General features: G+C 69.8%; 57 protein-coding genes and 7 pseudogenes. 32 read left to right on the forward strand and 32 right to left on the reverse strand.

What is annotated here, in order from left to right:
• Positions 1-648 precede the first annotated feature (648 nt).
• The 5 genes from KSF81_RS26480 to KSF81_RS26500 form a co-directional block, all read right to left on the reverse strand.
• The gene (locus tag KSF81_RS26480) at positions 649-1,161 is read right to left on the reverse strand and encodes a DDE-type integrase/transposase/recombinase (RefSeq protein WP_217381889.1); all 513 of its coding nucleotides are present in this window, start codon (positions 1,159-1,161) and stop codon (positions 649-651) included.
• 1,330 nt (positions 1,162-2,491) lie between these two features.
• Positions 2,492-3,859: a DUF2382 domain-containing protein gene (locus tag KSF81_RS26485; protein ID WP_217381890.1), complete on the reverse strand. Its 1,368-nt coding sequence runs from the start codon at positions 3,857-3,859 to the stop codon at positions 2,492-2,494.
• 133 nt (positions 3,860-3,992) lie between these two features.
• Complete coding sequence (locus KSF81_RS26490; RefSeq protein ID WP_217381891.1) at positions 3,993-5,168, reverse strand: patatin-like phospholipase family protein; 1,176 nt, start codon at positions 5,166-5,168, stop codon at positions 3,993-3,995.
• A 698-nt stretch (positions 5,169-5,866) separates the two neighbouring features.
• Positions 5,867-6,649 (reverse strand): transposase, encoded by a 783-nt coding sequence (locus KSF81_RS26495; protein ID WP_309139762.1) that lies wholly within the window; start codon positions 6,647-6,649, stop codon positions 5,867-5,869.
• Positions 6,646-7,308 (reverse strand): cache domain-containing protein, encoded by a 663-nt coding sequence (locus KSF81_RS26500; RefSeq protein ID WP_217382135.1) that lies wholly within the window; start codon positions 7,306-7,308, stop codon positions 6,646-6,648. Before KSF81_RS26500 ends, KSF81_RS26495 begins: the two co-directional genes overlap by 4 nt.
• A gap of 58 nt (positions 7,309-7,366) precedes the next feature.
• Here KSF81_RS26500 and KSF81_RS26505 point away from each other — a divergent pair, with 58 nt between their 5' ends.
• On the forward strand, positions 7,367-7,747 hold the full coding sequence (locus KSF81_RS26505) for a hypothetical protein (protein ID WP_217381892.1): 381 nt from the start codon (positions 7,367-7,369) through the stop codon (positions 7,745-7,747).
• Between the two features lie 82 nt (positions 7,748-7,829).
• Here KSF81_RS26505 and KSF81_RS26510 read toward each other — a convergent pair whose 3' ends face one another.
• The 7 genes and pseudogenes from KSF81_RS26510 to KSF81_RS26540 form a co-directional block, all read right to left on the reverse strand.
• Entirely contained in the window at positions 7,830-8,228 is a 399-nt protein-coding gene (locus tag KSF81_RS26510) for a response regulator (RefSeq protein WP_309139777.1), read from the reverse strand.
• Positions 8,212-8,739: an ATPase domain-containing protein gene (locus KSF81_RS26515; protein WP_217381895.1), complete on the reverse strand. Its 528-nt coding sequence runs from the start codon at positions 8,737-8,739 to the stop codon at positions 8,212-8,214. The genes KSF81_RS26510 and KSF81_RS26515 overlap by 17 nt, the downstream gene beginning before the upstream one ends.
• Positions 8,740-8,776: 37 nt before the next feature.
• Positions 8,777-9,355, reverse strand: a pseudogene (locus KSF81_RS32550) (ATPase domain-containing protein); the annotation flags it as partial.
• On the reverse strand, positions 9,352-9,723 hold the full coding sequence (locus KSF81_RS26525; RefSeq protein ID WP_217381896.1) for an ATPase domain-containing protein: 372 nt from the start codon (positions 9,721-9,723) through the stop codon (positions 9,352-9,354). The pseudogene KSF81_RS32550 and the gene KSF81_RS26525, both read right to left, overlap by 4 nt.
• A gap of 23 nt (positions 9,724-9,746) precedes the next feature.
• Positions 9,747-10,574 carry a sensor histidine kinase KdpD gene (locus KSF81_RS26530; RefSeq protein WP_217381897.1) on the reverse strand — a complete coding sequence of 276 codons (828 nt, stop codon included), beginning with the start codon at positions 10,572-10,574 and terminating at the stop codon, positions 9,747-9,749.
• Between the two features lie 56 nt (positions 10,575-10,630).
• Positions 10,631-10,861 carry a type II toxin-antitoxin system ParD family antitoxin gene (locus tag KSF81_RS26535; RefSeq protein WP_217381898.1) on the reverse strand — a complete coding sequence of 77 codons (231 nt, stop codon included), beginning with the start codon at positions 10,859-10,861 and terminating at the stop codon, positions 10,631-10,633.
• Positions 10,862-11,469: 608 nt separating this feature from the next.
• On the reverse strand, positions 11,470-11,622 hold the full coding sequence (locus KSF81_RS26540; RefSeq protein WP_217381899.1) for a hypothetical protein: 153 nt from the start codon (positions 11,620-11,622) through the stop codon (positions 11,470-11,472).
• Positions 11,623-12,287: 665 nt separating this feature from the next.
• Between KSF81_RS26540 and KSF81_RS26545 the strand changes: the two genes are divergently transcribed.
• Positions 12,288-13,292 (forward strand): DUF4118 domain-containing protein, encoded by a 1,005-nt coding sequence (locus KSF81_RS26545; protein WP_217381900.1) that lies wholly within the window; start codon positions 12,288-12,290, stop codon positions 13,290-13,292.
• A gap of 8 nt (positions 13,293-13,300) precedes the next feature.
• On the opposite strand, the gene KSF81_RS31040 is transcribed toward KSF81_RS26545, so the two are convergent.
• Positions 13,301-13,423, reverse strand: coding sequence for a hypothetical protein (locus KSF81_RS31040; RefSeq protein ID WP_256444382.1), 123 nt, complete (start codon positions 13,421-13,423; stop codon positions 13,301-13,303).
• 100 nt (positions 13,424-13,523) lie between these two features.
• Here KSF81_RS31040 and KSF81_RS26550 point away from each other — a divergent pair, with 100 nt between their 5' ends.
• The 3 genes from KSF81_RS26550 (at position 13,524) to KSF81_RS26560 (ending at position 16,919) form a co-directional block, all read left to right on the forward strand.
• Positions 13,524-14,900, forward strand: a complete 1,377-nt coding sequence (locus KSF81_RS26550; RefSeq protein ID WP_217381901.1) for an IS1182 family transposase — start codon at positions 13,524-13,526, stop codon at positions 14,898-14,900.
• A gap of 249 nt (positions 14,901-15,149) precedes the next feature.
• Positions 15,150-16,139, forward strand: coding sequence for a tripartite tricarboxylate transporter substrate binding protein (locus KSF81_RS26555; RefSeq protein ID WP_217381903.1), 990 nt, complete (start codon positions 15,150-15,152; stop codon positions 16,137-16,139).
• A 282-nt stretch (positions 16,140-16,421) separates the two neighbouring features.
• A complete protein-coding gene (locus tag KSF81_RS26560; protein WP_309139763.1) occupies positions 16,422-16,919 on the forward strand; it encodes a DUF488 domain-containing protein in 498 nt (165 codons plus the stop codon).
• Positions 16,920-17,087: 168 nt separating this feature from the next.
• Here KSF81_RS26560 and KSF81_RS26565 read toward each other — a convergent pair.
• Together KSF81_RS26565 and KSF81_RS31045 are read right to left on the reverse strand one after the other, a co-directional pair.
• A pseudogene (locus tag KSF81_RS26565) lies at positions 17,088-17,383 on the reverse strand (ATP-binding domain-containing protein); the annotation flags it as partial.
• A gap of 7 nt (positions 17,384-17,390) precedes the next feature.
• On the reverse strand, positions 17,391-18,095 hold the full coding sequence (locus KSF81_RS31045; RefSeq protein ID WP_217381906.1) for a calcium-binding protein: 705 nt from the start codon (positions 18,093-18,095) through the stop codon (positions 17,391-17,393).
• Between the two features lie 179 nt (positions 18,096-18,274).
• Here KSF81_RS31045 and KSF81_RS26575 point away from each other — a divergent pair, with 179 nt between their 5' ends.
• Entirely contained in the window at positions 18,275-19,102 is an 828-nt protein-coding gene (locus KSF81_RS26575) for an alpha/beta fold hydrolase (RefSeq protein ID WP_217381907.1), read from the forward strand.
• Between the two features lie 106 nt (positions 19,103-19,208).
• On the forward strand, positions 19,209-19,907 hold the full coding sequence (locus KSF81_RS26580; RefSeq protein WP_217381909.1) for a hypothetical protein: 699 nt from the start codon (positions 19,209-19,211) through the stop codon (positions 19,905-19,907).
• Between the two features lie 147 nt (positions 19,908-20,054).
• Here KSF81_RS26580 and KSF81_RS26585 read toward each other — a convergent pair whose 3' ends face one another.
• The 7 genes from KSF81_RS26585 to KSF81_RS26615 all read right to left on the reverse strand — a co-directional run bounded on the left by KSF81_RS26585 (position 20,055) and on the right by KSF81_RS26615 (position 25,762).
• Positions 20,055-20,894 (reverse strand): ScpA family protein, encoded by an 840-nt coding sequence (locus KSF81_RS26585; protein WP_254454298.1) that lies wholly within the window; start codon positions 20,892-20,894, stop codon positions 20,055-20,057.
• A complete protein-coding gene (locus KSF81_RS26590) occupies positions 20,884-21,522 on the reverse strand; it encodes a hypothetical protein (protein WP_217381910.1) in 639 nt (212 codons plus the stop codon). Before KSF81_RS26590 ends, KSF81_RS26585 begins: the two co-directional genes overlap by 11 nt.
• Before the next feature lie 5 nt (positions 21,523-21,527).
• The gene (locus KSF81_RS26595) at positions 21,528-22,511 is read right to left on the reverse strand and encodes a site-specific integrase (RefSeq protein ID WP_217381911.1); all 984 of its coding nucleotides are present in this window, start codon (positions 22,509-22,511) and stop codon (positions 21,528-21,530) included.
• Between the two features lie 59 nt (positions 22,512-22,570).
• A complete protein-coding gene (locus KSF81_RS26600) occupies positions 22,571-22,963 on the reverse strand; it encodes a type II toxin-antitoxin system VapC family toxin (protein WP_217381912.1) in 393 nt (130 codons plus the stop codon).
• Positions 22,960-23,202 (reverse strand): type II toxin-antitoxin system Phd/YefM family antitoxin, encoded by a 243-nt coding sequence (locus tag KSF81_RS26605; protein WP_217381913.1) that lies wholly within the window; start codon positions 23,200-23,202, stop codon positions 22,960-22,962. Before KSF81_RS26605 ends, KSF81_RS26600 begins: the two co-directional genes overlap by 4 nt.
• 1,013 nt (positions 23,203-24,215) lie before the next feature.
• Positions 24,216-24,749, reverse strand: a complete 534-nt coding sequence (locus KSF81_RS26610) for a TniQ family protein (protein WP_309139778.1) — start codon at positions 24,747-24,749, stop codon at positions 24,216-24,218.
• Between the two features lie 23 nt (positions 24,750-24,772).
• The gene (locus tag KSF81_RS26615; RefSeq protein ID WP_309139764.1) at positions 24,773-25,762 is read right to left on the reverse strand and encodes a TniB family NTP-binding protein; all 990 of its coding nucleotides are present in this window, start codon (positions 25,760-25,762) and stop codon (positions 24,773-24,775) included.
• On the opposite strand from KSF81_RS26615, the gene istA reads away from it, so the two are divergent.
• Together istA and istB are read left to right on the forward strand one after the other, a co-directional pair.
• The gene (istA, locus tag KSF81_RS26620) at positions 25,740-27,281 is read left to right on the forward strand and encodes an IS21 family transposase (protein WP_375293381.1); all 1,542 of its coding nucleotides are present in this window, start codon (positions 25,740-25,742) and stop codon (positions 27,279-27,281) included. The two genes, KSF81_RS26615 and istA, sit on opposite strands and share 23 nt — an antisense overlap.
• 9 nt (positions 27,282-27,290) lie before the next feature.
• Positions 27,291-28,056 (forward strand): annotated as a pseudogene (gene istB, locus KSF81_RS26625) (IS21-like element helper ATPase IstB).
• 69 nt (positions 28,057-28,125) lie between these two features.
• On the opposite strand, the gene KSF81_RS26630 reads toward istB, so the two are convergent.
• Together KSF81_RS26630 and KSF81_RS26635 are read right to left on the reverse strand one after the other, a co-directional pair.
• The gene (locus KSF81_RS26630; RefSeq protein ID WP_217381917.1) at positions 28,126-28,347 is read right to left on the reverse strand and encodes a TniB family NTP-binding protein; all 222 of its coding nucleotides are present in this window, start codon (positions 28,345-28,347) and stop codon (positions 28,126-28,128) included.
• A 163-nt stretch (positions 28,348-28,510) separates the two neighbouring features.
• Positions 28,511-30,022 carry a Mu transposase C-terminal domain-containing protein gene (locus tag KSF81_RS26635; protein WP_217381918.1) on the reverse strand — a complete coding sequence of 504 codons (1,512 nt, stop codon included), beginning with the start codon at positions 30,020-30,022 and terminating at the stop codon, positions 28,511-28,513.
• A 581-nt stretch (positions 30,023-30,603) separates the two neighbouring features.
• Between KSF81_RS26635 and KSF81_RS26640 the strand changes: the two genes are divergently transcribed.
• The 6 genes from KSF81_RS26640 (at position 30,604) to KSF81_RS26665 (ending at position 33,953) form a co-directional block, all read left to right on the forward strand.
• The gene (locus tag KSF81_RS26640; RefSeq protein ID WP_309139765.1) at positions 30,604-30,936 is read left to right on the forward strand and encodes an MbcA/ParS/Xre antitoxin family protein; all 333 of its coding nucleotides are present in this window, start codon (positions 30,604-30,606) and stop codon (positions 30,934-30,936) included.
• Positions 30,908-31,657 (forward strand): RES family NAD+ phosphorylase, encoded by a 750-nt coding sequence (locus tag KSF81_RS26645; RefSeq protein WP_217381920.1) that lies wholly within the window; start codon positions 30,908-30,910, stop codon positions 31,655-31,657. The genes KSF81_RS26640 and KSF81_RS26645 overlap by 29 nt, the downstream gene beginning before the upstream one ends.
• 64 nt (positions 31,658-31,721) lie before the next feature.
• Positions 31,722-32,024, forward strand: a complete 303-nt coding sequence (locus tag KSF81_RS26650) for a hypothetical protein (protein WP_217381921.1) — start codon at positions 31,722-31,724, stop codon at positions 32,022-32,024.
• Positions 32,024-32,608: an ATP-binding protein gene (locus KSF81_RS26655; protein WP_217381922.1), complete on the forward strand. Its 585-nt coding sequence runs from the start codon at positions 32,024-32,026 to the stop codon at positions 32,606-32,608. Before KSF81_RS26650 ends, KSF81_RS26655 begins: the two co-directional genes overlap by 1 nt.
• The gene (locus KSF81_RS26660) at positions 32,587-33,318 is read left to right on the forward strand and encodes a ParA family protein (protein ID WP_217381923.1); all 732 of its coding nucleotides are present in this window, start codon (positions 32,587-32,589) and stop codon (positions 33,316-33,318) included. The genes KSF81_RS26655 and KSF81_RS26660 overlap by 22 nt, the downstream gene beginning before the upstream one ends.
• The gene (locus KSF81_RS26665) at positions 33,315-33,953 is read left to right on the forward strand and encodes a DUF3102 domain-containing protein (protein WP_217381924.1); all 639 of its coding nucleotides are present in this window, start codon (positions 33,315-33,317) and stop codon (positions 33,951-33,953) included. Before KSF81_RS26660 ends, KSF81_RS26665 begins: the two co-directional genes overlap by 4 nt.
• A gap of 271 nt (positions 33,954-34,224) precedes the next feature.
• On the opposite strand, the gene KSF81_RS26670 is transcribed toward KSF81_RS26665, so the two are convergent.
• Positions 34,225-34,542, reverse strand: coding sequence for a hypothetical protein (locus KSF81_RS26670; RefSeq protein WP_217382136.1), 318 nt, complete (start codon positions 34,540-34,542; stop codon positions 34,225-34,227).
• A 168-nt stretch (positions 34,543-34,710) separates the two neighbouring features.
• Here KSF81_RS26670 and KSF81_RS31055 point away from each other — a divergent pair, with 168 nt between their 5' ends.
• Positions 34,711-34,839, forward strand: coding sequence for a hypothetical protein (locus KSF81_RS31055; protein WP_256444384.1), 129 nt, complete (start codon positions 34,711-34,713; stop codon positions 34,837-34,839).
• Positions 34,840-34,983: 144 nt separating this feature from the next.
• On the opposite strand, the gene KSF81_RS26675 is transcribed toward KSF81_RS31055, so the two are convergent.
• Positions 34,984-35,922 carry a replication protein RepA gene (locus tag KSF81_RS26675; protein ID WP_217381925.1) on the reverse strand — a complete coding sequence of 313 codons (939 nt, stop codon included), beginning with the start codon at positions 35,920-35,922 and terminating at the stop codon, positions 34,984-34,986.
• A 329-nt stretch (positions 35,923-36,251) separates the two neighbouring features.
• On the opposite strand from KSF81_RS26675, the gene KSF81_RS26680 reads away from it, so the two are divergent.
• Together KSF81_RS26680 and KSF81_RS26685 are read left to right on the forward strand one after the other, a co-directional pair.
• Complete coding sequence (locus KSF81_RS26680; protein WP_217381926.1) at positions 36,252-36,590, forward strand: helix-turn-helix domain-containing protein; 339 nt, start codon at positions 36,252-36,254, stop codon at positions 36,588-36,590.
• 759 nt (positions 36,591-37,349) lie between these two features.
• Entirely contained in the window at positions 37,350-38,189 is an 840-nt protein-coding gene (locus KSF81_RS26685) for an IS6 family transposase (protein ID WP_217381927.1), read from the forward strand.
• Positions 38,190-38,212: 23 nt separating this feature from the next.
• Here KSF81_RS26685 and KSF81_RS26690 read toward each other — a convergent pair.
• Positions 38,213-39,165 (reverse strand): annotated as a pseudogene (locus tag KSF81_RS26690) (IS110 family transposase); the annotation flags it as partial.
• A gap of 40 nt (positions 39,166-39,205) precedes the next feature.
• Here KSF81_RS26690 and KSF81_RS26695 point away from each other — a divergent pair.
• Together KSF81_RS26695 and KSF81_RS30675 are read left to right on the forward strand one after the other, a co-directional pair.
• Positions 39,206-39,379: a hypothetical protein gene (locus KSF81_RS26695; RefSeq protein WP_217381928.1), complete on the forward strand. Its 174-nt coding sequence runs from the start codon at positions 39,206-39,208 to the stop codon at positions 39,377-39,379.
• A 93-nt stretch (positions 39,380-39,472) separates the two neighbouring features.
• Positions 39,473-39,623, forward strand: a pseudogene (locus tag KSF81_RS30675) (IS256 family transposase); the annotation flags it as partial.
• Between the two features lie 61 nt (positions 39,624-39,684).
• Here KSF81_RS30675 and KSF81_RS26700 read toward each other — a convergent pair.
• Complete coding sequence (locus KSF81_RS26700) at positions 39,685-40,236, reverse strand: transposase (RefSeq protein WP_217377317.1); 552 nt, start codon at positions 40,234-40,236, stop codon at positions 39,685-39,687.
• Positions 40,237-40,271: 35 nt separating this feature from the next.
• Positions 40,272-40,781 carry a helix-turn-helix domain-containing protein gene (locus tag KSF81_RS26705; protein ID WP_217377316.1) on the reverse strand — a complete coding sequence of 170 codons (510 nt, stop codon included), beginning with the start codon at positions 40,779-40,781 and terminating at the stop codon, positions 40,272-40,274.
• A gap of 514 nt (positions 40,782-41,295) precedes the next feature.
• Here KSF81_RS26705 and KSF81_RS32630 point away from each other — a divergent pair.
• From KSF81_RS32630 to KSF81_RS26760, 12 genes and pseudogenes are all read left to right on the forward strand, one after another.
• A pseudogene (locus KSF81_RS32630) lies at positions 41,296-41,778 on the forward strand (methyl-accepting chemotaxis protein); the annotation flags it as partial.
• Between the two features lie 90 nt (positions 41,779-41,868).
• Positions 41,869-42,858 carry a methyl-accepting chemotaxis protein gene (locus tag KSF81_RS32635; RefSeq protein WP_408906676.1) on the forward strand — a complete coding sequence of 330 codons (990 nt, stop codon included), beginning with the start codon at positions 41,869-41,871 and terminating at the stop codon, positions 42,856-42,858.
• 13 nt (positions 42,859-42,871) lie between these two features.
• Positions 42,872-44,308 carry a chemotaxis protein CheW gene (locus KSF81_RS26715; RefSeq protein WP_217381930.1) on the forward strand — a complete coding sequence of 479 codons (1,437 nt, stop codon included), beginning with the start codon at positions 42,872-42,874 and terminating at the stop codon, positions 44,306-44,308.
• Positions 44,305-45,392: pseudogene (gene cheB, locus KSF81_RS31225) on the forward strand (chemotaxis-specific protein-glutamate methyltransferase CheB). The gene KSF81_RS26715 and the pseudogene cheB overlap by 4 nt, the downstream one beginning before the upstream one ends.
• Positions 45,389-46,243, forward strand: a complete 855-nt coding sequence (locus tag KSF81_RS26725) for a protein-glutamate O-methyltransferase CheR (protein WP_217381931.1) — start codon at positions 45,389-45,391, stop codon at positions 46,241-46,243. The pseudogene cheB and the gene KSF81_RS26725 overlap by 4 nt, the downstream one beginning before the upstream one ends.
• Positions 46,240-46,695: an Hpt domain-containing protein gene (locus KSF81_RS26730; protein ID WP_217381932.1), complete on the forward strand. Its 456-nt coding sequence runs from the start codon at positions 46,240-46,242 to the stop codon at positions 46,693-46,695. The genes KSF81_RS26725 and KSF81_RS26730 overlap by 4 nt, the downstream gene beginning before the upstream one ends.
• Positions 46,695-47,369 (forward strand): hypothetical protein, encoded by a 675-nt coding sequence (locus KSF81_RS26735; protein ID WP_217381933.1) that lies wholly within the window; start codon positions 46,695-46,697, stop codon positions 47,367-47,369. Before KSF81_RS26730 ends, KSF81_RS26735 begins: the two co-directional genes overlap by 1 nt.
• 10 nt (positions 47,370-47,379) lie before the next feature.
• Entirely contained in the window at positions 47,380-48,213 is an 834-nt protein-coding gene (locus tag KSF81_RS26740) for a chemotaxis protein CheA (RefSeq protein WP_217381934.1), read from the forward strand.
• On the forward strand, positions 48,210-48,458 hold the full coding sequence (locus KSF81_RS26745) for a hypothetical protein (protein WP_217381935.1): 249 nt from the start codon (positions 48,210-48,212) through the stop codon (positions 48,456-48,458). Before KSF81_RS26740 ends, KSF81_RS26745 begins: the two co-directional genes overlap by 4 nt.
• A 75-nt stretch (positions 48,459-48,533) precedes the next feature.
• Positions 48,534-48,917, forward strand: a complete 384-nt coding sequence (locus KSF81_RS26750; protein WP_217381936.1) for a response regulator — start codon at positions 48,534-48,536, stop codon at positions 48,915-48,917.
• Positions 48,914-49,555: a chemotaxis protein CheX gene (locus KSF81_RS26755; protein WP_309139766.1), complete on the forward strand. Its 642-nt coding sequence runs from the start codon at positions 48,914-48,916 to the stop codon at positions 49,553-49,555. The genes KSF81_RS26750 and KSF81_RS26755 overlap by 4 nt, the downstream gene beginning before the upstream one ends.
• A 9-nt stretch (positions 49,556-49,564) precedes the next feature.
• Complete coding sequence (locus tag KSF81_RS26760; protein ID WP_217381937.1) at positions 49,565-52,315, forward strand: PAS domain S-box protein; 2,751 nt, start codon at positions 49,565-49,567, stop codon at positions 52,313-52,315.
• Between the two features lie 316 nt (positions 52,316-52,631).
• On the opposite strand, the gene KSF81_RS26765 is transcribed toward KSF81_RS26760, so the two are convergent.
• Genes KSF81_RS26765 through KSF81_RS26775 form a run of 3 tightly spaced genes read right to left on the reverse strand, consistent with a single transcriptional unit; the run spans position 52,632 to position 54,782 of the window.
• Positions 52,632-53,255 (reverse strand): ATP-binding protein, encoded by a 624-nt coding sequence (locus KSF81_RS26765; protein ID WP_217381938.1) that lies wholly within the window; start codon positions 53,253-53,255, stop codon positions 52,632-52,634.
• Positions 53,255-54,250, reverse strand: coding sequence for a Mu transposase domain-containing protein (locus KSF81_RS26770; protein ID WP_217381939.1), 996 nt, complete (start codon positions 54,248-54,250; stop codon positions 53,255-53,257). Before KSF81_RS26770 ends, KSF81_RS26765 begins: the two co-directional genes overlap by 1 nt.
• Complete coding sequence (locus tag KSF81_RS26775; RefSeq protein WP_217381940.1) at positions 54,174-54,782, reverse strand: hypothetical protein; 609 nt, start codon at positions 54,780-54,782, stop codon at positions 54,174-54,176. The genes KSF81_RS26770 and KSF81_RS26775 overlap by 77 nt, the downstream gene beginning before the upstream one ends.
• Positions 54,783-54,798 lie beyond the last annotated feature (16 nt).

The following is a 54,798-nucleotide window of genomic DNA, read 5'->3' on the forward strand; positions in this document are numbered from 1 at the left end:
TGATCCTTCCCGAGCCAGCCAACCCGCGTGATAGAATCGCCGGATGAGCAGCCGATGGGGACCATCCTCCCTCCCCTTCACCGCGCCGGAGCGCACCCGATCCGGGCGGATGGGCATGCATTTCGGCCAGTACCCCAGCCTGGCCGAGGGTCTTGTTCCTGCGCACCCGGCGCGGCGGACCGCAGAAGGGCGAACCGGAAGGTGCCGCCGGCCGTGCAGAGCACGCTCGAGCGGGGCCTGGCCGAGCCCCGCCGGGGCGAATGGGACCCCGGGCCATGTTCACGGAAGCAGGGCTGGCGGCGCTGCGGCAGTTGGCGCTGGACTGCCAAGCGCCGGGGACCCGGTCCGCTTCTGCCCACCTGCGCCGGGAACTTGGCCTGGATGCTCCGGAGGAAGCGACCGGCAGGTGACGGGGTTGGACGGCCGATTGGACCGGTTTCCGATCACCGCAATGCAGCGACCACCATCACGGCTTGGCCGACCTCTTCGCTTGCATCGCCTGCCTCCGGTTGGCCGCATTGGCAGCATTCCGGTGCCTCCTTGACCTGGTCTCGGCCCAAAGGGCTGCCAGGGCTCAACTGGACGACCTCGCCTTGGCGGGCGCCGTCTCAGCGCGCCGGTTCATCCGAAAGTGCAGGACCGGTTTTGTCAGCACTGGCGCCAAACCTGCCGGCGTGAGCTGGCGGGCGAGTTCAGCCTACGGGCTCTCGAGGATGGCGAGCGCGATGGCGGCGCGCCGGAGGTGGAGCCGGCGACGGCGGCTTGCTGGGACATGCTGATTGTGGCGGGTGCGGGGGCGGAGGAGGTTGCGGAGCTCGTCGTGGCTTCGACAGAACCGGCCCGCCGAAGCGAGGCTTCTTGAACCCCCGCATACATCGTATGCGGCCTTTGGACACCGCGTGGTCCCTGCTCCAGTCGATTGTTTTTGTAGGCACCGGTACGGTGCAGAACCCGCCGGCCGAGCGTCGAGCGGATTGCCCGCGGGTAGGAGCCGTGCCCCTCGGTGGTGATCCAGTCGGGCGTGACGCCCGTGGCGGCCTTGGCCGAGCGGAAGAAGGCCTGGGCCGCCGCCATGTCGCGGTGCTCGCTCAGCATGGTGTCCACGAGATGGCCGTCATAGTCGATCGCATGGGATAGAGGTAACACCAGCGGCTCCAGCACCTTCGGGAATACGTCTCGTCCACCGGCCAGCGGCGGCGGCCCGCGCCGCCCTTGGCGTGCCGTCGGCGGCGGAGCTCGTGGGCCAACTCCGGTGCGAGCCTCGCCTCCCATGCACGGACGGCCTCGTGGCTGAAGACGATGCCGCGCTGGGAGGAACATCTCGGCCAGGTCGCGCAGGGCCAGGCGGTAGCGCAGACGCCAGAGCACCACGAGCGCGATGACGGGGCCGGACAAGTACTGGGCGTGGTTGAGCAGGGTGCCGGAGCGCCTGCTGTACCGCTTGCCGCAGTCTCGGCAGCGGAGCCGGCGATAGCCCCGGGCGGTGCGGTCCGGCCAAGCTCCGCCACCGCGGCCGAGCCGCAGAAGCCGCCACAGTCCATACCTGAGTCCCGTCCTGCTGCTCCCGAGCCTACCGGCGCCGCCCTGACCAGCCAAACGGGTCGCTCTTGGCGCGAGTTCTGACAGGAACTCATCCGCGATGGGCAATCTCAATCACGGCGCTTTCCGGGGTGATCACCGGGGGGCTGCCCGGGCGCAGCGACGCAACCGCCCAACCTCCCCCGGACGCAGAAAAGACGAGGGCACAGCCCCCTCACGCAACAGCACCGCCGCTGCCAGGCGCCGCCTTCCACCTCCTCACCCGTCAAAGCGCGTCGGCCGCCAAGCACCATTACCCCCGGGCACCTCCTCGCGGAGGGGCTGACCCGCAGAGGCTTACTCTTTCTTTGGGCTGGTCACTAAGCGCCGGTCAATGGTCTTTCTGAGTCCCTTTGGCTATCAAGCCTGGCCTTCAAAAATGAGGCCGGGATGCGGGCACACAGTCCACCAACACCGACGCTAACCGTGCGTGCGGCTCGCCCACCCTAAACTACCCTCAACCCAAAGGTGTAGTCGGCCTTCACAGGATCTGGCTCTCCCGGCACCACACGCTCGTGGCCGTCGCTGATGTTCCTCACCCGGTACTCGCGGTCACTCGAGTCGTTGGGGGAGCTGGCGAACGACCGTGTAGGTTCCACGCTGGGCGGTACCGTCGAACCTGGCGGGCACGAACTCGATGCTTTGCCCGACTGTGAAGCTCGCAGGCGGCATGGCCGTTTCCTCGCGGGGCGGGTTCGGCGATGGCGCCAATGCAGGGCGATCGGGCGGCCTGCGCGCCGTATCGCTCAGGATCCCACGGCGGCAGCGTCGATCTAGTCGTTGCCGTTTGGGATTTCCACTACGCTATCGATGCCGGGTGCGCTCCGGGGCTGGACGCGCATGGCGCAGGAGCCAGGCGAGGCGGGCCTCTGCTCGACCGCAGGTGCCCGCCTTGCCCTGACTGCGTTTGGTCCTAACCTTCGGCGGCGACTGAGCGAAGCTGCTGCCCGCCCCGCTTCCGGCCGGGCTGCTGGATCTCCACCTCATCGCGGCGAACCGTCGCCTGCACCGTCTCGACCTGCTGGGTGCGCTCGGTCCGGACGACGATCTCCTCCCGCAGCCGCAGGCGCTTCTCGACGACCGGGACCTCGGCCGTCTCGATCACCTCCACCGTCATCTCGGTCAGGATCTCGCCCGTCACCTTGTCGCTCACCGGCCGGCGGCGCTCTACCACCACCTTCTCGCTCTGCAAGGTGACCTGCTCCTCGGCCTGGGTCTCGACGGCGAAGCGGCGGATCCTTGCCGTGCCGCGGTTCTCCGTGCGCTTGCTGACCTCAAGCACCTCCTCGCCGAGCGGGATCACCTCCTCCATGCCGGAGGGACCCCTGGCGGCGACAGCACTGCCGGCCTGTTGCATGCTCTGCAGCGCGCCCATCCAGGGCCACAGGAACATGTCCGTCAGTGCCGATGCCGAGGCTGAAGCCCGTGCCGGAGCACGCCGGGCGATATTGTTGGTCGCTTCGGCAGCCCCTGCCGCCAGGCGAGTGGCCTGCCGCGCCGTCTCGGTGGCGGCCTGCACCGGCGCCAGCGCCGCGCCGGCAACCTGTCGGGCTGCCTCACGGGTGCGGCGTTCAGCGGCCTGGCTCTGCTCGACCCGCAGCTCGGCCTGACGGGCCAGGAACTCGGCCTCTTCACGCTCCTGCCGGGCTTTGGCCCGCCGCTCCTCCGCCTCGTCCTGCTTGGCCTGCTCGGCCTCGGCGAGGCCGGCTTCCATCTTCTCGGCGACGTTCTGGACCTGCTCCTCGCTCAACGCCCGCTGCACCGCCGGCAGAAGCTCGCGCTTGTCGTCGCGCGCATGCTGCCGGAAGGTCTTCTGCAGATCCTTCAGCCGCTCGGGGAAGCTCTCGTCGTTCTTCGGCAGGGCCTCGAGCTCGGCGAGCTTGGCCCGCAGCTCCTTGTTGTCGCGGATCGCGTCGGCGACGAGCTCCTTGGTCTCGGCATTCCGCCGGAGCACCGGGAAGAGGTGCTGCTCCTCAAGGCTGGCGTGGAGCTCGAGCTCGGCCTTCAACTCGGTAAACAGCTTCTCCCGGGTCTTCACCGCACCGTCCGAGGTCTCGGACAGCTTGGCGAACAGCTCAATGGCTTTGGCCGGACCGGTCTGCATCAGGGTTCGAAGGTTCATCGTAAATCCTTGGTTTGCCGCGGAGCCGGCTCCGCGGCCATATCGACATGAAATGGGGAGCTGGCGCCCGCACCCGGCACTCACCCGGCAGCTCACGTGGAGCTTGAGAGTTCCGGTTCTGGAAAAGGCGTTTTGCCGTGCTGCAACATGCAGACGCATGGGCGAGCGCGAAGTTGCACTGCAGCAAACGGAACGACCATGCCGCTGAACTGCGGAGATTCCAACGACCGCGCCACAAGAGGCTTATGACCGCAGCCGCCTTGCTGCTCCGGGAGTCCCTGACACGTCCCCATTACGCCCGCGCTATAGGCATGGGCGCCTTTCGTGTGGTGCGCCGCACGGAGGTTGCACCTGCCTGGGCCGTGCCCATTCCCTGCATACTGATGTGCGGCTCGAGAACAGGTCCAGCGAAACCGGACAGGTCCACCGTCGAGCGGATCCCGACCGAGGTGAGATCCGCCGCGAGCCACTGATTGGCGGCACCGTGGCCAAGCGCGCGCATCTCCTGCAGGAAGGCCCAGCTGGGGTCCTGGTGGCTGCCGATCTTGAGCGCGCGGAACTCCTCCTCGGCCCCAATCACGTGCAATCTGGCATCCCGCAGCCGGGCCAGGACACCTGGCGCCGAGGGCAGATCGGCCAGCAGGCGCTGTGCCAGCGCAAGGGACCGCAGTTCCTGCCGCAAGGCTGCGCCGAAGGTCATCTCCTCAGTTCGCTCGAGCACGGCGGCAGCGCTGGTGGGCAGGTCAGGGCGCTGGACCGGCGTCGTGCGGACCAGCACGATGTCGGCAGGCGCCCCGGCCTCGATCAACGCCCGCAGCGGCGGGTTGCTGGCGAAGCCACCATCCCAGTAGGGCTCGCCCTCGATCTCCACGGCCGGGAACAGCTGCGGCAGGCAGGACGATGCCAGCAGCACCTCCGCCGTCACCTCGCCGTCCCGGAAGAGCCGTGCCTCGCCGGTGCTGACCCGAGTCGCTGAGACGACCAGCGAGGGCGCACCCTCCCGGCCCAAGGCTGACGGGTCGAAGAGGCCGTCGAGCACGCCGCGGAGCGGGTTGAGGCCCAGCGGGTTGACCTGCCGTTGTGCCAGTCCCTTGGTGGTCTGCCGCAGCGCTTCGGCCATCGGCGCCATGATCCCGCTGAACGGGAAGAGCCAGCCTGCCCCGCCGATGTCGGGTGATCCTGATGCAACAGCGACGCGGCGCCAGAACGTCTCAAGGAGACGCTTGGCCTCGGCTGGGCCGCCGGTGGCGAGCCCTTGGACCAGCAGGGCGGCGTTCATGGCGCCGGCGCTGGCGCCGCTGACCACCTCGAAGCGGAGGCTGGGCACGTCCAGCAGACGGTCCAGCACGCCCCAGGCGAAAGCGCCGAGGGAGCCGCCGCCCTGCAGGGCGAGGGTTATAGGGTGAGCGTGCCCGGAGGCGAGCGGACCGTTAGATCCGCTGCCGGCGAGTTGGGTATCGACTGTCATGAGTATTGGATCCGGAGAGGGTCGGGCCGCAGGACGCGTTCAATGCTCACGGGGCATTGGCGGCAGGTCGTCGAAGTGCCCCTTCAGGACCACGATGCGCGCGGTGAGGCTGGCGACGACAAGAGCAGCGACGGCCAGCAGGAATGTAAGTTCGGGCATGGGAGAAACCTCCAAAGTTCCTCCCCGAACCTGCATCTAACGTATTTGCTGCGGCGCGAAATACAACTCACGTATTGTGTGAGGCTGCAATAAAAATAATCCGCAACACAGCTCTATTCGAGAAACCGTTCTGGAACCATCCAAATACCAGCTACGGGCTCGGAAGTCCCAACACACGCGGATCCGATACTCCTGCGGCCGGCGAGTAATGCTCTCAGGATCGCAGCGGCTCGCGGCTTCGCAGCCCAAGGTGTCGCGGCGGTGGGCGCGGCCCTAGCACCGCGTCGATCATCTGCCTGGCCCGGCCGATCAGTTCCGCAAGCGTTGCTGACCCACCGCCGCCCGGAACCTCATGGGGTTCGCCCCTGCCCGCTGGCGGGTGGATGACGACGGCACATTCCCGCCCGCCGCCGTCCCGGAGTTCGAGGCGGTGGCTCTCTTCGTAGGTGGATTCCATCGACCAGCGCCGGCTGAAGAGGTCCAGGACCTCGCGCAGGCTTGCCGTCGTGTCGGTGCACAGGAAAGCCTCGGGCTCGCGTCTACCATCCGGGTAGCGGACCAGCACCCACAGGATCGGCACGATCGGCTTGCCGGAGTGGTGCCAGAGCGCCGTGCCGGCGGTGTATTCGATCCAGCCGGCACTGCGCCACCCCGCACGGCTGGCCTGCACGATGCGGCGCCAGCGCGTCGCGGGATCGGTGGTTCGTGCGGTCAGCGTGGGTTGCCGATCCCCCCTTCAGCGCCGGACGGCCGCGCCGGTCCCACTCGCCGGGCGGATCGAACAGGCGCGCGTCGCGCCGTAGCCGGGTGATCACCACCATGCGGGACCGCAGGGCATGCAGCAGCTCGAGGGCAGCGAACTCGCCGTCCATCACGGCGACGATCGTCCGGTCGGGCAGCCAACGCCGCGGTGTCAGCAGCAACCGGCGAGCCCAGTCGGTCACCGGACGGTGCCGCTGCCCGTGCTGCTCGGACCAGGTCTTGCTAGGGGTCAGGGCGGTCAGGACCGGCAGTGCCCAGACATGGCCGGCGAACGGCACCTCGACCAGCACCATCGCGCTCAGCCAGCGCAGGCCCCGGCTGGTGGCCTGCCACGCCGGTGAGGAGCGGCCCGCGTCGTAGAAGTGACCGGCGGGCCCGATGTGCCGGCCGCGGCGGCGCTCCAGCGTGTGGTCGACACCGATCACGATCGGCCCGGCCGGGACGAAGGCGGCCACCACTTGGCGCAGCAGGATGCGGGCGAGTGCGAGGCCGGACCAGGCATTCCGGTTGAGCACGCGGTGGAAGGCGGCGAAGCCTGGGTGCTCGGCCAGGCCGATCACACGCAGGCAGGCGGCGACCGTGCGTGGGCCGACGGCGAGCAGCGCACGCCCCCGCTCCAGCCCTGCCGCAGGCTCTGCTCGGAGAGCATCCGGGCGAGGTGGTCGCGCCGCAGCGAGATGCCGAGCGCGTAGGTGGGTAGCGGCGGCTCCTGGCGCGCGGTGACTACCGGCACGGCGGCGATGATGATCGGTCGCCCTGTAGTCGAGCTCTGGTGGAGGCTGGACACCTCGGTGCGGCCACTGGTGAAGACGCGCCGCGTCGTCAGGGACCCCTGGATGTTGGACCGGCGCTCCCCCGGAGCCCAAAGGGTATTCAGAACCTGCCGACCGTCGGGCGTCGTGAGGGCGATGGGCTCGCCGCCGAGCCGGGCGGAGGCGGCCCGCATCTCGGCCTCGAAGGTCTCCAGGTCGCCGCGCGCCAAAGCAGCCGACGTGGCGAGGATCGACATCGCAGCCTCGGCGCGATCGAACTCACGGTCCACGGCCAGCGCCAGGGCCGTGGCCTGATCCCTCAGCTGCTCCTCGGCATGCTCGCGCTCGGCCTTATAGTCCTGCCACACCGCGAGGATGGCGAAGGCAAGTAGCGCGAGGGTGACAAAGCCGACCAGCAGGAGCAGCCGGCCGCGCAGCGTCGGAGACCGTGAGGGGCGCATCTGCACCTGATTCTACCACAGGAAAGTTCTGCTTGTGTGATCCTTCCCGAGCCAGCCAACCCGCGTGATAGAATCGCCGGATGAGCAGCCGAGCGGACCATCCTCCCTCCCCTTCACCGCGCCGGAGCGCGACCTGATCCGGCGGGAGATGGGCATGCATTTCGGCCAGTACCCCAGCCTGGCCGAGGGTCTGTTCCTGCGCACCTGGCGCGGCGGACCGCAGAAGGGCGAACCGAAGGTGCCGCCGGCCGTGCAGAGCATGCTCGAGCGTGGCCTGGTCGAGCTCCGGCCGGGGCGAATGGGACCCCGGGCCATGTTCACGGAAGCAGGGCTGGCGGCGCTGCGGCAGTTGGCGCTGGACCGCCGGGCCATGGACCCGGTCCGCTTCGCCCACCTGCGGCAGGAACTCGGCCTGGATGCCCCGGAGGAAGCAGCCGCCCAGTGACAAGCCGACGGCTGGCACGGCGACTTCAGCGAGAGGCAGCCGAAGACGCGGCCACGACGGGCGGGGGCGCCCGGGTCGTGCCTCAGGGCTTCGGCCGGGGTGTCTCGAGGATGGTCGCGACCAGCTGGACCATGGCGTCGAGATCGAACGGCTTGCGGACGAAAGCTTCGTAGCCGTCGATGCGCTCACGCACGCTCGCCTCGGGCATGGAGCTCATGACGATGCAGGGGATGTCGTGCTGGGCTTCGCTCTCCCGCATCGCCCGCAGCAGCCCGACGCCATCGAGGACCGGCATCATGTAGTCGGAGATGACCAGGTCCGGGCGCGGGCCCTCCGCCAGGCGCTCCAGCCCCTGGCGCCCGTTGGCAGCGGTCAGCACGTGGTAGCCCTCGTCGGTGAGGACCATCTCCAGCAGGTCCGCGATGGCGATTCGTCCTCGACGACCAGCACCGTTGCCATGCCGCTCACCCGGACTGCCCAGTGTCGTCGGCCGACGGGGCCCGGGCCCCGTCGGAGGATGCCGCCACGGTAGCGGCCCTCGAGAGCGCCGCCCGGGCCATCCCGCTCAGGACGGCCTCGACCCTCTCGAAGGGCTCGCCGACGGTGATGCCCGCGGCGGTGATCTCGAACTCGCGGATCGTGGGATCGAACGCGCCCTCGCGTACCTTGAACAGGGAGATGAGGCGGTACAGCCGCGACTGCAGCTCGACGTAGCGCAGCATGACCATGACCTCGGCGAGCGAGGAGATCCCGCTCACCGGCACACGGAGGTCGGCGCCGATGAGCTCCGGCATCTCCAGGGTGTGCAGGGTGGTGACGCCCAGCGCCCGCAGCTCGTTCGACAGGGCGGACCAGAAGCGCACGAGCCGTTCCGGCTCGAGCGCCGCCTGCTGGAAGCCGGACAGGCCGTCGATCAGCAGGCGCTTGACGCCGCGGCGCCGAACCGCCTCGAGCAGCCTGTGGGCGAGTTCGTCCAGGATGTGCTCGCCCACGGGATGCCAGAGGATCTCGAGGTCCCCCCCGCCGCTCCGCCGCGGCGAGGTCGAGGCCCATCGTCTCGGCCTTCAGGTGCAGCCGCTCGGGCGGCTCGTAGCAGCCGAACAGCAGGCCGGGCTCGGCGGCGCTCGAGGCGGACAGGAACTGCAGGCCGAGCGTGGTCTTGCCCGAGCCCGACGGGCCGACCACCGCCGTCATCGTGGCTTCGGGGATCCCGCCCCGGAACACCGCGTCGAGCGAGACGATCCCGGACGACACGCGTGTCCGTGGCGGCGGGCCGCGGAGCGTGGGCGTCGCGAGCAGGGCCTCGGTCCGCGGGAAGACGGCGACGCCCTCGCGGGTGATGCGGAACGCGTGCTCGCCCTCGAGGAAGGCGCTGCCGCGGAGCTTGTGGACCAGGAGCCGGCGCTCGCTTCGGACGCCGAAGGATCGCTGCCGCAGCTCGATCATCCCGTCCACCATCGTGTGCTCCGGCGCCGACCTCGCGCCGGCCGTGGTGGTCAGGAGCAGCATGGTGCAATTGGTCGCCGAGGCCAGCGTCTGCAGCCCGTGGGTGAACCGCTTCATCTCGAACACGGCCCCGGCGCCGGCCTTGGCTTCGACCGCACTCATGCCGTCGAGCACGAGCAGCGTCGCCTTGTGGGCCAGGACCTCCCCGGCGGATGAACGCAGCGACCCCCCTCGAGCCCCTCGTCCTCCAGCGCCTGGTAGGCGCTGAGGTAGGTCACCCGGTCGGGGATGAAGGAGGGGTCGAAGAACCGCATCGGGCGCAGGTGCGCCAGCATGCGGCCGTGGTTCTCACCGAGGACAGTGACGAAGAGGGCACGGCCTCCCTCCGCCGCCCGGCGGTAGAGGATCTGGCTGGCCAGGACGGTCTTGCCCATCCCCGGCGCTCCCTGGACCAGGTAGAGGCCACCGCGCAGGAAGCCGCCGCACAGCACCTGATCGAGGCCCGGTACCAGACCTCGGGACCCGTCCAATCTCCTCCTCGCCAGGAGTGGCCTCATCCTGTGGCATGCGTCGTCCGATCCGGTTCCAGGGGTGCGAGAGGGAGCGTGACGGTGAAGGTCGAGCCCTCGCCCGGGCGGCTCGACACGGCGATCCGGCCGTCCATGGCCGCGACCAGCCGGCTCGCCACCCACAGCCCGATGCCGAAGCCGCTGCCCCGGTGCTGGCCCACCACCTGCTCGAACCGCCCGAAGATGCGCGTCTGCTGCTCGGGCGGCATGCCGACCCCGCGGTCCTGCACCTCCAGCACCGCCGAGCGCCCGTCCGACCGGAGCCGGAGGGTCACGGGCCGGCCCATGCCGAATTTGAGGGCGTTGGAGAGCAGGTTCTCGACGATCTCCTCGGCCGCGAGCCGGTCCCACATCCCGGAAACGCCGTCCTCGGCCTCGAGCCCGAGCGCGCTGCGTCCATGGGCGGCCGCGGCGGCGTAGCGCTGGGCAACCATGCGCACGAGTTCGGAGAGGTCGGTCTCGGATGGTTCCAGCCGCAGATTGCCGGACTCGATGCGGCCGACATCCAGCAGCCTGGTCGCTCGCCTGATGAAGTCCTGGGCGGCCCGCTGCAGGTGCTCCAGCAGGGTCGTGACGCGCGGGGAGGCGCCTTCGGCGTTGCGCGCGGCGGTGAGCGCGGCCTTCGCCAGGCCGAGGATCGGCGTCATGGGATTGCGGAGCTCGTGGGCGGCGATGGCGATGAAGTCGTCCCGGGCACGGACCGCCCGCACCAGCTCCTCGACCCGCCGGCGCAGGTCGGCCACCTCCGAGGCAGCGTCGGCGTCGAGCTTGGCGCGCGCGAGCGCCGCGCGAAGGCGGGCATTCTCCGCCACCAACGCTGCCTCTCGGCTCGTGGGAGCGCAGCCAGGGTCAGCGGCGTGTTCTTGGGTCATTTCAGGTGATGCTGCCCACGGCGCCGATCACCATGATCCGTACCGTCCGACACGGCGGGCGACGGTGCTGGTTGTCTGGAACCGGCAGGCTCGTCGCGCTGCAGCAGGCGCAGGCTAGCCCTGACCACCTCGGACGCGCTCCGATAGCGGCCGGACGCAACCCGTTCGCCAATGTAGGCTGTGAGCTCCGGGGTGAGTGAGACGTTGAGCGAAGCGCGGGGCGGCATGCGATGCGGCTCCGGATCGGGAGCAGGGTGTCAATGTTGGGCACATTGGCAAGCCTAACCAAATAGGCTCAGAAATAGAAAGCCAGCCCTCCATCCATCGCGATCCCGTGCCTCTGGCGCAGTAAGACCCCCTTCTCTGCGGCTGGCTGGGGTGCCCAGCCCACCGCGGGTTTGAGCCGTTTGGCCGTGAGATGCGCGGCCGATCAGCGGCGGGGGCGACGGCCGGCGTGGTGTCGGGTGTCCTTCTTCGGGGTCCCCTGGCGGCGCCATGCCGGTGCTGTTATCGCCACTCACGGTTCTGTTTCGAGACAGGATGCTTCCGAGTGCGGTCTAAATCTCGTGCCGCGCCTCACCCAGCGGCGGGGCCGGGCGCCTCTCTCCACACCTTCGCCTCCACGGGCGCCCGGCCTCCTTCCCCTGCTACAGCTGCGACAGAATGAAGGTCGCCAGCGCGGTCAGCGCTAGCATGCCGACGATGGTCGCCGCCACAACGGTCGCGATCAGCTTGGCAAACTCGCGCCGGTCGATCCTGTCGCGGGCGGCGGCAGGGTCATGTCGAGCTGGCGCCTGACCTCGGCATCAGTGAGCGGCCGGCCCTCGGCCACCGCCTACCGTAGGATTGCGGCCAGCGCGCCGTAGCGGAATGACTCCAGCCCCCTGATGATTGGGGTGTCGCCAAACACCTGCCGATACTCGGCCAGCGCCAGGGCGAAGGGGTCAGTGACGGGCGGCATGGCCTCCAGCCGCGTCAGGCACGTCATGACGGCGGCCTCCAGGGCAGCGACATCTTCACGGGTGGCATCGTCTCGCGCAGCGTCGCCATCGCCTCGGCCAGCTCGCAAGCCCAGCCGGGCGCGGGGTCGTCCGGGCGCGTCATTCGATGATCCCTGGCGGCGGCAGCGTCATGCCCAGCCGGCAGTAGAGATCCGCGGCGGTCACCTTCTCCCCGCGCGCCACGGCGGCACCCCGCGGCCCGGGCCTGCTCGGGCGTGCCGGGCGATCATGCGGTCGCACGCGATGCTGGCGAGGGGAGAGGACGAAGAGGCCGACAAATAGAAACCGCCCGACGCGGGTGAGCGCCGGGCGGCTCTGCGCCTGGACGTGTCGGCCCGGCATTCGGCCGGGCGAGGGATACGCCCCCGCCACGCGACCGGGATACGGTTCCGGCGCCGCCACGGGGAGATAGAGGCGCCCCGCAGATCGCTTCGACAGAGCCAACGCCGCTGCTGCTTCGGGTTTCCCCGGCGCTACTTTCACAGCACGGGTAGCCCGATGAAGGCGGCCGCGTGGCGGGCCTTTGGCAATTCAGTGGCAGGCGCAACTAGAAGTATCAGAGATGGTTGGGCGCCCTATGCCCATTCGACGTTACTTCCGACCGGCCCCGGTCCGTTCCCTTTCGACCCCGCTGCGGTGGACCGGCGCCACCGTGCTGGTCCTCGTCGCCTTCGCCATCCGCTACTGGCTGCTCGCGGACCTGCTGGCCCTGCCGTTTCTGCTGTTCTTCCCGGCCATCATCCTCTCGGCCGTCGTGTTCAACCGCGGCTCCGGCGTCGTCGCCACGCTGCTGAGCGCTGCGCTGGCGGTCTACTTCTTCGTCCCGCCCTTCCATTCCTTCGCCATCCCCGACACCGAGACGGCGATCAGCGTTGGCCTGTTCGTCCTCATCGGCCTGCTCATTGCCGTTATCATCGAGGCGCTCCACGGTGCCTACGTCGAGGCCGAGCAGGCCCACGCCGAGACCGAGGAGGCCCGGAGGATGGCCGAGCAGGTCGCCCGCGAGCGCGACCTGCTGCTGCTGGAGTTCGGCCACCGGGTGAAGAACGACCTCGCCAGGATCGGCGCCACCTTGAGCATGCAGGAGGCCGGAACCTCGCCCGAGACGGCCGCCGCGCTGCGGGCCGTGTCCGAGCGCGTGCGGGTCCTGGCCCGCGTGCACGATCGGCTGGCCCGGCGCGACGGGCACGTGATGGTAGACATGCAGGAATTCCTGCATGACCTGGTCGCGGACCTGCGGGCCAATCTGACAGACGTTACCCCGGTTGGCCTGTTCATCGAGGCCGAGCGGCACAGCCTGCCCGTGTCGCGCGCCGGTGCGGTGGGGCTGATCGTCAACGAGCTGGTCACGAACGCCCTCAAGCACGCCTTCCCGGAGGACCGCGCAGGAGGGGTGCGGATCGGCTTCTGGCGCGAGGGGCAGGACCTGCTGCTGACCGTGGCCGACGACGGGGTCGGGTTCCCGAACATGCCGGCCGAGGAGGTGCCGCGGGAGTTCGGGCGACGGGGTGGCATGGGTCGCCGGCTGATCCGTGCCCTCGCCGCCCAGCTCGGCGGCCGCATCGAAACCACGAAGGCCAGTGAGGCTGGGGGCGTCCTCCACATCCTGCGCTTCCCGGCCGAGCCGCCCGGCAATGCGCCAGGGCAGCGGGCGTAGTCGCCCCGTCACCCCGGCCTCAACCTCGCCCGCAGGTCGGCTTCACGGATCGCCTCGCAGACGCGCAGGTGGATTTCCTTCGCCCAGGCTTTCAATTCGCGGCCGTCGCACTGCTTGGCATGGAGCGTCATCGTCTCAGAGGCCGTCAATCTTTCGTCTGGGTCTGACCGGCTGCTTCCGTCTGGTGCCGTGCCTGAGTAGGCTCGGGCTGATGGTGACGCGGTGAGTGGGATGAGGGCGGATTCTGGAACTGGCCTTTTCGGGATCCTGCTGGAGCAGATATCGGCAGCACGGCCCAAGGGGGCTCCGCGGCTGCGTCAAGCCGAGCGGCGGCAGGTGAGCTTGCGGCCGCTCAGCCTGGAGGACCTGCTGCCACCCGATCACCGGGCGCGCTTCGTGTGGGCCTTCGCCGAGCGGCTCGACCTCTCCGCGCTGTATGGCGCGATCAAGGCGGTGGAGGGCCATCCCGGCCACCCGCCGGCCGACCCTCGCATCCTGCTGGCGCTCTGGCTCTACGCGACGGTGGAGGGCGTGGGCAGCGCCCGCGAGTTGGACCGGCTCTGCCGCGAGCACGTCTGCTTCGAGTGGCTGTGCGGTGGGGTCGGCATGAACCACACCACGCTCGCCGAGTTCCGCGTGGCCCACGGCGCCGTGCTGGAACGCCTGCTGACCGACAGCTTCGCAGCGATGCTGAAGACGGGCCACGCCTCGCTCGTGCGGGTGGCGCAGGACGGCATGCGGGTGCGGGCCGCGGCCGGCGCTGCCTCCTTCCGTCGCCGGGCCTCGCTGGCGCGCTGCCGCGCCGAAGCGGCGGCCGAGGTCGCCCGGCTGCGGGCCGAGCTCGAGGCCGATCCCGGGGCGCTGAGCCGCCGGCAGGCCGCCGCCCGCCAGCGCGCGGCGGCGGACCGCGAGCGCCGCGTCGAGGCAGCGCTGGCGGTGGCCGAGCAACTCGCGGCGAAGCGGCAAGGCGATCCGTGCCCGCAGAGCGAGGACCCGCCGGGGCCCGGAGACGCGCCCGCCGGCGAGGCCACCGGCAAACCGCCATCCGAGCCGCGGGTCTCGACCACGGACGCCGAGGCGCGGGTGATGAAGATGCCCGATGGCGGGTTCCGCCCGGCCTTCAACCTCGGCTTCGCCAGCGATCCCCGCAGCACCATGATCGCCGCCGTCACACTCGACAACACCGGCTCCGACAAGGGCCAGCTGCGGCCGATGAGCGAGTGGCTGGCCGCAACCTACGGGCAGCGGCCGGGCGAGCACCTGGTGGACGGCGGCTTCGCCAAGCTCGCCGACATCGAAGCCCTGGCCGCGGCTGGTGTCGCGGTCTTCGCGCCAGTGCCGAAGCCGCGCGATGCGGCGCGCGACCCGCACGCGCCGCGCGACGGCGATGGCCCCGGCGTGGCGGCCTGGCGCCGGCGGATGGGCAGCGAGGCGGCGAAGGCGGTCTACAAGGAGCGGGCCGCCACCGCCGAATGCGTCAACGCCCAGTGCCGCAACCGTGGCCTGCTGCGCTTCCTCGTGCGCGGCCTCGAGAAGGCCAAGGCGGTCGGGCTCTGGCATGCCCTGGCGCACAACATGATCTGCACCGGCCGTCTACTCGCGACCTGACCCGGCGCCCGCGGCGCGCAACCCACCCGAACCACTCTGCGCGGCACCGAAGCACCGAGGTGCCGCTGCGCAACCGCACGCATGCCCCGCCGCACGGCCTCGCCAGATGGCGACACACCGGTCCGCAGCACTGAGCCCGGCCAACTCGCATCAGGCTTGGCGGCGCGGATTCACTGCCAAACTCTCAGGTGAAGGGCGAGGCCCCGCCAGCAGCATAGCCGTTCACCACCACTGCGGAGAACCGATTGCATGGCGGAGCCCGTCGCGCGGAGGACGGCTCCGGTGCTGGCAAGACGTTCGGTGCTGGCTGGCGGCCTGGTGCTCTTCGCGGCGCCGAGCTGGGCGCAGACCTGGCCGTCGCGCCCAGTGCGTATCATTGTGCCGGTGGCGCCGGGCGGCAGCGTGGATGCGCTGGCGCGGGTCCTGGGGCGGCACCTGTCGGAGGCGCTTGGTCAGCCCTTTGTCATCGAGAGCCACGCCGGCGGAGGTGGCAATATCGCCTTCGAGATGGTCGCGGCGGCCAAGCCGGACGGCCACACCATCCTGGCCGGGTGGGATTCGGTGGCAATCAACCCTTCGCTCTACCGCAGCGTGCCCTACGACCCGCTGCGCAGCTTCGCACCGGTGATCCAGACAGTGCGCACGGCGCAGATCCTCGTGGTTCGGAACGGGCTGCCCGTGCGGACCCTGCCGGAGTTCCTCGACCTCGCTCGGCAGAGGACAATCACCCTGGGCACACCCGGCAATGGTAGCATCGGGCACCTGGCAGCCGAGTTGATCAAGTCCCGCACTGGCGTTGGCTGGACACATGTGCTCTACCGCGGCGGCGGCTCGGCCTCGATGGACCTGCTGGCCGGGCACATCGATGCCTTGTCGCTGACCTTGGCGGCTGTCGTGCAGCATGTGCGTGGTGGCCGGATGCGGGCCATTGCCGTCTCTACCGCATCTCGTGCCCCGGCGCTGCCGGAGGTCCCGACCGTCGCGGAATCAGGCCTGCCTGGCTACGATGTGGTCTCCTGGCAGGGACTGCTCGCCCCGGCTGGCACCAATCCCCAGATCGTCGCGCGGCTCAACGCCGAAGTGAACAGGACGCTGGCGCTGCAGGAGGTTGCCCGGCAGTTGAACGATCAGGGTTTAGAGCCCGTGGGCGGTAGCCCGGAGGTCCTGGCGGCACTGCTGCGGGCGGATGTCGCACGTTGGCCCGCCATCGTGCAGGCTGCCGGCGCGCGCCTCGATTGAGGCCGTTCCCGTGATATCAAAGACGCGACCGACTGAACGACCGGCGATGAGCCGATGACCGGAGCGCAGCAGGTCTAGGACATCGCTCCCTCATAGCGCAGCCGCTCCTTGGAAATTGAGTGACAGCAGCTGTGGCTATGTACGCGCAAGCCCGGCTCCAGGCGATCCGATCTACTGCTCGCATCTGCCCACGCCCACCTCGCGTTGACCTCCCCATCGGAAGCGAGATGGAGCATGCACCCGGGTTCCCCTTTCTACACAATCGGCCATTCAACCCGGTCGGTGGCGGAACTGACCGATCTGCTCCGCGAGGCGGGGGCGGATCTCGTCGTGGATGTCCGGACGATCCCCCGTTCGCGCACCAACCCACAGTTCAATGCTGACGCGCTCCCAGCAGCCTTGGCCCCATACCAGATCGGCTATCGGCACTGCCGGCGGCTGGGTGGCTTGCGCGGCAGGCAAAAGGACCAGGGGCCTTCGCGGAACACCTTCTGGGAAAACGCGAGCTTTCGGAACTACGCCGACTACGCGGCCACGCCTGATTTCCGTGAAGGCATGACGGCACTGCTTGAACTCGGCGGCTCCCAGGTTTGCGCCATCATGTGTGCCGAGGCAGTCTGGTGGCGCTGTCACCGGCGCATCATCACCGACTACTTGCTCGCAGGCGGCCGGGAGGTGTTCCACATTATGGGGCCGGGGAAGATCGAACGGGCCAGCATGAACTCGGCGGCCGTCCTGGAGTCCGACGGGACGCTGGTCTACATGGGCAGCCATCCCTGACGGGAGCGGGCCGCTGCGATCGTCGTTAGCAATGCGCCAGAGCGGCGCACGCGCTGCTGCCACAATTCTGGGAGGGCATCACCACCTCGCCTGCATGCTGGCCGGCTTGGCTCAATCCGGACGGGGTCTCTCCACACCTCGCCTCGAGGCCGGTATCACGCTACCCAATCACTCTCGCAGCTTTGACCAGCGGCGTCGGGACCGGCGTTGTGGACGGTGATCACCAGAGCGCACTGCTGTCCGAACAGCACCACCAGCCGCCTGCCGCGGGTCACGCCGGTGTAGGGCAGGTTACGGGCCAGTATGGGGTAATGCTGCATGCTGAGCGGGATCACCACGGCCGGGTATCCCGAGCCCTGGCTCTTGTGGATGGTGGTGGCATAGGCCAGCACCAGCTCGTCCAGCTCACCGAAGCCATAGGCGACCTCGCGGCCCTCGAAGCGGACCAGCAGCTCGCCCGCCTCCCGCTCGTCAAAGTAAGAAATTGGCGGCCGTCAGTACAAACTCACCAATCAGCTCGATTTCGGCGTCCACGACCCCATCAGGCGGGAATGCTCCAGAGCCGGCGGCCCGTATTCCGTCCATCTGTATGATAGTCCGGCCTTCGAGCACCTCGTAGCGCAGATGCGGCTCGCCGCCACCCCCGTCGGTGAATGCATTAGTGCCGATGAATTCGAACGTAAGGTCGCTCGGGGGGGTAGCAGGTCCGACAATGGGACCGCCCCCACTGGAGAAGTTGACCAGACTGAGGTCGATCACGTCCGCTCCCTGCTGGAAGTCGCCAATTACGTCGCGTGCTCCCTCACCGACACCAGTGCCGATCCTGTAGGAGGACCCACCTCTGGATCCAACTACGGTGCCGAAGGAGAAGATGTCTTCTCCCCTGCCCCCCACCAGGGCATCGACGCCAAAGCCGCCGTGCAAAAGGTCATTGCCGCGACCGCCGTCGAGTTTGTCGTCGCCCTTGCCGCCGTCGAGTTCATCGTTGCCGTTACTGCCAGCAAGTTCGTCGTCGCCGTCCACGCCCTGGAGATGATCGTCGCCATTGCCGCCTTGGACCTGGTCGTCACCGCTCAGGGCAATGACCTGATCCCCGCCGTTACCAGTGCTGATCTGGTCGGCGCCATGTGTCGCGGTAATGATGTCGGCCTGGTTTGTGCCAGTGATGATTGCCATTCCGCTCCCCCCACGCGCCAACGACCACCCCGGTATTCCGGCTGGCCCATTGCTTTCTATTCCTGGGAATGTAGGCGTCGCACGCTCAATTGTATACGATTCCACGCACCCGAACCGAACTGGCCCAACAATGAGGGCGCAGCCGAATGCACGCCCTCCGGCAGGAAGGAGGATGTCGCATGCGGGACACCATCGGCCGACGGCACACCCTCACGCTCGGCCTCTTCACGGCTGCCGCTTCCTCGCGCCTCGGTCTGGCGCCAGCTGCAGCGCAAGATACTGGCAGCGCGGAGGGCAAAACCTATGTGCTGGTGCATGGCGCCTGGGGCGGTGGCTGGTTCTGGACGCCAGTCGCCGAGCGCCTCCGCGCCCAAGGCCACCGAGTCGTCACACCGACCCTGACCGGCATGGGAGAGCGGAAGCACCTGCTCTCGCGCGGCGTCACGCTCGACACCTGGGTCGAGGACCTGGTCAATGCCATCGAGGCTGACGAACTGCGCGACGCCATCCTCGTCGGCTACAGCTTCGGCGGTATCCCGGCCATAGGCGTGGTGGATCGGATACCGGAGCGGATCCGACGCCTTGTCCTTCTCGACAGCCTGGTTGTGGAGGGTGGCCAGCGCGCCCTCGATGTAGTGCCGGCCGATCGAGCGGAAGGGATCCGCCGCGCGGCTGTGGACCAGGGCAGCGGCCCCGTCCTGCCGCCACCCCGAACGGCCGCCGCCCTCGGCATGCCCGACGGGCCGATCACGCAGTGGCTGCTGCGGCGCTTTACGCCGCAGCCGCTCGCCACCTACGAGAGCCCACTACGGCTGGACCATCCGGTCGGCAACGGCCGGCCGCGGACCTATGTGGCACTTACCCGCCCGCCCTACTCATTCATTGAGCCAAGCCGGCGCTGGGTGCGGAGCCAGGCGGGTTGGGATTGGGTGGAACTGGCGGCCAGTCATCTTGCCCCAGTCACGGCGCCCGAGGAGGTGGCGCGCCTGCTCGCGGCTTTCGGGTAAAGGCGACCGTGTCACCGAAATCTGGAACCCAGTCGGGAGTGCATTCGAGGAAGGCCGGTCGGCGATCCCGGGCGCGGACCGCGCCCTGTCGTGTTATGCTTCCGATATGGAGCCTCCCTCCCCTACCCCGCCCTGTCTCCCCTGGGACTTCCACCCGGCGCTGAGCGAGGATCGCCTGCGGCTCTGCGCCAGGCTGCTGGCCAATGCCCGCCGCGACGCCCTGGCCATGGCCAGCTATGAGCTCGGCGACGATCCCTGGTCGGTCGGCTGCCGCGCCTTCGCCTTCGGCCGCCACCGGCTGAAGCGGGCCGCCGAATCAGGCGACTATCCCTGGCTCGAGGTGCTGGACGACAGCGCCCACTTCGTCTTCGTCATCGGCTCGAACGGCCAGGGCGTGCCGGTCCGCTTCTACCGCGGCGCTGCCGACGAGCCGACCGAGCGCACGCTGCGCCGGCAGGAGGGCGAGGCGCAGCAGCTCTCGCTGGCGCTCGGCACCGAGGCGGCCGAGGGGCTGGTCTTCCGCTTTGCGGTCGAGACCGGCGAGGGTGGCCAGGTGGAGCGAGTGGTCTTCCTGGCGCTGCGCGGCGAGGATCGGGTCGAGTGCTTCTGGCCGGTGCCGCTGACCCTGCCGCCGGCCGAGCTGGCCGGAGCCCATGGTGGTGCGGTGCAGCTGCGCCTGATCGCCGATGACGGCTATGAGGGTCCGGGACAGGGCGCATCCCGCCCCCCTGCCCTGCGCCCGGCGCTGCCGCGTCGCAAGGCCGCCGGCAACTCATCCCAGCAAACGGAGACAAGCCTGCTCTGATCCGGGTACGGGATCCGAGGCCGCCAGGAGCTTCCACCCCGGACTTTCCATCGCCGCACTTTCTTAACCAGCCAATGCTGCCGTGATCGTCCTGGCGGCACCCGGGTGCTGGGTGGGATCCCGTCCTGGCGCTGGTCCACGGTCTGGCTACGCGGCGGCCGCCTTCGACTCGGCCGCGCCGGTGCCCGTCACATCGGCAGGGCTCACGCGGATCTCGCCAAAGGCCCTGTCCTGCTCGAGCGCAGCGGCGCCGTCGCGGGCGAGTTCCAGGCCGGCCAGGAGCGTGCTGGCCAGCGCCGCCCGGCGCTGCAGGCGGTCGCGGCCCCCCTCCCCGGCTGGCGGCAGGAAGCGCGCGAGCGGCGCGCCGTGCGGCAGGCCGGGCAGCAGCTGGCGGATCCGCGCCAGCGCGTCCGGGACCCGCCAGAGGGAGGGCGGCTGCGGCCGATAGACCCGCTCGTGCAGCGGCAGCTCCAGCAATTTGAGGCAGGCCCGCAGCAACTCCGTAAGGTCGGCCGCCGGCAGCGCCGCGACCGCGGGCTCGGCCTCGCCGCGGCCAAAGACCTCCCGCCCGAGCTGCGGCCGCCGCTCCAGCCAATCCGCCAGGCGCCGCGCCGCCTCCCGGCTGGCCAGCCGCTGGCGCAGGTCCGCGGCCTCGCGGTGCGCCTCGAGGGCCTCCTCCTCGGCGACCGGCAACAGCAGCCGTGAGCGCAACAGGGTGAGCCAGGCCGCCATGATCAGCCACTCGGCCAGCCGCGACAGCGGCACCCGCCGCGCCGCGATCGCCGCGTCCACCACCGCGCTGAACTGCTCGGCCAGGGTCACGATGGAGAGCTGGGCCAGGTCGACGCGCTGTGCCCGGGCGAGGTCGAGCAACAGGTCGAGCGGGCCCTCCCACACCTCGAAGCGCAGCACCGGCGCGCCGGCGTTGCCAACCTCGGCGCGCGGGCCCTCGAGCAGGGGCTCGGCGCTGTCCGCCTCAGGGGTCATCGTAGAAGGGGCGGAGCTCGATCCGCAGGCCCGGCCAGCGGGCGCGCAGCTGCAGGAGGGCGCGCCAGGGGGTCCAGTCGGCCGCCCAGAAGCCGACCCAGACCAGGCCAGGGTCGCGGCGCCGCGGTTCGCCGCGCCCGGGCACCGGCAATTCCACGACATGCCGCAGGGCCTCGGTGGTGCCCCAGCACTCCCAGAGCCAGCGCCGCGTCTCCGGATGGTCGGGGCCGAGCCGGAGCAGCCGGTCCGGCACGGGCAGCAGCCGGTGCAGGTCGAAGGGGCAGGACCGGCTCGCCGCGGCCCGCTCGGCCACCAGGCGCTGCCGCGCTGCGGCGGCATCCCGGAGCTGCCCGGCCAGGATGCGCGCGCCCTCCAGGCTCAGGCGGCGCCGCTGCGGCGCCGGCGGCGCCACCAGCAGGTGGAACCAGTCCTCCGCCGCCGGGCCGAGGTCGTGCCGCCAGGGCAGGACGCCGGCGCCCGCCGCCGCGGCCCGGAAGGCCCCGATCGCAGCGGGATCCCCGCGCACCCGGAGGTGGTGGTAGAGCCAGTCCGGGTGCGGCAGCGCCAGCGCGTCCGGAGACCCGCCGCCCGCGGTCCCTTCCCCTGCCCGCTCCACCCTGGCCGGCATCCGGGTCACAGGTCGAGCAGCTTGACGGCGCTGTCGGTGACCAGCTTGGCGCGGCGGACGTAGCCGCGCATGGTCTTCAGGTCGCGGTGGCGGGTGTGGTCCATCACCTGCTCGTCGCGCGCCCCGGCCAGATAGGCCTCGGTCACGAAGCCGGCCCGGAGCCCATGCGGCGATAGCCGCTCGGAGCCATGCACCGTGAGCTTCGCCTGCGCAGCGCGGCGCAGCAGGATGTCGCGCACCGCATCGGCGCCGAGGCGGCGGTGCTCGACGGTGCCCCAGCGGTCGACCTTGCGGAACACCGGGCCATAGCGGCAGGCCGAGGCCTCGAGCCATTCCTCGAGCGCCCGCACCGGGCAGGTCTCGCGCCGCTTGCCGCGGCTGATGCCGAGCTCGGCCCCCTTGCCTTCCTGGTCGGTCTTGGACGAGGGCAGCAGCAGACGGAGGCCGTCGGCGGTGACGCGCAGGTGCTCGCGGTCGATGCCGACGAGTTCCGAGCGGCGCAGCGCCCCGGCAAAGCCGAGCAGGAGCAGCGCCCGATCGCGCAGCCCGGCCAGGTCACCCGGGCAGGCGGCGACCAGCTTGCGCAGCTCGGTCGAGGTCAGGGCCGCGGCCTGGCGTTTGCGGCTGCCGTGCCGGCGGTGGATGCCGCGCAGGGTGCTGCGGATCGCCGGATGCCCGGCGGACCACTCGAGGTCGCGCAGGCGATGCGCATGGCCGATCGCCGCCAGGCGGCGCTCCAGCGCTGAGCGCGAGTACAGGCCGGCCAGCGATGCGAGGTAGGCGGCGACGGCGGCAGGCTCGGCCGGCAGCGGCGGGCAACCAGCCGCATGGCACCAGGCGGTAAAGTGCGCCCAGTCGGCGGCGTAGGCGCGCTTCGTCTCCGGCGCCAGGGCGTCACGGGCATAGGTCTTCGCCGCAGCCAGCGCCGCCGTGGCGACCACGGAGAGCCCAGGCGCACCGCCGGCCGGATCCGGCGGCGACGCTGGCACGCGGCCATCGCTTGGGCCAGGCGCCAGCCCATCGTCCGACGCGGGGGCGTCTGACCCGCTCACCGCAGCCGCTCCTGCCCGAACAGCGGCACCCCGTAGGCGGCGAAGGCCGCATCCTCGCTGACCAGGGTGAGGTTTTCCGCCCTGGCCTGGGCGATGAGCATGCGGTCGAAGGGATCGGCATGGTGGCGCGGCAGCCCGCCGGCGGCGATCGCGTGCGAGACGCTGATCGGGAGGGGCTCGAAGCCGGCCCGCGCGAGAATGGGGACGAACTCCTCGAGCGGGAAGGCGATGCGCCCGAGCGCCCGCTTGCTCGCGATCTCCCAGACCGAGGCCGCACTGACGAAGATCGTGTTCTCGGGCACCGCGAGGGTCAGGCGGAGGTCCTCCGCCAGCCGCCCGGGATCGGCGGTGACCCAGAGGAAGATATGCGTGTCGAGCAGCAGCCTCATGCGTCCCCGGCACCGAAGGCCGCGGCGAGTTCGTCCGGCAGCGGCGCGTCGAAGTCGGGGCTGACCCGGACCTGCCCGGCCAGGAAGCCGAATTCGCGCGGCGCGGTGCGTGTGGCGAGCGGCACCAGGCGCGCCAGCGGCCGGCCGCCCTTGGCGATGACGATCTCCTCGCCGGCTGCGGCGCGGTCGACCAGGCGGGAGAGCTGGGTCTTGGCGTCGTAGAGGTTGACCTGGGTCACGCGCGGCCTCCGGACCAGGGTTGGTCTGGCAGGCCTCGTAGCTAATTTGGTCAAGTTTGGTCAAGACAGGCAGGCCCCTCCCCTTCCGGCAATTCTGGCGGGAAACCGCGATTCGGGCAAGCCCGGACTAAGGCGCGGTAAGCGGGGCTTATCGCGGGGGAGACACACATAGCCATTGTGCCGGGCTACGGCCGCCCTGGGCGCTTGTCGCGGAACCCAGATCATAAGAAATCCCAGCCAACTGCCGGTTTGTGGCGCGGTGGTGTGCCCTGGATCGCGCCAAAGCGCCCCTGATTGGCGATAAAAATGCCCAGGATCGCGCCACGGGTCGGCCAGACCCGAGGGTGGCCGCCCGACCCCCGAACACGGGAGGCCCCCCTCCCCTCCTCGCAGGCATCACGGCCATCGCGCCCTCTGCCGATCGCCGGACCTGCCGCGGCGTCCCGCCAACGGCGACGCGCCGCCCTCGCTGCCCGCCGGCGCCTGACCTCCGCGGCGCACCGCGCCGCCGCGTACCGGGCCCAGGCCGCCTCGTCGCGTGCCAAGCCGGCCGCGATGGCACCCTGCCGTCGCCGTTCCTCCTCCCCGTCAACCGCCTCAAGCACGGCGCGTCCAAGGACTGGCCCCCAGCCGCGCGCCTTCGGCCGCAGCGCCTCCAGGTCCTGCCACGAGACGTATGCGAGGGGCGCGGCGAGGTCGTCCGGCGGGGGGCGTTTTCCCGGTGGCGTCCCGATCGCGCCGGCGGCGGAGGCCGCCACGGCACCGAAGACGGGTGCGACGATGCCGAGGAGCGCATGCACCGCCCGCACCGGCAGTGTCGCCAGCGCGCGGGCATCGCCGTCACCTCCGGCCGCCCCCCGGCCGCGGTGCCCGGTCTCGTACGACGATGGCCGGACCAGAGGGGATCACCAGATCCCGCACCATGGCCGGGAAGACCGCGGCAGGCAGGCCGAAGCCCCGGGGCCCCGCCGAGGCCACACCGCCGAGCGCGGCGAGCAGGTCGGTCTGAAGCGCTAGGACCGAGCTTTCGGGCCGGGCTTCGGCCCCCGGTAGGCCCCGGACGGCTGGTCCAGCGGCGCTCCGCAAGCGTCGCAGATCAGCCGCTGCCGGCCCGCCATGGGCCGGAACCCGCATCGTCCGTGCGGGCAGCGCGGGCAGGCCTCGGCAAGCAGCACGTCGTGGATCGGGCACGCCACCCAGCCGCCGAGGCGCCATGCCACGCGCCCGTAACACTCTCCTTGCCGCCCGACGTCATCGCGCACGCAGCCGGCGCACCAGGCCGGGCGGGCGCGGCGCCAGAGGGCGATTTCAGCGACCGCCGCGACGGGGCGCAGCGCCCGGACCGCACCGACCTCGAGGCGCGCCGCTCCGGCGAGGAGGTGGTCCAGCTCGGCATCGGCCCGCCAGTCCAGAGCAGCGATGCGCGAGGCGTGCACCCCGTGGCCGCGGCGCAGCCATGCGATCAGTGCCGAGGCCTCAAGGCTGTAGCGCGCGCCGATCCGGCCGACCCAGGACAGCACCGCCTCGCCCGGGAGCGGCCGCGGCACAAGCGGCAAGGGCCCGGCCGCTCTCATGCCGCTGGCCGCCCGCGTGCGGCGCCCCGGCCCCCGGCCGGCGTGCCACGGCCGGTCGTCGCCACGCCCCGCCAGACCTCCGGGTCCTCGAAGCTCGCGAACTCGATCCGCTCGCGCCCGCTACGGATGGCGGCGACGGCGGCACGCTCCACCGCCTTGCAGATGCCGAGCGTGATTCCCCGCGACCGCTCGACCAGCAACGCCCGCAGCCGCGGCGAGTCCACCGGCGGTGGCTCGCGCAAGGGCAGGCTCCAGATCAGCCGGGTGAGGAAATCCCGCAATTCCTCGCCCGGCGTCCACGGCGACAGCTCGATATCGCTGAAGCGGCCACGCAGCTGCGGGTCCGACAGCAACGCATGTCGCGCCTCGGGAACGCCCGCGCAGACGAGCGCGATCTCGAGGTTGTTCGAGAGGAAGCGTAACAGCTGCAGGAGCAGGCGCTGCTGGCGCGGCGTGCCGGCCAGCACCGAGTTGATCTCGTCGAGGACCAGCACCCGCACCCCGAGGTCGCGCAGGAGCCCGATCGCCGAGGCGCGCAGGCGCATGCCCTGCACCCAGAGCCCGGCCGAGGGCGCACCAACCGCCTCCAGCACGCATTCGAAGAACTCGGCCTCGGTCGGGTTCGGTGGCATCAGGACCACGAGCACGGGCCGACGTTGCGCGCCCGCGGCCTGGTCGAAGGCCACCGCGTTCGCCCGCTCGAACTTCTCGAGCAGCATGCTCTTGCCCATGCCGCTCTCACCGAGCAGCAGGACGTTCTCCAAGCGCCTGCGCGCTGGCTGATTGCGGAATCCGACGCAAACCAGCCGGTGATTCCGACGCAAGCCTGCCACTGAATCCAGTCCAAGCCAGCCACCCATTCCGACGCAAGCCCGCCACCCCAGCTCGGGGCTGAGGGGGGCGGTCTGCGGGCAGTCCTCCACCGAGGGCAAGCTCGGTCCGGCAACGCCGCCGGGGAGAGCCATGCCTGCCCAGAGACTGCCCATGCGCCAGGTTCGAGAAGTTCTTCGCCTCAAACACGCCTGCGGCCAGAGCGAGCGGCAGATCGCCGCCGCGGTCGGGATCAGCCGGTACACGGTGGCCGAATACCTGCGCCGGGCAACGGTGATCGGCATCACCTGGCCGGTGCCGGCCGGGCTCGACGACGCGGCGCTGGAGGCGAGGCTGTTCAGCCCGCCCTTCACGCCCCGGGAGGCGCTGCGGCCGCAGCCTGACTGGCCGCGGATCCATGCTGAGCTCCGGCGGCCCGGCGTGACCTTGATGCTGCTCTGGCAGGAATACCGAGCCGAGCAGCCGGAGGGCTACGGCTACAGCCGCTTCTGCGACCTCTATGCCGAGTGGCGCGGCGGCGTGTCGCTAACCATGCGCCAGACCCATGTCGCCGGCGACAAGCTGTTCGTCGACTTCGCCGGGCAGACCCTGGCGGTCATCGACCCGGCCACCGGCCAGGTGCGGCCGGCGCAGGTCTTCGTCGCCGTGCTCGGCGCCTCAAGCCTGACCTATGCCGAGGTCCGCTGGAGCCAGGGACTGGCGGACTGGGTGGGCTGCCACGTCAATGCCTTCGCCTTCTTCGGCGGCGTCGCGCGGCAGATCGTGTGCGACAACCTCAAGGCTGGGGTGACCGCCGCCTGCCGCTATGAGCCCGGGATCAACCGCACCTACCAGGAGATGGCGGCGCACTACGGCACCGCCGTGGTGCCGACGCGGGTGCGCAAGCCGCGCGACAAAGCCAAGGTCGAGGTCGGGGTGCAGGTGGTCGAGCGCTGGATCCTGGCCCGCCTACGCAACCGCCGCCTGTTCGGCCTGGAGGAGGCCAACAGCGCCGTCCGCGAACTGCTGGAGGCGCTGAACAGCCGCCCCATGCGCCGCCTCGGGACCAGCCGGCGGGCCCTGTTCGAGAGCCTCGAGCGCGGCGCCCTGCTGCAGCTGCCACTCGAGCCCTACGCTTATGCCGACTGGCGCCGCTGCCGGGTCGGGCTCGACTACCACGTCGAGGTGCTGGGGCACTGGTACAGCGTGCCCCATCGTCTCGCCCGAGCCGTGGTCGACGCCCGCATCACCGAGCGCGGGGTCGAGCTGTTCCACAACGGCAGCCGCGTCGCCGCGCATCTCCGCAGCCCGCTGCGGCACCGGCACACCACCATCCCCGAGCACATGCCGAGCGCGCACCGGCGGCATGCCGACTGGACGCCGGCCCGGCTACGGCGCGAGGCAGCCGCCATCGGCCCCGCCGCGGTCGGCATGGTCGAGGCGATCCTGCGCGCAAAGCCGCATCCGGAGCAGGGTTTCCGCGCCTGCCTCGGCATCCTCGGCCTGGTGCGCGGCTACGGCGCCGCCCGGGTCGAGGCTGCCTGCCAGCGCGGCCTCGACATCGGCGCCCGCAGCTACGGCTCGATCGCATCCATCCTGCGCAACGGCCTCGACCGCGCCTTTGCCCCCGAGCCCGTGCCGGACACGCCGCCCATCCGGCACCCGAACATCCGCGGCGGCGGCTACTACCATTGAGGAGATGCCATGCTGACCCACCCCACTAGCGAGCACCTGCGCAGTCTTGGCCTTGTCGCCATGGCGCAGGCCCTTGAGGAGCAGAGACGCCAGCCGGACCTGGAGAGCCTCGGTTTCGAGGAGCGCCTGGCCCTGCTGGTCGAGCGCGAGGCGACCGGCCGCGAGGACCGGCGGCTGCGGGCCCGGCTGAAGTTCGCCAGCCTGCGCCAGTCGGCCTGCATCGAGGACATCGACTGGCGCGCCGCCCGCGGCCTCGACCGCACCCTGTTCCAGCGCCTCGCCGCCGGCGAGTGGATCGACCGACACCAGGGGGGTTCATCTCACCGGGCCGACCGGCGTCGGCAAGACCTGGCTGGCCTGTGCCCTCGGCCACAAGGCCTGCCGCGACGGCCGCAGCGTGCTCTACCACCGCCTGCCAAGGCTGCTCGAGGCGCTCGGCCTGGCCCGCGGTGACGGCCGCTACGCCCGCATGCTCAAAAGCCTGGGCCGGGTCCAGCTACTGATCCTGGACGACTGGGGGCTGACCCCGCTGACGCCCGAGCAGCGGCGCGACCTGCTGGAGATCGTCGATGACCGGCATGGCCGGGTCGCCACCATCGTCACCAGCCAACTTCCGGTGCCCGCCTGGCACGAATGGATTGCCGACCCCACCCTGGGCGACGCCATCCTCGACCGCCTCGTCCACAACGCCCACCGCATTGAGCTCAAGGGCGAATCCATGCGTCGGAAAGCCGCCCGGCGCGCCATCGCAGTTGACACCGGCCAGGAGAACTAGGCCACACTCACACCGCCCGTAGACAGCCACCCACCCCCGGCCGGTTTCGCTCGGAACGCCCGGCTGGCTTCAGTTGGAACAGGCGGCTGGCTTCGATCGGAAGCCCCGGCTGGTATCGTCGGAATCCGCAGGCTGATCGAAGGCCTCCTGCAGGTAGCCCAGCACGCGCTCCGCCGCAGCGTGGCCGATCCACCGCTCGGAGCGGATGTGCGCGATCCGGTCCTCGTTGCCGAGGGTGGCGATCGGGCGCAGATCGATGGGGAGGTGTGGGAATTCGCCCGTTGCCGGCATCACCAGAACTCCACCCCGCCGCTAGCCCCCTCCTCCGGCATCGGCACCCGTGCCTCGGGGTCGTCGCGGGTCGCCGTCCGCGGCTCTGCAGCCGGCCCTTCACCTCCATCGGGTCTCGCCAGGGCACGCCCCGTCCGTACCACTGCCCGGTGCTCCGCCCGGGTCAGGCGGTGCGCCTTGGCAAGGATCCGGCGCTGCTCGGCGATCGCCGCGAAGATCGCGTGCTCATCCACGGTGCGCCGCCCTTCCGCCCGCAGCCGCCGGCAGGCCTCGGGTGCTCCCAGAGCGTCACGGGCGGCCGGCCCAGGTCGGCATAGGGCACGCGGACGTGGTCGCCCGTCGGCAGCTCGACGAAGACCGCGCTGAGGTCGCGCGGGTCGTACTTGACCCGGACCCGTGCCCCACCGCGGTCCACCAGGTGGGCGAGCGCCCCATCCTGATAGAGGACATTGAACAGGCGCACGCCGTCACGCCGGACCAGGCGTTCCTCGAAGGGCAGAAAGTCGAGCAGCAGGGCGCCGGCGTCCGCCGGCGGGCGCAGATCCAGCCCATGCGTGCCCTCGAGCCAGGCGGACATCGGCGTACGGCCGAGCGCCGAGTGGACCTCGTTGTGGTAGGGGCCGAGGACCTCGAGGGCGAGGATGTGCTCGAATTCACGCAACGTCAGCACCGCCCGCGCCTCCGAGGCGTAGTCGCCGCACTCGACGGGATCGGAGAAGGTGGCGCCAGGCAGCGCGTGGATGCGCCGCATCAGGGTGCCCATCAGCGGCTCGATATGGCCGCCGAAGCGCGGGGCCGCGGGCGGGCGGTAGTCGATCTCGATGCCGTGCTGCCGGCACCCGCGCTCGAAGGCGCGTGAGTGGAACTCACGGCCGTTATCCACCAGGATCACCTCAGGCCTGCCCTCCGCCGGCCAGGTCAGGGCAACGCCATGGTCGTCCAGCCAGGACGGCTTTGGCAGCACCGCCTGCGCGACGGTGAGCCCGACGCCGGCGGCGCTCGGAGGATCGAGCGCGATGTACAGGCCCAGCACCAGGCGGGTATGCACGTCCAACGCCAGCGTCAGCCAGGGCCGGCCGATGCAGGCGCGCATGGCATCGTCGACCAGTTGGATGTCGACCAGCGTGTGGTCGATCTGCACGACCTGCAGCGGCCGCTCGGTGCGTGGGCCGGCCTTGACCTGGCGGAAACGACCGCCAGCGGCGGCCGCGCCCTCGCGCGCCGCCATGCGTTCGCGCAGGCTACGGGCGGTGATGCGCGCCCGAAGCGCTTTCATGGAGGGCGGAGCGAGTCTCTCGGCTCGGCAGGCATACGCCACTTGGCCGAGCAGTCGGGCCAGGGTAGGCCTCTCCGCTCGAAGATATACTGCGTCGATCGCCGCCTCGATCCGTGCATCCATGGCCGGAGCGAGGCGGCGCGAGCCTCGTGCCGGGCCTAGCTTGGACAGCGCCAGCACTGCCGTGACCGGATGGCGGCGGAAGGCGCGGACCAGGCCGTAGATGCGGGTAGGGCTCAGGCCGAGGGACCGCGCCGCGCGTTCCACCGCGGCCCGGCCAAGCCACCGCTCAGCAGCGAGAGGACGCACCACCGCCTCGCGGCGGGCGGCTTCGGCCCAGGCCGCGTCGGGGATCGCATGCGCCGGAGCAGGGCGCTTGGGCAGGCGCACCTTCGACATCGGGCCTCGCGACGATCACTGGTTGCGATCCCGGGCAGCCTTCGCACGATTCGGGGCATCTTATCGCCGGTGGTCGGTCGGCCAGGTGATCGAAAGCCCAAGGTTCCAGGTGTCGTGATCCAGAACGCGCCGCACCGCTCAAGCCCAGGCCGGCCGCCTCGACCCACCGCGTCGGCGGTGACCCGCTTTATGGCAAAGGATTGGGTCAGCACCCCTGTCACAGCCGACGTCGCTGTCATCGCCAAGCACGATCTCGCACATGATTCGCGCGATCCAAGGCATTTTGGCATCAACTCGGGAACAAGCAAGTCGCTGGAATTACACGAAATCACTTCGCATCATCAAGGGCACTCGACAAGCCGTTTCCACAGGAGAGGCTGCCACTCGAGGCCCTCTGCCTACGCTTTCAGCCCCGCCCTCACGGGTCCGCGTTGCGCCGTAGGGCGGCGTAGGTCTCTTGCCAGAACCGCGCCCACGTATTATCTTTCCCTAGAAAGAAATGGCCCTTAAACTCTCTGGTGATAAAAATGGGAGTCTTAGCACAAACAAGCGTTGCCTCCCCTACTAAGCGGTCAACGGTAGTGGGTAAGGCGGTCACGCGGGCGGCCGACCTGCTCGGCCTGACCAACGCCGTCATGGCGCGCACGATCGGGGTGTCGGAGGCGACCGCCTCCCGCCTCCGAGCCGGCACCTATGCGCTTGAGCCCGGTACCAAGCCCTACGAGCTCGCCCTTCTGCTGGTCCGCCTCTTCCGCGGCCTTGATGCCGTGGTGGGCGGCGACGAGGCCTCCCTGCGCTCCTGGATGGCCGCCGCGAACCGCGCCCTCGGGGGCACGCCGCGCGACTTGGTGCAGACCGTGACCGGCTTGGTCGCCGCCGTGGACTATGTGGACGCCGCCCGCGCTCGCGTCTGAGGCACGGTCCTGGTCCGGCGATCTCTGGCGGGTGGTGGAGAGCCAGTCCCTGGTGGCCACCCTCAAGCTGGTCGACACGCTCGACGAGCAGGCCATCCTTGAGGCCGAGCTGGAGGGCAGCAAGCCTGCAATCCCCGCCACGTGCATGGGGCTCGACTACCTCCTGGCCAGCCCGTTCCGCTACGCTCCCTACCGCCATGGCAGCCGGTTCCGCCGCGCCCGCCAGCCGGCAGGTTGCTTCTACGCCGCCGAGCGGGTTGAAACGGCGGTGGCCGAGGAAGCCTTTTATCGGCTTCTGTTCTTCCTCGACGCCCCGGCCGCGAGGCGCCCGGCGAACCCGCAGGAGCGGACCGCCTTCCGGGTCCCGGCGGGCACCGACGTCGCCATCGACCTGACCGCGCCTCCGCTCGACCGTGACGCGGCGCTCTGGGGTCACCCGACCGACTACGGCCCCTGCCAAGCGGTGGCCGATGCCGCGCGGGAGGCTGGAATCGAGGCGATCCGCTACCGCTCGGTGCGCGATCCCGGCGAGGGCGCCAACCTCGCCCTACTCTCGCCGGCGGCCTTCCGGGCCGCGCAGCCCGAGGCCGCCCAGACCTGGCACGTCTTCCTGCGCGAGGCTTCGGTGCAGGCCGTCCGCGAGATGCCCCGCCTCACGCTCGAGATCCCCTTCTCCGCCTGGGCCACGGATCCCCGCGTGCCGGACCGGCTACCTCGCTGACTACGCGGCTGGACACGGGCGAGATACGTAAAGCCAAGCCGGGCGCTGGCCTGCCTCCCATGACGTGCTCTGGGATCGGCTGCGGGTCCGGCACGGCAAGCAGAACGGCACCCGCGCCATGGTGGCGGTGCTGATGCTGGGTAGGGAGTTCGGCGAGGAGCGGCTGCGGGCGGCGATCGCCTCCGCCGTGTCGCTCGGCGCATGCGACGTCGCGGCGGTGCGCTATCTGCTGGGCGAGGCGGCGTTGCACAAGGCCCGGCCCGCGCCGGTCGATATCGGCGAACTGACCCACTACGACCGGCCGATGCCCAGCGTTGCCGACTACGACACGCTGCTCCTCTCCGGCCCCTGCGCCGGGAGGGCGTGATGAGCGACCTGCAGGACCAGGCCATCCGGCAGCACTGCAAGGCGCTGCGCATGCCGACCATCGGTGGGCAGTTCAGCCGCCTGGCGGAGACCGCCATCCGGGAGAAGCAGTCCTACCTTGGCTATCTTGAAGCCCTGCTGGCGGCCGAGATGGAGGAGCGCGAGAGCCGGGCGATCACGCGTCTGCTGCACGACGCTCGGCTGCCGCGGATGAAGACGCTTGAGGCGTTCGAGTTCGACCGCTCCGGTGTCTTGGCCGCCCAAGTGCGCGGGCTGCGCCACGCCACACGCAACAGTTTGCAGAGCCCATTTCCTTGCGGCCTCAGCCCCGCGCCTTGCTTCGCCGACGAGCTGGGCACATCCTCAAATTTGGTCGCCTTTTATCTGTCTGTATATCCCTTCTGCCATGAGAGGTCGGCTGCGGCGAGGGGCAGTGAGTGTGGCTTCTATGCCAAAGGTGTAGCGCGCCACACATTTCCTTCGGCCTGCGCCGCTCATTTCTGCTGCTTTGTTGCCGAGACCTGCGATACAGATTGCAAGTGTCCAGGTCGCGGGGGGGGCGAATGGCAAAAGCAGGGGTGTTGACCCGATCGAGGTCGACAAAGAGCATTGCTGAGGACGAGCCGCCAACGGAGCCTCATAGGACCGCCAAGTGGCTACTCGTCGCAAGCGGGAAGGGGGGTTCCGGCAAGACCTCCACCTCACTGAATTTGGCCGTCTATGCCGTCCATGCAGGACTGAAGGTGGTCGTCGTAGACCTGGACCGGCAGGGCAGCTTGACGCGCTGGTATGAGCGCCGGCCGCCTGCGGCACCGCCCCTCATCCTGTGGGAAGGGACGATGAGCGACGCCAAGAGGGCAATCGCCGAGATCGGCGCCCTAGAAGATGTGGACCTAGTCATCGTGGATACGCCGCCTGGGCTGGATGACCACCCAGACTCTACCCGTCTGCTCGTGGAGAAATCCGACTTTGTGCTGGTGCCGACCACGCAGGGCACCACGGACATCGACAGCGTCGTGGAGTGGATGGGCTTCCTGCGTCGCGAGCGGGCCAACAGCGCCTTCCTGCTAAACAAGGTCCAGCGGACCCACACGCGCTACTCCAAGGCCAAGGCCCGGCTGAATGGGGCGGGTCTGCTGTGCCCAGTGGATGTGCGGCAGTTAGACGACATCGAAAGCACCCACGACCACGGGGTAGGCGTTTGCGAGCTGCGCAAGAGCCGCGCAGCTGAAGACCTCGGTTGCGTATGGGATTTCGTGAAACAGCAACTTGCTCTTGAAGGGGCAGCGCGATGACTGGATTTCGGCTGCCTGAGAGCGCGCGTCGTCGGAAGGAACCCGGCGGCATTCTGCCCGAACATCAAGAGGCCAAACGTCAGCGCCTCCTAAGCAACCACGTCAAGGAATGCCACGGCACCGCGGATTTCGTGTCCGAGATCGGGAAGCTGTGGGAGGAAGCCCAGGCCAAATTCCTGACGATCGGGCGCTACCTGGTGCAGGCCAAGGAAGGTCTTCCCCACGGCGAGTTCGAGTCAATGGTTGCCAACCAACTGCCGTTCGGCCGCAGCGTGGCCTACCAGTTGCGGATGGTCGCCCAGGCGGTCGAACAGCGGCGGATTGCGGAGGACGATCTACCCCGCAGCTACACCAACGCCTATAAGCTGGTACTGCTGGACGATGGCGCTCTCCGGCGGGCACATGAAGCAAAGGTGGTTCGGCCCGACGTATCCAGGCGGGAGCTGACCGAGTTCCTTAATAAGATCAAGGCCGAATCCCAGCAGGGCACGCCCGAGCAGGAGCGGCGGGCCCAGCGCATTGCGTGGCTTCTGTCCAGGGCGAAGGCTCTGTCGCATGAGATGGCGCAGATCCAGGCGGAGCTACATGCCCTCAGCGGGGGGATCCGAGACCGAAAGAGAGCCCACCATCATTGAGGGCCACGCTCAGGAGGCCGCATAGAGCGGTCTGAGCGCCAGGGAGGGTGGCCCGGCGCCGGCAGCTCTGCCCGCAGCAGATCTTCACATGGCGGCCGGAGATGCTAGGCGCCTCATTGAACCTATTTTCAGGTGCGATGGTGGTGTTCTGCTCGAAGCGAGCGGATCGGATCGGAATCCTGGTCTGGGTGTAGAAGTAGCGACTTGATCTGACAGTTGGTCGATCTGGCGTGGTGGGTGTCCGCCGGATCGAAACTGTTGGCTGGCTCGGCTACGCGGCCTTTGCCGGGTTCTGTTTTTCGCGCGCGAGATTAGCGCTGTCGAGGAAAGTCTGCATCGGCGTCTTGCCGAAGCACCAGCGGCCCTGATGGGTATGCGGCGTCGTCCAGGCATTCTCATGCGCCTCCATCCGGGGCTCCAGGTTGGGGGTTGCTGGCCTCGCAACCACAGCTTTCCAGCCCAGCCCCGGAGGGACAACCTCCATAGCAACGACAACTAGCGCGGCGATGCTGTCCATCCCCACCACGGGCAACTCGGGGACAGGGCCGTCCGCGAGGTAGATGCCGTTGCCGTCGATCCAGTCGGCCAAAACGAAGGCGAGGGCGTCCGCCTCGGTGCGGAGGATTGGGCGGGGTGGGGGTGTCGGCGGCTGTCTCGGTGGCTGGCTCATACGGGGACCGGCTACCTGGGCGGTGACTCCTCAAGGTTTCATGGACCCGGCGTGGGCGCTCGGGGCTCCGGGCCGCCGGAGGCCGAGATGCACGATCTGATCTTGCCCGCCCTGCCGTTCGCTGGGTTCCTCATCGCCTGGGCGGTGGTTCGCGGGAAGGCCGGGGACGACGCGGTGATGACGTCCGTGATGCTCGCGGTCCACCGCCCGAGGTGACCCCCGAAGAATGGGTGTTTTGGTGAGCTTGGCCCCCGGCAAGTCCTTGGCGTCAGTGCTTAATGGGTGGGTGATTTGGTGAGCACCGGACAGAGCGCGACTCGTGCCGATGCCGCGAGTCGCCGGGTGATTTGGTGAGCCCGCTTATCCTTGGCGAATGGTAAGCAGGCGCGGCGCCACAGGCGGACGGCTCGGCTTCAGCAGCACCCCGATCTCGCCGACCTCGACCTTGGCGTCGGGATACACGGCCAGCGCCAGGTCCAGTGCCTTCGGCCACTTCGACTTGAAGTGGTAGAGTTCCTTGTAGTTGGTGCCGAACTGCGCCTTCAGCGCCTTCCACGTCACCAGCGTGTCGCCCTTCAACGAGTGCAGGCGGTAAGCGAGCCAGATGTAAGCGTCCATCGCTGCCGAGTTGTTAGCCAACGACTTGATGGCGGCCTCCTCGAGCGGGACGGGGTGCTTCTTCAGCTGCTCGAAGTAGCCCTCGGAGAGCTTGGCGATTTCCAGGCTGAGGCGGCCCTGGCGGTAGTCGTCAGACTCCTCGATGAAGAGCGCCTTGTCCACGACGCTCTGGTTCACCAGGGCGCTGGTACGTCCGGCGCCCGAGATGTGGAAGGACAGCCGGCAGCGGGAAATCCGCTCGGCCTGCTCTTTCACGGAGCGGAAGGCGCTCCCGCCTGGCTGGATGCCCAGGCGGGCCATCCACTGCCGCAAGGAGCCGCCCAGCTCAACCTCGCGGCTGCCGGTCCTGAGGGCTTCCGTTTGCAGGAACAGGAGAATGAGTCGGGCATGCGCCCCGAACGGGACGCCGACGCTCTCAAGCTGCCCGTCGTCGCCGATCGGGCGTAGGCCCGGCTGAACAACCAGGCGGACCCTCTCCGAGGCCACAGTCCACGGCTCGTCGTCTTTGAGCCTGCGATGGGGAAGGGCGCATTGGGTCCAGCCGGAGTAGACGAAGCCGAGGCCGCTTTCCTCGTCCTGCATGTAGCGGGCGGCGGTCTCGATGATGTCGCGCTCGACGGTCCCGGCCGCAATTGCCCCGGCCTTGCCTTTCTCCGTCAGCAGCTTGTGGACCGTCCCCATCTTCGTGGCCTGCTCAACGCACTTTCATGGCGCCGAACATGCCTGTTTCCGTGGGCTTCGTCGCCGGGTGATTTGGTGAGGCAGTTACTAGGGAAGGGATATTTGAAGTAACTATTAGTTTGCACGCCAAATCACTCGGTATAACCAAAGCAAGTTATTGATTCGCCGTGGCCGTCCTCACCAAAAGGCGCACGGCTCATCACCGCTTCACTCGGGATAACCGGCGGGACCTGTGGGCCGCCGTTCCCCGCGGCTCACCAAATCACCCGGCCGCCCGGCGCGACTCGGACGGTCCTCTCGCTTGCGTCCCGCGGCCTCAGCCTCCCGGCATGAGGAACGCCAGACCCTACCGCCGCCACCGCCGCACCGCACCTCCCTGCGCCGAATTCATCGTCGGCCGGAAGGCGGGCGACAGCTTCGCCGAGATCGCTCGATCCTACGGTTGCCAGGAGCGGACGGTCCGCCTCGCGCTGGACCGATACGTCGACCGCGGCGAGGTGCCGCTGGTCGCGGTGCACGTCCTGCACCCACACGATGGCGTGGCGCGGGCCCGGTTGTTCGACCGCAGCCGGGCAGCGCACCAGCGGGGTGTCCCCGTGAAAGGCTGGGAAACCGTCGAGGAGGCTCGGCGGAGGTTCGGGGACGGCTCGATGGGGTACATGCCGTGAGGCGCCGGGGAGTCATGCGGCGGGGCAACCGCGACCGCAGCGAGTTCGCGCCGCTCTACGTGGTCTTGCGCGAGAGGCTGGCCACCCGTCTCTGGCGGGGTGCCTGGATGGGCACCGGGCGAGGGGGGAAGTGGCTCGCCTACCAGGGGGCCTTCACCGTGGCGGAGCGGATGGCTCGCCACGAGGCGGTAGGGGCTCCCCCGTGCATACTCCCGGCCCACCATGCCCCGTGGATTGCCGTGAGGGCCGGGGCCATGTTCGGGTTGCAGCTGGGGCAGGGCGCCGCGCTGGCGCTGACCATCCTCGGAGGAACGCTCGGGGTCGGGTGGCGGGTCGCCCTCGTGCTGGGCCTTGGGGGTCTCCCGGCGGGGCGAGGAGGAGGCGGAGTGAAGCCACAGAGGCGGCTCCGAGGAGCGGTAGCCCCTCCCTGCGACGGCCGTGCAACGCTCCCGGACGGCTGACCCGTCACGAGCAGATTGGTCTTGAGTGCAGTCACGACCCTCACTAAATCACTCACATCCGCGTCGCTGGTTCACCAGCGGCACCCCTGGGGGCTACGGCCTCCGGGGTTCTACTTTTTTGGGGCACCCCATTGCGGGGATATCGTCCTGGATGAGTTCGGACGATTCGGCATCTGCCCCTGAGGAGGCCTAGCCTTCACCCGAGGAACCGGTTCTGTAGGGACTCGCGCTGGGCGACCCGTTTGGCCGGCCAGGGTAGGGCTGGTAGGCTCCGGTCTCGGCGTAGCGGGACTCGGCGATGGACCGTGTGGCTTGCGGCTCCGCCGCCGTGATGGAGCGGCCGGAGCGCACGGCCCGGGGCTACCGCCGGTTCCGCTGCCGCGAGTGCGGGAAGGAGTTCAACGAGCGCAGCGGCGGGTTGCTGAACCACACCCACCACCCTTCGGACGTCATCGCGCTGGTGGTGCTATGGCGGCTGCGCTACCGCCTCACCCTGCGCGACCTCAGCGAGATGTTCCTCGTCCGCGGGATCGCATTCAGCCACGAGGTCGTCCGCGAGTGGGAGGCGAAGCTCGCGCCCGCTCTGGCCGACAAGTTCCGCCGGCGGCGCCATAGCCGGGGCGGTGCCCGCGGACGCCAATGGCACGTCGACGAGACATATCTGAAAGTCGGCGGACAATGGGCCTATCTGTATCGAGCCATCGACCACGACGGCAACCTCGTCGACACCATGGTGAGCGAGCACCGCGACATGGCGGCGGCCCAGGCCTTCTTCCGCTCGGCGAAATCGGCCACCGGCCGAGTCCCCGACCAAGTGACCACGGACGGGCACGGCTCCTACCCCCGGGCAATCCGATCGACACTCGGCCAGCGGGTTGTCCATCGCACCGGCGCCTACAAGAACCTATGGCGCGCCCCGTCTGCAAGCGCTTCCGCGACCCGGTTCGACGAGTCTACGCCAACCTATCCGGTCTCAGGGCCCAGCCCCGGCCAAGATGGAGATCCGCACGTCCCGGTCCTCATAACAACGACGGCGTCGAGCGCCAGTTTTTGTAACAGGATTTCGGAACGCCGGTCGATCGTCAGGCCATCTCGCTTCCACCGCCCGCAGACCTCGTCAGCCGCCCGCGCCGGGTGAGCGCGAACGGCCGATTCCGTGCGCTACGACACCGCCGTGGCCCTCGTCTCGAACCCCCGCCCGCAGCGGAGCACCGCGCGGACGATCCGCGCCAGCTTGGCCGCGAGCGCCACCACCACAGTGTTCACGTGCGCCCGCGCAAGCAGGCCTCGCAGCCAGCCGCCGAGCGGCGTCTCGCGCCTGGACAGCGCCGGCAGGGCCGCTCGCGCGCCGTGGATCAGCATCTTGCGCAGATACACGTTGCCCCGCTTGCTGATCCCGAGCAGCCTCGGCTTGCCGCCCGTCGTCATCTGCTTCGGCACAAGCCCCAGCCATGCGGCCAGGTCCCTTCCACGGCCGAAGGTCTCGGCCCTGCCGATCGCGGCGACCAGCGCCGTCGCGTTCAGCGGCCCTATGCCGGGGATCGTGGTCAGCAGCCGGGCGGCCTCGTCCGTGCGGGCCTGCAGCGCGAACTCCTCGTCGAACGCCAGGATGCGGCGGTCCAGCTCGCGCCACTCCGCCCGCATGTCCTCGACCAGCAGCCGAGTCCGCGGGCTGAGCGAGACTTCCTCCGCGCTCAGCAGGATCTCAAGGGACAGCTCCAGCTTGCGCCGTCCCTGGGGCACTATGACGCCGCGCTCCAGCAGGAAGGCGCGCAGCCGGTTGATCAGCGCCGTCCTCTCGCTCACCAGCCGGTCGCGGGCGCGGTGCAGGCTCTGCATGCCGAGCTGGGCTTCGCTCTTGAGCTCCACGAAGCGCATCGTCGGCTGGGTCGCGGCCTCGGCGATCGCCTCGGCGTCCCGGTCGTCGTTTTTCTGCGCCTTCACGTAGGATCGCACGTATTCGGGCGACATCAGCCGGAACTGGTGGCCGAGGTCCCGCAACCTTCGGTCGAGGAAATGTGCCCCCCCCCGCAGGCCTCCATCGCCACCACGCAGCCCGGCACCCCCGCCGCCAGCTTGACCACCCCGTCCCGGTGCATGCGCCGCCGCAGGATGGAACAAGATCATCGCGGCGTGAAAGGCCGCATACGATGTATGCGCGGTTTCAAGAGCTTCGCCTCCGCCGAGCGTTTCTGCCGAAGCCATGACGAACTCCGCAACTTTCTCCGCCTGCAGATCCGCCACAACCAGCACGTCCCCGCCAACCGCCGCCGCCGGCTTCACGTCCGTCGTGCCACCGCTGTGCTCGCCGTCCTCGATGCGGCGTAGACGGAACCTGTCATCCAACTCGTGACGGCAGGTTTGGCCCGAGAGCTGACAAAACCCTTCCGCCGATCCCTGCAACACTGCCCCTCCGAGGCGTCGGTCCTGCGGTTGATCGGCGCCGTGCTGCTCGAGGCCAACGACGAATGGCAGCTGCAGCACCGCCACGTGGGCGTCGAGGCTATGGGCAGGATGCTCACCCCCGCCATCGACCAGCGATACCCTGCAGCTTCCACCCAGGGCCGTCTGATCCATAGCGTCTTAGCCCATCCGCCTTTTCCACCATGTCGACGGACGTGATCCTCTTTCTGCTAAGTAGGTGGCCAAAAGTCTTCTATCAGGTTCCTGAGCCAGAAGTGCTTTGAAGCCATCCCGGCCTTGCGGCACGCCTGCTGGGGTGTCAGTCCCAGCACCCAGTCTGCGGCATCGCTGGCCAGAGCATTCACCGAGGTGGCCTGCCGATTGGCGGCGATGAGCCGCTTCAGTTCGCGCCAGAGTTGGTCCATGGCGTTCAGTTCCGGAGCCTGCTTGGGCAGCCAAAGGAACCGGATGCCAAGCGCCGCGGCCAGCATCTGGGTGCGCGCGGCGGTGTGTGCGCTGGCCCGGTCGGCCAGGAGCCAAATCGTGCCGGCGGCGCGGTAGCGGCGTCGCACCTCGCGCAAGAAGACCTGCGCATCGGCAGCGCCGGCACGCGGACGGACGAGCACGACCCGGTGCGCGGTCCGCAGGTCGATCGCGCCGAACAGCACTCGCTTGGCGTTCGCGCCGGTGATCGGCACGGTGGCCTGCGTGCCCTTGAGAGCCCAGGCCGCGCGCAGCGGGGGAAACAGCCGCAGCAAGGTCCAGTCGCAGCACAGCAGCACGTCGCCGGCGCGCCAGCCAGCGCGCAGGCGCCGGATTATTCCCCTTTTTTCTGGGCCAGATGTACTGCCCGTCCGACGTAGACGTAGCGGGGCCGCTTCCAGCGGTAGTTCGCCTCATGCAGGCGGCGGCGCAGCGTTCGGGCGCCGACCGTGATGCCGTGACGTCGGTGCAGATACTGCCTGAGCAGAGGCACCGTCCAACTCGTCGCCTGATAGCCGCAGCCGCGCGGGTCGCGTGCCAAGGCCGCCGCCAGGCGGCACGGAGTGAGCCGCGGGGCCGAGTGCGGTCGCCCGGGGCGCGGGCGGTCCGCCAGGGCGGCGGCATCATGGGCCGCCAGGTAGCGTTCGAGCCACCCGCGAACACTGAACCGTGTGGCGCGCACGTGCCGGGCCACCTCACTGATGGGCTGTCCTTCAGCGACCAGCAGCACCGCCTCGACCCGGCGGTACAACCGTGCCTCGCGCGCCACCGATAACACACGCTCAAGGCGGCGCCGATCGGCCGGAAAAAACCGCTGCACCTCACGCTTTGCATGTCCACGCATGCCAGCCAGTGTGCCAGCAAGATCAGACTGGTCGAAAACTTTTGGCTACCTACTTAGAGATACGCACGGGGCTCTATGGGCCTGCCCAAGTTCGGATGGTATGTTCAGCAGGTTGGCACGACGCAGCCATCCCTCTGGAGGTTTCATGGCGCTGGTGAAGACATCCGAACTGGCCAGGGGTGACCAGCGCCCCACGGCTGGTCGCGAGGAGGTGCCGGCCGCCGCGCCCGTGGCGCCGTCGTTTGCCCGTCGCTCGTCGGACCGGTCCCGGATTCGCCGGCAGCAAGCGGCCGAACGCATCGGTGTTGCATCGGAGGAACTGGCTGCGGGCGTCGCTGAGGCCTCAGCGGCTGTCGAGGAGTTGCGGCGCGCCTTAGAGCAGATCGCCTCCGCCGCGGAAGAGGCGGCGGGTGCCACGCAGGAGAGCCAGGGCGCCATTGACGGGCTCGGGGCGGCCTTCGGTCAAGCTCGGAACCAGGCTGAGGCGGCGCGGCGCGTGACCGAGGCGCTGCGGATGCTGCTGACGGAGGCGGGTGCGGGAATCAGTGCCTCAGCCGCATTCACCGAGAGTCGCGCTGCACGCCAACTGCGCTCGGTGGAGATCGTCACGACGCTGGAGACTCTGGCGGGCAGCATCGGGGAAATCACGGGCGCGGTCGGCGACATCTCGGACCAAACGAACCTCCTCGCGCTCAACGCGGCCATCGAAGCGGCCCGTGCCGGCGAGCATGGGCGCGGCTTCGCGGTGGTAGCGGAGGAAGTGCGCGCCCTGGCGGAGAAGTCCGAGGCGAGCGCTCGGGAGGTGCACGGCCTCGTCACTGCGATCCGCGACGAGGTACGCGGGATCGCAGCGCGCATCCGCGTCGCAGCCGAGGCAGCGGGCGGGGAGGCACGGAATGGACGCGCCGCTGCCGCGATGCTCGACGCCGTTCGCGCGGAGATGGCTACTATCGCGGAGGGGGCAGAGGCGATCCTCCAGGCGGCAGTGGAGGCCGAGGCCGGCAGTCGCGAGGCGCAGCGCGGCGCTGAGGCCGTGGCCAGCGCTGCCGAGGAGCAGTCCGCCGCGACCGCGGAGGCGCAGCAGGCGGTGGAGCAGCAGACGACGGCGCTGGAGGGAAGTCAGCAGGCAGCGCAGGCCCTCGCGGCGCTGGCCGAGGACTTGCAGTCCGACCGGACAGGCGCTTCCCGGGCGGAGGAGGTGGCCTCGGCCGCTGAGGAGTTGTCGGCGACGGTGCAGGAGATGTCGGGCTCCGCGGGGCAGATCATGACGGCACTCGGCCAGATCGCCCGCGGCGCGCAAGCGCAGGCGGCCGCCACGCAGAAATCCTCCGCCGCCATGGCCCAGATCGAACGGGCGGCCGTCTCGACCCGCGGTGCCGCGGCCGGGGCGGTGCAGAAGCTGGAGGCCCTGGCGCCGCGCGTCGGCGAAGGGCGCACGGCAGCCGAGGGTCTAGGCCGCAGCCTGGAGGAGGCGCTGCGGGAGGCGGAAGCGGTTGCCGCGCTCGTCGCTTCGCTGGAGGCCGCCCGGCGGCGGATCGAGAAGATCGTGGACGCCATCGCCCTCGTCGCCGTGCAGACGAACATGCTTGCGGTCAGCGGATCGGTGGAGGCGGCGCGGGCCGGCGAGTCCGGGCGCGGCTTCGCGGTGGTCTCCTCTGACATCCGCGACCTTGCGCGCGATGCCGCCGGTAACGCGGACCGGATGAAGGACGTGGTCCGTGATATCCACGATCATGTGGAGGTGGTCCGCCGCGACCTCGATTCCATGTCGGCGGCCTCGCTTGGGGAGGTTGCCCGGATCGCCAGTCTCGCCGGGCAGCTCGTGACGGCGGAGACGGAACTGGCGACGCTGCGCGCGGGCGCGGACGAGATCGTGGCGAGTGCCGCGACGGTGCTCGACGCGGTACGGGAGATCTCGGCCGGCACGCAGGCGATCGCCGCCGCGGCCGAGGAGGCGAGCGGCGCCGCGACCCAAGCCTCTGCCGCCGCCCGGGAGCAGGCGAAGAGCGTGGAGGAACTGGCCGCCGCCATCGAGGAGATCGCGAACCTCGCCGACGAGCTTCGGACGGGGGGGTGATCCCGTGACGCCAGTGGCGTGGACGGCCGCGGAGGGTCGTTCCCTGACGGTCACGGTAGCGGGCGAAGTCCTCGCTCTGCCCGCCGGCATGGTGCGGGAGGTGCTGCGGCCGCGGCCCGTTACGCGCGTGCCGCACGCGCCGGCGGCCCTGCTCGGGCTGGCGAACATGCGGGGGGCGGCGCTGCCGGTGGTGTCCCTCGCCGCGCTGATGGGGCGGGAAACTGCTGCGCCGTCGGGCGCCACGCGGGTCGTGGTGATGGAGGGGGAGGTGCCGGTCGGGTTGCTGGTGGATTCCGTCTCCGCCCTCGGAGGCGGGAGTGTCCGTACGGTGGATCCGGACGCGCTGCTGGCGCGGGCCTTCGGCACCTCAGCGCGCCGCGGCACCGGCGCGCGCGGGCGAGCATCCGCGATCGTCGGACCGGGAGCCGTCGCGCCGCAGGCGATTTTGGAGGAACTCGCCCTCATCGCTTTCCTCCTCGCCGGACAGGAGTACGCCCTACCGCTGGACAAGGTCGCGGCTGTGATGCGTCTGCCCGCGGAGGTGGCGGCGGTGCCGCGTACCGGTCAGGCGATGCTTGGGGTCACGGCATACCGCGGCGGACTGCTGCCACTCGTCTCACCCCACGCGCTGCTCGGGATCTCTGTGGCCGAGGCCGCCCGCGCGCGGGCACGGATCGTCGTGGCGCGGCTGGGCCCGGCCCTTGTCGGACTGGTGGTGGACTGTATGACGGCGATCCTGCGTCTGCCCGAGGCTGCCATTGATCCCGTCCCGCCAGTCCTCACGCGGGGCGCGGGCGAGGCGCGGGTGGAGGCCATTGGCCGATTGGAGGGAGGACGGCGGCTCGTCTCCATCCTCGCCCCGGCGCGGCTCTTCAACGACGAGACGGCGTTGCAGCTCCTGGCCGACGCCGGTAGGGAGACGGGCGCGATGACCGATGCCGAGGGCGGGTCCGAGGCGGTTGAGCGTTTCGTGGTGTTCCGGTTGGGCGACGAGCATTACGGCCTGCCAATCACCGCGGTGGACGAGGTGGCGCGGCGGCCGGAGAGCCTGACGCGGGTTCCTCGCGCGCCTGCCTTCGTGGACGGCGTGATGAACCTCCGCGGCGCGGTCATCCCGGTGATTGACCAGCGCCGACGTTTCGCCGCGGGGGGAGCGGCGGAGGAGGGCCACGGCCGCGTCGTCGTGCTGACGATCGAGGGGTTGCGCGCGGGGCTCGCGGTGGATGCAGTCACCGAGATCCTCTCCGTCCCGACCACGGAGCTGACCCCGGCCCCTACGCTGGCGGCCTGCGAGGCTGCTATGTTCGACCGCGTCGCGACGGTGGAGCGGGACGGGCGCATCATCCTGCTAATCAACCCGAAAATCTTGCTGGATGCGGCGGAGCGGGACCTGCTATCCGCCATCGCCTCGGACGGCGCGGGCGGAACGGGGGCCGACCCCGCCCCGTGATCCGGCTTCTCATCGTGGACGATTCCGCCCTGATGCGGCGCCTGCTGGGCGAGGTGTTCCGGGCGGAGGGCGACTTCGAGGTCGCCGTCGCGCGCGACGGCGACGAGGCGATGGCGATGCTGGCTGAATGCCGGCCGGACGTGATGACGCTCGACGTGCAGATGCCGCGGATGGACGGGCTGGCCTGCCTCGACCGCATCATGCTGGAGCGGCCGCTCCCGGTGGTCATGGTCTCCTCCGTCACGGAGGCGGGGGCGCGGGAGACGCTGAAGGCGCTGGAGCTGGGCGCTGTGGACTTCGTCCCGAAGCCGGGCGGGGCGGTGTCGCTCGCGATAGATGAGCTGGGGCCACTGCTGGTCGAGAAGGTGCGGGCGGCGGCCGCGGCCCGGCTGCGGCCGAGCCATCGGTTGCGGGAGCGCGTGCGCCTGCGCGCCGGATTGTCGGCGTCGCCGACCCCGTCACCAGCACCCCGGGCGACGCGCCGGGACCCCGCGCCGCGCGCGGCCGGGCTGGTGGACCGAGTGGTACTCGTCGGCTGCTCCACAGGTGGGCCGCCGGCGCTGGACGCGCTGCTTGGGCCGCTGCCGGCCGATTTCCCCTGGCCGATCCTCGTCGCGCAGCACATGCCCGCGGCTTTCACCGGGCCGCTGGCACGGCGGCTGGACAAGCTCTGTGCGCTGACAGTTGTGGAGGTCACGCGGCCCGTGCCGGTCGTACCAGGGCAGGTCCATATCGGGCGCGGGAATGCCGACTTGATCCTGTCGCTGCGTCCCGGCGGGCTGGTGGCGATGGCGGCCCCTGCCCTGCCAGAGCATCGCTGGCACCCGAGCGTGGACCGTCTCGTCACGAGCGCGTTGCAGCACCTGTCGGCCGAGCGCCTCGTCGGCGTGCTGATGACGGGGATGGGGAGCGACGGCGCCGCCGCGATGGCGCGGCTGCGGGCGGGGGTGGGCGGACGATCGCCGAAGCTGAGGAGACCGCCGTGGTCTGGGGGATGCCGGGTGAGCTGGTACGGCTGGGCGGGGCAGAGGCCGTGCTGCCGCTGGACGCCATCGCCGGCACGCTGACGGGCTGGGCTGGATGAGTGGACCGGGCGCCTTTCCCGCCGAGCCGCCGAGCGCGGAGGAGCTGCGGCGCCTCTGCGATTTCATCTACCGCCGTAGTGGCCTGTCCTACGGCGAGAGCAAGCGGACCTACATCGAGCGGCGGCTGGCGATGGGGATGGAGCGGAGCAGCGCCCCGTCCTTCCTCGCCTACATGGCGCTGCTGCGGGTCAACCCGGCGGAGGCCGAGCGGCTGATCAACAGCGTCACGGTGAACGAGACTTACTTCTACCGTGAGGAGCACCAGCTTCAGTGCCTCGGCCGCTCCCTCCTGCCGGAGATCGTGGCGGCGCGCGGGCCGGGCGACCTCGTGCGCCTCTGGTCCATGCCATGCTCCACGGGGGAGGAGCCCTATTCCATCGCCATCTGGCTGCTGGAGAACTGGGCGCTAGTCGACGCCTACAACATCGAGATCGTCGGCTCCGACCTCGACACGGAGGTCCTAGCCGCGGCGCTGGAGGGGCGCTACGGTAAGCGGGCCCTCTCGCGTCTGCCGCCCGGCGTGGTCGAGCGCTACTTCGAGCCGCCGCATGGTCACCGGCGGCAGATCATCCGGGACCTGCGGGAGTCCGTGCGCTTCACCCTCGCCAACCTCGTGGACGCGGACAGCATGGCGGCGCAAGGTCGCTTCGACGTCGTGTTCTGCCGCAACGTGCTGATCTACTTCGACGAGGCCGCCCGTCAAGCGGCCTCGCGCCACCTCTTCGCGGCACTGAACCCGGGCGGCTTCCTCTGCCTCGGCCATTCAGAGTCCATGGCGCGGATCTCCGAGCGCTTCATTGCGCGGCGCTTTGAGAACGCGATCGTGTATCAACGCCCGGTGGGCGCATGAGCGAACTGCTGGATCAGTTTCTCCTAGAAGGTCGGGAGCTGATCCAGCAGGCGACCGACGACCTGCTGGCGCTGGAGCGCCATCCGGGGGATGCGGCGCGGCTCGACGGAGCCTTCCGGGCGGTGCACACGCTGAAGGGATCGGTGGCGCTGTTCGACCTCGTCCCGATGGAGCGCGCGCTGCACGCGGCGGAGGACCTGCTGGATGCGGTGCGCGACGGGCGGCGGGCGGCCGGACAGAACGTGATGGACGCCTTGCTCGACCTCATCGGCGCGAGCGAGGGGTGGATCGAGGAGATCGCGCGGACGGGCGGCCTGCCCGAGGATGCGCCGCAGCACGGGCGGGCGCTGGAGGGGCGCTACGCGCGGCCCTGGATGGCGATGCGGTGCCGTGCGCGACGGTGCCCCCGGCGGCACCCTGGGCCACGAGGGCCGAATGGTTGCCGGGGCTGATGGCGGCCGAAGCGGAAGCTCTTGCGGCGGCGCAGGCAAGCGGGAAGGGCGTGACGGCGCTGCGTTACGTTCCGGTGCCCGACTGCTTCTTCCTCGGAGACGACCCGATGGCGCTCGTCCGTGCGGTGCCGGAACTGACAGGGTTGCGCGTCCTGCTCCGCGCGCCTTGGCCGGAGGAAGGGCCCGATCCCTTCACCTGCAATCTCGTCATCGAGTTGCTGAGCACGGCGGCGGAGGTGGAGGTCCGGCAGGTCTTCCGCTTAGTCGCGGACCAAGTGGATGTTGTAGCGATCCCGCTGCCGGATCGACCCGCGCCGGAGGTGCCGGTACCGGGCGCCGGGACGACGAGCGCCGCGTCGCGCAGCCTACGGGTGGATGCGGCGCGGGTAGACGCGCTGGTGGATCTGGTAGGTGAGCTGATCGTCGCGAAGAACGGCCTCGCTCATCTCGTCGCACAGGCAGGGGAGACGGATCCGCGGCTGGCCCGGGCTCTGGCCGAGAGCCAAGCCGGCATCGAGCGGCTGGCGGAGACAATGCACCGCACGGTGATGGGCGTGCGCATGGTGCCGCTGGCCCGCACCTTCCGTCGGCTACCGCGGCTGGTGCGGGAGGCAGCGGCCGGGCTGGGGAAGACCGTCGCGCTGGACATTAGGGGGGGAGGCAACGGAAGCTGACAAGGCGATCGTGGACGGGCTGTTCGACCCGCTGCTGCACCTGCTGCGCAACGCGGTAGACCACGGGATCGAGAACCCGGCGGCACGGGCCGCCGCGGGCAAGCCGGCGACCGGCCGCGTCACCCTGGAGGCGCGGCGCGAAGGCGACGAGATCGCCGTGGAGGTGACGGATGACGGGCGCGGCATTGATCCCGCGCGGGTCCGCCGGGTCGCGCGGGAGCGGCGCCTGATGCCAGACGCGGCGCTCGACGCGCTGGACGATGCGGCGGCGGTGCAGCTGGTGTTCCAGCCCGGCTTCTCGACGGCCGCCACCGTCACGGCCCTGTCGGGGCGCGGGGTGGGCATGGACGCGGTGCGCGCGGCCGTGGAGGGATTGGGAGGGCGCGTCTCTCTGGCGAGCCAGCCTGGCGCGGGCTCGACCATCCGCCTGTTGTTGCCGCAGGGCGCCTGCGTCACGGCCGTCTTGATGGTCCGGCTAGGAGGGGACGTGTTCGGCGTGCCGGTCGAGGGTGTGGCAGAGACAGCGCGCATCCCAGCGGACTGCATTCTTCCCCTTCGCGATGGAGAGGCCTTCGTGTTCCGCGGCCGGACGGTGCCGCTGCTCCGCCTGTCCTCGCTGCTGAACCTGCCGGAGACGGCGCGCGAGGGTAACGCGCGGGTGCTGGTCATCGGTTCCGGTGCTGGGCGGGCCGGGGTGGAAGTGGACAGCTTCGTGGGGCAGGTCGACGTGTTGCTGCGGCCACTGTCCGGGCTCCTGGCCGGGATACCCGGGCTGCTCGGTACGGCACTGCTGGGGGATGGACGGGTGCTGATGGTGCTGGACCTGCCGGGGTTGGTCGGATGAGCGTGCGGCTGGATGGCCCGGTTATCTGTCTGGAGGGCGAGTGTCGGGTGGAAGACACCGAGCCCCTGCTCGCCGCCCTGCAGGGTGGGCCAGGGCGGGTCGTTGACCTGAGCGGGGCGGGCCCCCTGCACGCGGCAATCGTGCAGGTGCTGCTGGCACTGCGGCCGCCCCTGTCGGGGCCTGCACGCGACCCGTTCACGGCTCGGTGGCTGCTGCCGCTTTTGGCGGCGAAGCCACCGGGCTAGACTGGGCCGAACTGTTGCTGGGGTTGGGCAGGCCTCCGAAGCCAGCGCCTTCCTCTTGGAGTTTGGAGTTCAGGCATGGCCATCACGGTGCTGATTGTTGACGACAGCAAGCTCGCCCGGATCGTGGCGGGGAAGGCCGTCGGCGCCCTGGAGCCGGGCTGGGAGCGCGCTGAGGCGGGCAACGCCGAGGAGGCACTGGCGCGGGTCGGGTCGGGCGGGATAGATGTCGCCTTGCTCGACTACAATATGCCGGGAAAGGACGGGCTGACCCTCGCGGCGGAGCTGCGTGCGCTGCACCCGACCATGCCGCTGGCCATCATCACGGCGAACGTGCAGGACGAGATCATCGCCCGCGCCCGCGCCGTGAACGCGACCTTCGTTGCCAAACCGGTGACGGAGGAGGGTCTGCGCGGTTTCGTCTCCGGGGCTGCCCTACGGCTACGTGCGGCTGCACAGTGACCCCGCCCGAGGCGCTGCTGAACGAGCTGGAGCGCGATGCTCTCACGGAGCTGGTGAACATCGGCGTGAGCCGAGCGGCGGCCAGCCTGCGTAAGATGGTCGGCGGGGAGGTCTTGCTGTCGGTTCCTTCCGTGGAGATCATTGACCACCACCGGGCCATCGCGCTGATCCAGGAGAGAGAGGGCGAGGACCTGGTAGCGGTACGGCAGGACTTCTCCGGTGCGTTCCAGGGACGCGCCTTGTTGATCTTCCCCCAGGCCAATGGCCTGGAACTGGTGCGTGCCGTGCTGGGCGAGGCGTTGCCGGACGACGAGGATGCGGCGGCGATGGAGCAGGAGGCGCTGGCCGAGACGGGCAACGTGATCCTCAACAGCTGCCTCGCCACGATGGCGAACATGCTGGAGCGCTCCCTTACCATGTCGCTGCCCCAGGTGCTGCGGACTGACGGCCGGGGCTTGCTCGCGAACGGGGATACGGCGGCGGACGAAGGGCCGGTGCTGTTCCTCTATATCAACTTCTCCGTGCGAGAGCGGAGCATCCGCGGCTATATCGCGATGGTGATGGACCTTCGCTCACTCGACGCACTGAAACGTCTGGTGGGCGACTTTATTGACCGGGTGATGCAGGATGAGGCGTAGCGACCAACCGTGAGCGATTTTGGGGACAGGGCACCCAACGCAGCGCCGCCGGCCGAGCTTCAGCAGCTTGCCGGGCCGCTCTTCGACGCGATGGCGCGCTCGGGCCTGTCCCTAGTCGTGACCGATGCGCGGCAGCACCACAATCCCGTCGTCTTCGTCAACGCCGCTTTTACAAGGCTCACCGGCTACGCGCCGGAGGACGTGATCGGCCGTAACTGTCGGCTGTTGCAGGGTCCCGGGACAGACCGGGCCACCATCGCCACCATCGCAGCGACGCTGCGCGAGGGACGCCTCGTCGAGGCGGACTTACTGAACCATCGGAAGGACGGTACCGCCTTCTGGAACAAGCTGGTCGTCGTTCCGGTCCCTGGCGACGCGGGGCGGCCGGCCTTCTTCCTTGGCACCCAGGCGGACGTCACGGCGGTGCGGGCGCCCGGGGTCCAGACCGCCCTCCACGTGCACCAGCGGGCACTGGATGAGGTGACCGACCATCTGCGAGCGACCCTCTCCACCGTAGGCGTGATGGCGTCTTGGGACTGGCACATCGCGGAGCGGCGAATCTATGGGGATACGCGCTTCGCCGCCCTCTACCAATTAGGGCGGGGTGAGGCGGTCCGCGGTGTTGCGCCGGCGACCTTCTTCTCCATCATCCATCCTGGGGAAGAGGCGCGCATCCGGCTGGCCGTAGGGGGAATCCTGCGCGGGGCCGAGGTCTTTTCGAAGGAATACCGCGTCGTCCTGCCGGACGGGACGACCCGCTGGGTCCATGGCCGCGGCCGCCGCCATGGGGATGCGGAGGCGGCCCGCTTCGTCGGCACGATGGTGGACATCACCGACCAGAAGCGCGCCGCGGAGCGGCTGCGGATCGCGCAGACTGCAGGCGGCATAGGCACTTTTGAGTATGTCAGCGGCTTCGGCACGGTCTCGGTGTCGGCGCAGTTCTGTCAGCTCCTGGGCCTGCAGCCGGCGGCGGACCTGCCGCTGCGGACGGTCAACTCGGTGGTGAAGCCGGAGGGTGGGTCGATCATTGGCGCGACGACCGAAGCGGAAATCGGACAGGTCAGTCAGGCGGAGTTCTGCATCATACGGCCCGACACCGGCGAGCGACGCTGGCTGATGCGGCGCGGTGAGTTTCTCCGCGACACAGAGACTTCCGAACTGCGCTTCAGCGGTGTGATTTACGACATCACCGACGCCAAGCGCACCGAAACGTTGCTGCGCAACCTGAACGAAGAACTGGAGGTACGTGTCTCGGAGCGTACGGCGGACCGCAACCGGTTGTGGCGGCTGTCGACCGACATCATGCTCGTCGCGCGCTTCGACGGTACGGTCAACGCAGTGAACCCGGCCTGGACGAGCTTGCTCGGTTGGGCTGAGGCCGAACTTGTCGGCAGCAACCTAATGGGCCTTGTCCACCCCGAGGACAGGGCTTCGATGCTCGCCGAGATAGGCAAGCTCGGGCAGGGCGCCACCATCCTCCGGTTCGAGAACCGCTACCGAGCGCGCGACGGAAGCTACCGCTGGCTTTCCTGGATCGCGGTTCCTGACGCCGACCTCATCCAGGCGGTCGGTCGTGATGTTACGGACGAGAGGGCGCGTCAGGCCGAACTCGAGGCCGCCCAGGAGGCACTCCGCCAGAGCCAGAAGATGGAGGCCATCGGACAGCTCACAGGTGGAGTAGCGCACGACTTCAATAACCTGCTCACGATCATCAAGTCGTCCACCGACTTGCTGCGCCGGCCGGACCTCGCCGAGGAGCGGCGCCGCCGGTACGTTGATGCCATCTCCGACACGGTGGACCGGGCCGCCAAGCTCACGGGTCAGCTCCTCGCCTTTGCCCGCCGGCAGGTTCTCAAGCCCGAGGTCTTCGACGTGCCCGAGCGCGTGCAGGCCCTCGGCGACATGCTGCGCACGATCCTTGGGTCGCGCATCCGAATAGTGACGCAGATCGACACTGGGCGCTGTCTCACGGAGGCCGACGTTACGCAGTTCGATACGGCTCTCGTCAACATGGCCGTGAATGCGCGCGACGCAATGAACGGTGAGGGAACGCTCCGGGTAAGAGTCGAGAGTTCGCCGGGGATTCCGAGGGTAGGGGCCCAGGAGGGCCGCACGGGCACGTTCGTCGCCGTATCACTCTCCGACACCGGATCCGGCATCGCGACCGAGAAGCTTGCGCACATCTTCGAGCCGTTCTTCACGACGAAGGACGTCGGCAAGGGTACAGGCCTTGGACTGTCTCAGGTATACGGCTTTGCAAAGCAGAGCGGCGGGGATGTAGGGGTCGAAAGCGAGGTCGGGCGCGGCACCACTTTCACCCTCTACCTGCCGCGGGTTGAAGGCGAGGCGGCACCGCAAGCCGGAGCGGTCGGTAAGATACAGGGCGACACCGGCGGCGGGCTGCGGGTGCTTCTAGTCGAAGACAATGTCGAGGTGGGCAGGTTCTCGACCCAGCTCCTGCAGGACCTCGGCTACGAGACAACCTGGGCTGCCAGTGCCGACGAGGCCCTGGCATTGTTGGAGCGGTCGCACTTCGACATCGTTTTCTCGGACGTGGTCATGCCCGGCATGAGTGGGGTCGAACTGGGAAAGCTGATACGGCAGCGCCACCCCGAATTGGCCGTGATTCTGACCTCCGGCTATAGCCACGTCCTCGCTGAGAAGGGCCGTAGCGGTTTCGGATTGCTGCAGAAACCCTATGCCATCGAGGACCTGTCCCTGGTGCTGCGCCGGGTCTCACAGAGTCGGACCATCCGATAGCTCCGAGAGATTCGGATTATAAAGGCAGGGGTTCTGTCAGAACTCGCGCCAGGCTGGCTGTGTCTATGAATTTTGGCCCACCGGTGCTGACGAATTCTGGCCCACCTACCGCTTCTGACCGTCCTGGCCGGGCCGCGGCCCGGCCAGGACGGTCAGCGTCGCTGTTCTGGTGTCCTCCTCATGGCTTGGCGGGCTTGCGCTGTGCCGTGGTGCGGCGGAACCGGTAGGAATCCGTGCCCGTGGTGATGATGTGCGCTCGGTCGGTCAGGCGATCGATCAGGGCCTTGCACAGCCGCGGGTTCGGGATGACCTGCGGCTATTCGGAGAACGGCAGGTTGGTGGTCACGATCACCGCCGCCTTCTCGGCCCGGTCGGCGATCACCTGGAACATCAACTCGCAGGCGGTCTCCGCGAGCGGCACGTAGCCCAGCTCGTCGATGCAGATCAGGTCAAGCCGCTCCCAGCGGCCGAGCGCGCGGCTCAGCTGGTTGGCATGCGCCGCCTCGGCCAGTTCGTTGATCAGCCCGGTCGCCGTGGTGAACCGCACCCGCCGCCGCTGACGGCAGGCCGCCACGCACAGCCCGGTCGCCAGATGGGTCTTGCCCGTGCCCGCTTCGCCGATCAGCAGCACCGGCTCCGCCTTGGCGATGTATTCGCCCTCGGCCAGCCCGCGCAGCTGGGCGGCCGGGACGCCGGAGCGGTCGAACTCGAATGCCTCGAGCGTCTTCATCCGCGGCAGCCGGGCGTCGTGCAGCAGACGCGTGATCGCCCGGCTCTCGCGCTCCTCCATCTCGGCCGCCAGCAGGGCTTCAAGATAGCCGAGATGGGACTGCTTCTCCCGGATGGCGGTCTCCGCCAGGCGGCTGAACTGCCCACCGATGGTCGGCATGCGCAGCGCCTTGCAGTGCTGCCGGATGGCCTGGTCCTGCAGGTCGCTCATCACGCCCTCCCGGCGCAGGGGCCGGAGAGGAGCAGCGTGTCGTAATCGGCGACACTGGGCATCGGCCGGTCGTAGCGGGCCAGTTCGCCGATATCGACCGGCGTGGGCCGGGCCTTGTGCAACGCCGCCTCGCCCAGCAGATAGCGCACCGCCGCGACGTCGCAGGCGCCGAGCGACACCGCCGTGGCGATCGCCGCCCGCAGCCGCTCCTCGCCGAACTCCCTACCCAGCATCAGCACTGCCACCATGGCGCGGGTGCCGTTCTGCTTGCCGTGCCGGGCCCGCAGCCGATCCCAGAGCACGTCATGGCAGGCCGGCCAGCGCCCGGCCCGGCGCCACTGCTCCAGCGGCCTGGACCCGGCGAGCGCCCCTGGCTTGTGGCCCAGCACATCCAGGTAGTGCTCGAGATCCAGCACCTGCTGGCGGCGGCTGTGGCAACGCTCGTGGCGGGCGATCCGCCGTCCGCCATGCCAGATCTCGACATGCAGCGGGTGCACCCGCGCCTCCACCCGCGTGCCCGCCCGGGCAGGCACCGAATAGGCGTTGGTCTTGACCGTGACGCAGCCCTGCTTGTCCACCAGCGGGAACGTCACCTCGGCCAGGTCGAAACCCTCGTCTGCGGGACGCAGCAGGTGGCCGCGCTCCGCCGCCATCGCCACGCCGACCGCCTCACTGCGCCCGTCCAGGACCCGTGCCTCGTCCGCGCGGCAGGCCGCCAGCAGCAGCGCGTTCAGCGCGTCGAGGTCGGCCACCTCCGGCACCGGGACCAGGTGGTTGCGGCGGAAATAGCCGACCTCGCCCTCGATGCCGCCCTTCTCATGGCCTTCGCCGGGGGTGCAGAACTCGGCCGCGAACCGCCAATGCGAGCGGAACGCCACGAACCGCGCCGTCTCCTCCCGCCGGTGCCCGCGCAGGATCTTACGCACCGCGCTTGCCAGGTTGTCGTAGCGCAGCAGCCGGAACACCCCGCCGAAGTAGCCGAAGGCCCCCCTCATGTGCCTCGAGGAACGCCTGCTGCGTCGCGTGCAGGTAGGCCCGGTGGAACGCCGCGCCGCTCGCCATCGAGCGCATGGCGAAGACCTGCACCCGGGTCCGCTCGCCGCCGAGGTCGGCCCAGGCCTCGTACCAGTCCACCTGCGCCTCCTGGCCCGGGCCGTAGCTCTGCGGCACGAAGGTCTCGCGCCGCACCAGGCCCATCGCCCGCTTGCGCTCCCGCACGTGGTTGCGCACCGTCGACTCGGCCAACGCGGTGCCCGGAAACTCCTTCAGCAGCCGCCGATGCAGACGCCGCGCCGTATGCCGCTGCTTGCGCGGCGCCCGCAGATCCTCCTCCAGAACCCGGTCGATGAAGGACGCGACCGCATCCAGCTTGGGCTTGGCGCGCTGCGGGTAGTACCGCGCCGGGGGCAGTGCGCTGGCCAATGCCTGTCGCACCATCCGGCGGTGCACCCCAAACTTCGCCGCCACACCCGCCACCGTCCCGATGCCGAACTCATGCTCCCGGCGAAGCTGCTCGAACAAATCCACCTTGGCTTTCCAATCC

Origin of the sequence: Siccirubricoccus sp. G192, assembly GCF_019084075.1 — a bacterium.
GTDB lineage: Bacteria > Pseudomonadota > Alphaproteobacteria > Acetobacterales > Acetobacteraceae > G192.

Excerpts from the sequence above, each read along its gene's own strand:
- KSF81_RS26485 (WP_217381890.1), bottom strand. The coding sequence starts at position 3,859 with ATGCGTCTGCATGTTGCAGCACGGCAAAACGCCTTTTCCAGAACCGGA.
- KSF81_RS26490 (WP_217381891.1), bottom strand. The coding sequence starts at position 5,168 with ATGACAGTCGATACCCAACTCGCCGGCAGCGGATCTAACGGTCCGCTC.
- KSF81_RS26535 (WP_217381898.1), bottom strand. The coding sequence starts at position 10,861 with ATGCCGCCCCGCGCTTCGCTCAACGTCTCACTCACCCCGGAGCTCACA.
- KSF81_RS26540 (WP_217381899.1), bottom strand. The coding sequence starts at position 11,622 with ATGACGTGCCTGACGCGGCTGGAGGCCATGCCGCCCGTCACTGACCCC.
- KSF81_RS31040 (WP_256444382.1), bottom strand. The coding sequence starts at position 13,423 with ATGACGCTCCATGCCAAGCAGTGCGACGGCCGCGAATTGAAAGCCTGG.
- KSF81_RS26550 (WP_217381901.1), top strand. The coding sequence starts at position 13,524 with ATGAGGGCGGATTCTGGAACTGGCCTTTTCGGGATCCTGCTGGAGCAG.
- KSF81_RS26555 (WP_217381903.1), top strand. The coding sequence starts at position 15,150 with ATGGCGGAGCCCGTCGCGCGGAGGACGGCTCCGGTGCTGGCAAGACGT.
- KSF81_RS31045 (WP_217381906.1), bottom strand. The coding sequence starts at position 18,095 with ATGGCAATCATCACTGGCACAAACCAGGCCGACATCATTACCGCGACA.
- KSF81_RS26575 (WP_217381907.1), top strand. The coding sequence starts at position 18,275 with ATGCGGGACACCATCGGCCGACGGCACACCCTCACGCTCGGCCTCTTC.
- KSF81_RS26580 (WP_217381909.1), top strand. The coding sequence starts at position 19,209 with ATGGAGCCTCCCTCCCCTACCCCGCCCTGTCTCCCCTGGGACTTCCAC.
- KSF81_RS26585 (WP_254454298.1), bottom strand. The coding sequence starts at position 20,894 with ATGACCCCTGAGGCGGACAGCGCCGAGCCCCTGCTCGAGGGCCCGCGC.
- KSF81_RS26590 (WP_217381910.1), bottom strand. The coding sequence starts at position 21,522 with ATGCCGGCCAGGGTGGAGCGGGCAGGGGAAGGGACCGCGGGCGGCGGG.
- KSF81_RS26600 (WP_217381912.1), bottom strand. The coding sequence starts at position 22,963 with ATGAGGCTGCTGCTCGACACGCATATCTTCCTCTGGGTCACCGCCGAT.
- istA (WP_375293381.1), top strand. The coding sequence starts at position 25,740 with ATGCCTGCCCAGAGACTGCCCATGCGCCAGGTTCGAGAAGTTCTTCGC.
- KSF81_RS26615 (WP_309139764.1), bottom strand. The coding sequence starts at position 25,762 with ATGGGCAGTCTCTGGGCAGGCATGGCTCTCCCCGGCGGCGTTGCCGGA.
- KSF81_RS26630 (WP_217381917.1), bottom strand. The coding sequence starts at position 28,347 with ATGCCGGCAACGGGCGAATTCCCACACCTCCCCATCGATCTGCGCCCG.
- KSF81_RS26635 (WP_217381918.1), bottom strand. The coding sequence starts at position 30,022 with ATGTCGAAGGTGCGCCTGCCCAAGCGCCCTGCTCCGGCGCATGCGATC.
- KSF81_RS26645 (WP_217381920.1), top strand. The coding sequence starts at position 30,908 with ATGTGGACGCCGCCCGCGCTCGCGTCTGAGGCACGGTCCTGGTCCGGC.
- KSF81_RS26655 (WP_217381922.1), top strand. The coding sequence starts at position 32,024 with ATGAGCGACCTGCAGGACCAGGCCATCCGGCAGCACTGCAAGGCGCTG.
- KSF81_RS26660 (WP_217381923.1), top strand. The coding sequence starts at position 32,587 with ATGGCAAAAGCAGGGGTGTTGACCCGATCGAGGTCGACAAAGAGCATT.
- KSF81_RS26665 (WP_217381924.1), top strand. The coding sequence starts at position 33,315 with ATGACTGGATTTCGGCTGCCTGAGAGCGCGCGTCGTCGGAAGGAACCC.
- KSF81_RS31055 (WP_256444384.1), top strand. The coding sequence starts at position 34,711 with ATGCACGATCTGATCTTGCCCGCCCTGCCGTTCGCTGGGTTCCTCATC.
- KSF81_RS26675 (WP_217381925.1), bottom strand. The coding sequence starts at position 35,922 with ATGGGGACGGTCCACAAGCTGCTGACGGAGAAAGGCAAGGCCGGGGCA.
- KSF81_RS26680 (WP_217381926.1), top strand. The coding sequence starts at position 36,252 with ATGAGGAACGCCAGACCCTACCGCCGCCACCGCCGCACCGCACCTCCC.
- KSF81_RS26685 (WP_217381927.1), top strand. The coding sequence starts at position 37,350 with ATGGACCGTGTGGCTTGCGGCTCCGCCGCCGTGATGGAGCGGCCGGAG.
- KSF81_RS26695 (WP_217381928.1), top strand. The coding sequence starts at position 39,206 with ATGCGCGGTTTCAAGAGCTTCGCCTCCGCCGAGCGTTTCTGCCGAAGC.
- KSF81_RS26705 (WP_217377316.1), bottom strand. The coding sequence starts at position 40,781 with ATGCGTGGACATGCAAAGCGTGAGGTGCAGCGGTTTTTTCCGGCCGAT.
- KSF81_RS26725 (WP_217381931.1), top strand. The coding sequence starts at position 45,389 with ATGAGTGGACCGGGCGCCTTTCCCGCCGAGCCGCCGAGCGCGGAGGAG.
- KSF81_RS26730 (WP_217381932.1), top strand. The coding sequence starts at position 46,240 with ATGAGCGAACTGCTGGATCAGTTTCTCCTAGAAGGTCGGGAGCTGATC.
- KSF81_RS26735 (WP_217381933.1), top strand. The coding sequence starts at position 46,695 with ATGGCGGCCGAAGCGGAAGCTCTTGCGGCGGCGCAGGCAAGCGGGAAG.
- KSF81_RS26745 (WP_217381935.1), top strand. The coding sequence starts at position 48,210 with ATGAGCGTGCGGCTGGATGGCCCGGTTATCTGTCTGGAGGGCGAGTGT.
- KSF81_RS26750 (WP_217381936.1), top strand. The coding sequence starts at position 48,534 with ATGGCCATCACGGTGCTGATTGTTGACGACAGCAAGCTCGCCCGGATC.
- KSF81_RS26765 (WP_217381938.1), bottom strand. The coding sequence starts at position 53,255 with ATGAGCGACCTGCAGGACCAGGCCATCCGGCAGCACTGCAAGGCGCTG.
- KSF81_RS26770 (WP_217381939.1), bottom strand. The coding sequence starts at position 54,250 with ATGAGGGGGGCCTTCGGCTACTTCGGCGGGGTGTTCCGGCTGCTGCGC.